Below are 56,032 nucleotides of genomic sequence, written 5' to 3'. Positions count from 1 at the left end.
TTGACATCGAGCAAATCAGGAGAAGACTGGATAGATACCGGAACACCGGAGATGAGCCGCACTGCCGACGAAGACGTTTGCCGACGGTTGTGACGATATTTTCAGGATCTGGCTAAGCCCCCGGCAAGCCAGTCGGATAACCGGAGTTGTCAGCGACGACTGAACTCATGGTTTTCGATGGAGACTACCGGGGACTGTTCTGTGTGGGGGCCGATAGGCTCCCACCATGAACGCGCAGTTGATGATCGTCGAGGACGACACCCGGGTCCGAGCGTCGCTGCGGCTCGCGATGGAAGACGAGGGCTACACCGTCGCTGAGGCGGACTGCGCCGAGAACGCACTCGATCAGGTCCACAGTCTCGGTGCTCCCGACGTGATGCTCGTCGACCTCATGCTCGGCGGAATGGACGGATATACCTATATCCGTGAAGTGCGTCGCGCTCATGATGTGCCGATCATCGTGGTCAGCGCCCGCGACGACACCCATGACGTGGTCGCCGCGCTCGAGGCGGGCGCCGACGATTTCGTCACCAAGCCGTTCGAGGTCAAAGAACTCTGCGCGCGCATCAGGGCGCTGCGCAGACGGACAAGGAACACGACGGACCGTGAGGTCACCGAGATCGTCCTCGACGCGGCACCGCACCGCAGGCTGATCCTCTGCCCGGAGCGCGGCGCGCTGCGGCTGGCAGGCGAGGACGTGCATCTCACGCTCACCGAGTTCCGGCTGCTGTGCGAGCTGGCGCAGAACGACAGCCTGGTACTGAGCAGGCAGGTACTGCTCGACAAGATCTGGGATCGCGGGTTCTTCGGCGACGAGCGCATCGTCGACGTTCATGTGCGCCGGCTGCGTACCAAGATCGAACGGGATCCCGCCGACCCGCGGCTGATCGTCACCGTGCGCGGTCTCGGCTACCGGCTCGATGTCCAATCCTGAACGCGGGCCACGTTTTCGAGGGCTGCGTGGCCGCGTCACCGCGACGTTCGTGCTCAGCGCCAGCCTGGTAGCCGTTGTGCTGTCCGGATCGGTGTACGGCATCAGCACCGGTTACATGGAGTCGCAGCGGACCCGCACTGTCGAACGAGCCGTGGGGGTACATGCCGAGCTGCTGCGCTTGCGGCTGGCCGGCGCGGACGTCACCGGCACTCAGGCCATGGACGCGCTCCCTCTGCCGAGCGGCACCCTCGCGATGTTGCGTCAGGACACCGGATGGTCGCTGGCCGGGGCCGACGTCGATCTTCCGTCGGCGTCGGCACTGCCGCTGCCCAGCCCGGTCGAGGCGGTGAACAGCACCGCCACCCGGGTGCGGATCGGCGAGCAGCCCTATCTTCGGGCAGGCGCGGTCGTCGAGAACGGCACCATCCTCTACGAGTTCGCACCGCTGCTCGAACTCGAGTCCAACCTCCGGATGCTGCGCACGCTCCTGCTCGCCTGCTCCGTGCTCGCCGTGGCGATCGCCGCCGCGATCGGCGCCTGGGCAGCTCATCGCGCACTGAGTCCGCTGCGTCAGGTCGCCGCGACCGCTTCCCGGATCGCGTTCGGGGAGCACGAGCTGCGGCTGCCGCGCACCGACGACGAAGAACTGTCGGCCACCGTCGACGCGTTCAACGCGATGGTCGACTCACTGCATCTGCGCATCGAGCGCGAACGGCGCCTGGTCTCCGATCTCAGCCACGAGCTGCGCACACCACTGACCACCCTCACCACCACGGCGACGGTGCTGACCGGGCACCGCGACGAACTGTCCGAGCGGCCTCGCGCCGCGCTGGGTCTGCTCGTGGAGGAAACCGCCTACCTGCGCGGATTACTCGATGACATGCTCGCCCTGGCCCGCGTGGAAGCGGGTATCCACCGTTCCGACCAGATCCCACTCGAGCTGGCGGAGCTGCTCACCCATCTACTCGCCGGTCGTGGCGTGGCGCCGGAGCTGCTCGACATCCGCGACCCCGGGACGATCCGCGGGCGGCGCACGGAACTCGAACGCGCGCTGGTCAATCTGCTGATCAACGCCGAACGCCACGGTGGTGGGGTGACCGGTGTCGGCGTCGACCGCGACGGACCCGACATCGTGGTGACGGTCGACGACGCGGGCCCCGGAGTGGCTCCCGAGAACCGCGAACGGATCTTCGAACGCTTCGTCACCGCCTCACGCGCGACCGCGGGCACCGGCATCGGTCTCGCGCTCGTCAGCGAAACCGTCCTCGGCCATCGCGGCACCCTTCGCTGCACGGAAAGCCCCCACGGCGGCGCCAGATTCGTGCTCACGATCCCCGCCTCGACCGACGGCCTTCATGAGATCGCAAAGAATCGACCGGAGCCCTCGCAATGATTGCCTGCGATTGTCTGTTCGTGCCGCAGCCGAGCACCGCGTGGTGTTCTCGGCCCCGATGGACCGCCGCCACGCGGGACAACGATGAGTGCCCGGTCGCGCACACTCCGGTCACCGGGATCGGCGCTGTCATTCCATGGCACCGGCCCGGAGGAGGACACCCATCGGGCGGTCTCGCATTGCCGTCCGATGGCCGACGTCCGGTTCTCAGCGGACGACACCCGATTCCGGTGACCTGATACCCGCCGACGCGTCGAGGCCCGGCGCACAACGCGCCGGGCCTCGATACAGGATCGATCAGATCAGCCGATGCTGAACGGCTGACCCCACAGCGTGACGACCGAGGTCACGTTGTCGGTCTCGACTTTCACCTTCACAAAGGCACGCGCCTGGGCGTAGCCACCACAGCCGGACAGACCGATGGTGGTGTCGGCCCAGGTCACCGAGCCGCTCGTGCCCTTGAACTTGTTGTCCTTGCTGTGGGCCTCGTCGCCGTAGTCGTCGGCCTTCTCGAGGTCGAGAATGTAGAACGACTCCGCCTGGCCAGGTCCGAGACTCAGCTCGGCGCCGGTGTCGGCACCGACACCGGGCTTCTTGCCCGCCCAGTCGCTCTCGCCTTCGACGCCACCTTCGACGCCGCCGCCGTCGATGTTCACCTGGCAGCCGACCACGTAGCCGGGACGGATCTTGCCGCCCTTGGCGTTACCCGACACCTCGACCTGCGCACTGCCCGACACCCACGCGTTGCGGTGCACCGGGGTCGAACCCATCGACGGGTTGATGTTGGCCGACTCCCCGACCAGACGCACTGTGACGGTGGTGCCGTCGGACAGCGTCTTGACGATCTCACCACCGGGCAGCGGAATGAAGGTGTCGGCGTTGGCCGCACCGGCCGACAGCATTGCGACGGTGACGGCGCCGGCGCAGGCAACACCGGCCAGACGCGCCGCATTCTTACGGTCGAACATATATTTCATCCTCTGATCTGAAGTCTGGTTCGGGCGGGTCAGCCGATGCTGAACGGAGCACCGTAGAGCGTGGTCTTGGAGTAGTGGTCGCCGATGATCTCGACCACGGAGTACGAGCGGGCCTGCGCGTATCCGGCACAGCCCTGCACCTCGATTTCGACGTCCTGGTACTCGATCGAGTAGACGCCCGCCTTCAGGATGTCCTTCTTCTCGAGCTGGACGAACTCGACCTCACCCGGGCCGAGCTCGATGCCCGCCGAGCCGCCGACACTGAAGCCGGACAGGTCGATGCCACCGGACAGGCCCGCGGCGATCGCGTCGTCGCCGATCGAGACCTGGCAGCCGATGATGTAGCCGGTGTTGAGCTGTGAGGCACCGTGGGTGGAGGAATTGTTGGTGCCGTCGCTTCCGGACGGACCATTGGCCGGACCCACCTCGCCCTCGGGCGTGATCGTCACGTCGGCGGTCACGTTGGCCGAGACCCACGCGACCCGGCCCGCGCCATTGGCGGCCATCGACGGGGAAACCACGGCGTGTTCACCGGTGCGCTGCACCGTGACACCGTGGCCGACCCGCTCGCCGTCCGGCAGTGCGACGAAGGCATCGGCACCGGCGGTACCGGCCACGAGCGCACCCAGTGCGAGAACGGCCACGCCGGTGCCGACAGCATGCAGGCCACCACGGATTCGGTTGATATTCATACTTCCCCTCATCAGGTTCGAGCAGTCATCCCACGGCGGCGCGAGCGCGTGCCGGGGGCTCGACCGAGCTTTCCCGCGGACCGTGGCGTGCCAACGCCCGTGCGAAAGCCCACTGATGAAAGTCGCACTACGAGAACATTTCCGGCTCTTTGCGGTGACATAACGGCGGCTGTAAACAGTTCGCAACAATTCACCCCGCCCAGGCCGATCGAGCCTGCTGTTATCGGTCCCGAAGCCCCAGGCGCGAACGCTCCTGCTCGACGCGATCTCGCAGCACTGAGCCCCGCCCCCACCGAGCCCGGGGCGCGCATCGCGTTCGCAGCGTCAGTGTGAGTAATCCCGGAACGTCATGACGCCGCCGACCAGGACAACCATCACCGTGAGGATGTAGACGGTGACGCGGACCCAGGTCGGCCCGTAGTAACTGACCGCCATCGACGCGCCGAGCGCTGCCAGAATCAGCACCACCCCGTAGAAGGGTGTGCGTTGCTCCCTGTCAACCATCACTCCAGTGTCCGCCGACCGGGCCGCGGGTGCCATCCCTACTTCCGAGATCGGCTGAAGCCGGGTGGCAGGCCAGGCAGAGCTCGACCCTTGTTGCCGGGCCCGGCAGACCGGGTGGGACAGTTCTGCTGACCGGACTGCCGAGCTCGGGAAAGCCCACCCTCGCGGTGATGCCGGCCCGCCATGGCGCGCTGGTCCTCGTGGCAGCCATCGCACCGTCGCCGAGCTAGCGACTCAGGTCTCTGAACCGCTTCACCGCCAGCGGGAAGAACACCGCGATCAAGGCCAACGGCCAAGCCACCGCCAGCATTTCGGCGTGTGCCGCGGCCCAGGAGTCACCGACCGCGCCCGGATTGCCGAACAGGCCACGCACCGCTGTGGCGGTCGCCGACATGGGGTTCCACTCGACGACCGCACCCAGCCAGGACGGCATCGCTTCGGGCGAAGCGATGGCATTGGAGAGGAAGCTGATCGGCCAGACCAGGATCTGGACCGCCTGCACCAGTTCGGGCTTGCCCGCGACCATCGCCAGATAGATGCCGATCCACAGCATCGCGAACCGGAACAGCAACAGCAGTCCCACGGCCGCCAGGAACGCGGCGGCGCCGTCGTGCCAGCGCCAGCCGATCGCGTACCCGACCGCGATCATCACGGCCAGCCCGACCACCGACTGCATCATGTCGGCGACGCTGCGCCCCACCAGAACCGCGGCCGAGTTCATCGGCATCGAGCGGAATCGATCGATGACCCCCTTGCCGAGGTCCTGGGTGACCGAGAGCATGGTCGCCTCGAGGCCGAATGCCATTGTCATGGTGAGCATTCCAGGGACCAGATAGTCCTTGAAGTCCCCGTCGATGCCGCGCCCGCCGCCGATCAGGTAGGTGAACATCACCAGCAACATCACCGGGAAGACCAGCCCGACGACCACCTGAACGGGCTGGCGAACCCAGTGCGCCAACTCGCGTCTGGTCATCGTCCAGGAATCGGTGAGCGCCGTGCTCAGTGTCGAAACCGGTTGGTTCGTTGGGTAAGTCGCGCTCATGCCGCGTGCTCCTTGGTCAGGTGCAGGAAGACTTCGTCGAGTGTCGGCCGCCGGATCGCGATGTCCTCGGCGTCGATACCGTGCGTCTGCAGCGCCCGGACGGTCTCGGTCAGTGCCACCATCCGGTCGCCGACCGCGGCACTGACCATCCGCCGGTCCTCGTCCACCACCGCCTCGCCGGGGATGAGCGCGGCCGCGAGTGCCAGCTGGGTGACGTCATGCACGACCACGTCGATGCGGTCGCCGCCGGTCGTGGATTTCAGCTGGTCGGCAGTACCCTCCGCGATCACCTTCCCGTGGTCGATCACCGAGATCTGGTCGGCCAGCTGATCGGCCTCCTCCAGGTATTGCGTGGTCAGCAGCACGGTGGTGCCGCCGTCGACCAGGGAACGCACCGAACTCCACACCTCGGCGCGGCCGCGGGGATCGAGCCCGGTCGTCGGTTCGTCCAGGAACAGCACCTGCGGTTCGGAAATCAGCGACGCCGCGAGGTCGAGCCGCCGCCGCATCCCGCCGCTGTACTGTTTGACCGCCTTCTTTCCGGTGTCCGCGAGCCCGAATCGCGCAAGGAGTTCATCGGCTCGGGTGCCCGCGCGGCGCGCCCCGAGGTGGTAGAGGCGCCCGAACATCTCCAGGTTCTGTCGCCCACTGAGTTCCTCGTCGACAGCCGCGCTCTGGCCGAGCAGCCCGATTCGGGTGCGCACCTCTGCGGCCCGCGTCCGCACATCGATGCCCGCCACCTCGACGCGCCCCGCCTCGGGGCGCAGCAGCGTGGACATGATGCGCACGGCCGTGGTCTTGCCCGCGCCGTTCGGGCCGAGAACCGCGTGCACGGTACCGGCCCGGACCGCGAGATCGAGTCCGTCGAGGGCCTGCTTCGCCCCGTATGTCTTCCGCAGGCCTTCGACGACGATCGAGAGATCGTGGTCAGTCAAAACACCCTCCAACGCCTAGTGATCAAACTTGACTAGATGATTAGGGTACCGACCCCCGATTCATTTAGTCAAACTTGAATACTGCTAGTTTGGTCGCACTCGCTCGGAAGGGAGACGTCCATGTCAGCGATCCGGCTACTGGTCCTCGGCGCGGTCCGTCAGCACGGCCGAGCGCACGGCTATCAGGTGCGCAACGACCTGGAGTTCTGGGGCGCCCACGAATGGTCCAACGCCAAGCCCGGCTCGATCTACCACGCACTCAAGCAGATGGCCAAGCACGGACTCCTCGTCGCACACGAGGTCGCCCCGAGCACCGTCGGCGGTCCGCCTCGCGTCGAGTACGAGATGACCGGCAAGGGCACCGAGGAATACTTCACGCTGCTGCGCGAGGCCCTGACCGCGTACGACCAGAAGATGGACATGCTCTCGGCCGGTATCGGGTTCATCGTCGACCTACCACGCGAGGAGGCCGTCGCACTCCTGAGGCAACGGATCACCGGCCTCGAGCAGTGGCGCGCTTCGGTCACCGAGTACTACGCCCCGGAGCAGGGGCCAGAACAGCTCGGACACATCGGCGAGATCATGAACATGTGGCTGCACTCCGCCGACAGCGAAGCGGCGTGGACCCACAGCCTGATCGAACGCATCGAAGGCGGCGCCTATACCTTCACCGGCGAGGGCGAGCCCTTCGTCGGCGTCCTCGCACAGGACCAGCCCAACCCGTTCGCGACCGGACCACACCCCGACGACCTCCGCTGACGCGAGCCACTCCCCGGCGCGGTCGATATCTCAGGCGAGGGCTTTGGCCTTGAGCTGCTGGAATTCCGTGTCGGTGATGGTTCCGGCATCGAGCAGCCGCTTCGCATCGGCGATCTGTGCCGCGGAATTCGTGCCCGCCGTCTGCTTGATGTAGTCGTCGGTCTCGGCGCGTGCCTGCTTTTCGGCCGCGGCGGTCCGTTCCGACATCCCGCTGCCGCGCACGATCAGATACACCAACCCGGTGATCAACGGGAACAAGAACAAGAAAAGCACCCAGATCGCCTTCACCCAGCCCGAGGTCTGCCGGTCGCGGAACAGGTCGGTGATGATCATGAACAACAGCAGCAGATAGGCGACGAACGCGAAACTCACGATGATGACCCAGAGAATGTCCCATACCGACATGATTCGATCCTCGCTTCCGTGCTGCGTGACCACCGGCCCTATCACCGCCGCCGAAGCGATTCGCGCGTTCGTGGCGGTATCGGTGATGCTACGAAGCGCACAACACGCAGGAATCACCCTTTACGGGTGAACTTCACCGCCAGACCCGAGGTCACCCCACAGACGATCCGGGATCGGGTTCATCGTTCTTCCTGGCGGTGATCTGGGTCAGCAGGCAACGCCACCGGCCGTCGACTTCGGTGAACGCGTCGGTTGTCCACTCATCGGCGTCGAACCGAACACCCTGGTAGTGGGCGGTACTGGTGACCCGGGTCGTCAACAGCGCGAGCTCGCCGTGGTAGCGGATTCTGGGTTCACCGACGCGCACCATCGCCGAGTGGGTGAGGTCGCCCGATCCGACGACTGCCAGGAACCGCTCGGCCCTGGTTATGCCGTCCTCGGAGACCATGATCCATTCGTCGGCCATGTACGAACCGATCCGGTCCACGTCATTGGCGACGATCGCCACCTGCCACTCGTCGAGCACGGCGAGGAGTTCGTCATCGACTGATCGGTCCGGAGAAAGACGTGTTGTTGTCATGATCCCACGCTAGGACCGGCAGTGCGCCCGGTCTTGGACGAATGGAACGACAGGCCTACGTCGCACACCCGGCACCAGCGATTCGGCCGTCCGGCGCGGTGGCGCGTTGAGACCGCGGCCCGAGGCAACACCGCTGGTCAGCTGCGTGATCGCCCAGGTTCTCTAGCATTCCGCAGCTGACCGGCACTTGTCGGTGAATCAGAGGCTGACGCCGAAATCGCGGGCGATGCCTTCCAGGCCGGAGGCATAGCCCTGGCCGGTGGCGCGGAACTTCCACTCGGCGCCGTTGCGGTACAGCTCGCCGAAGACCATGGCGGTCTCGGTGGACGCGTCCTCGGAGAGGTCGTAGCGAGCCAGTTCCTCGCCGTTGCTGCGGTCGAGGACGCGGATGTAGGCGTTGCGTACCTGGCCGAAGGACTGGCTGCGGTTCGCCGCGTCGTAGATCGAGACCGGGAACACGATGGAGTCGATCGTGGCCGGGGTGTTGGCCAGGTCGACGTTGATCGTCTCGTCGTCACCGTCGCCGGCACCGGTGGTGTTGTCGCCCGCGTGCTCGATCGCGCCCTCAGGCGACTTCAGGTTGTTGAAGAAGACGAAGTGCCCGCTCGACACCACCTTCTTGTCGGCGCCGAGCCCGATGGCGCTGGCATCGAGGTCGAAGTCCGTGCCGGTGGTGGTCCGCAGATCCCAGCCGAGACCGACCGCGACGGCGGTGAGGTTCGGCGCCGCCTTGGTCAGTGAGACATTGCCGCCCTTGGACAAGCTGACACCCATATCGAAACTCCCCTTGATCATCGCGGCACGAAGCGCACCGACGCCCACACCCTAGCGTTCGACTCTGAACGTTTGCTGTGATCAATCCTGTTCGGCCGCACCCGATTCCACGGGCAGCCGAGCGGCGCCCCAGCTGCGGTGCAGGTAGCCGATCACCCGGTCGAGTTCGGCGCGATCGACGGCGGCCAGCTCGCCCGGCTCGAGTGGGTCGAAATGGAAAATGTAGAGGCGCGAGGCGAATTGCTCGAAGGGCAGCGACGCTTCGCCGAAACGCTCACCGTGCCCCGCTGTTCCGACGACGACCCCATCACCCCAGTCCTGGCCGCTGTCGTTGTTCGGGTTGTAGAAATACACCCGCATCACGTCCTGCGGGTCGAGGCTGACCCGGAGCACGGTGATGGCATGCCAGCCGACGAAGCGGGCGGCGCTGTCGGTGACGGCGATACCGGCCGGCTGCGGATGGATCACCGGCTGGTTGCCGTTGTAGAAGGGGTGGTAGCCGGCGTAGAAGTGGCGCAGGAATTCGTCGAGGTCGGTCAGGTGGCCGGTGGCCACGTCGACATTGATCCGGAACCCGCGTCCGGACCACCAACCGTGGAACTCCGGGTTGATCCAGCGGTGTGGATCGCCGTCGCGGCCGAGGCAACGCCTGCCCATCTGCGCGTAGATCCGGTCCAGGTGCGGAACCACCAGCAGCGACACCGGGTCCAGATCGAGTTGCAGCACAGTCGATTCCGCGTCGCCGGTCTCGCGCGAGGAAATCGGCTGCCCCTCGAAGTGCATGACGATCTCGTCGTCGCGCGCGGCCCACACCACTGTCTGCAGCAGATAGTCGGGATCGTTGTAGGCCCACATCGACAGTGCCCGCGCCGATTGGCAGGTGGGGTTGTCGCCCTGCCCGATCCCCAGCGGCAGGCCGAGAACCGACAGCATCCCCGACAACAACCACGCCCGCGGGTCCGGGGCAGGCCCGAACACCCGGGTCAGCCGCCGGCGCGAGTGCGGTGAAAGCCGTAGCGCCAGTTGGCGCCACAGCGCGGGCGCTACCGGCGGCTGATAGAGAATGCCGCGTTCGAGCAGCAAGGTGAGCCCGTAGACGCACTGCGCCGTTTCGACGTGAACAGCCTGCTCGATGAGGCTGCGCACGAGTTCGTGATAGCAGAGCAGACTGTCGCGGCCGGTGCTGGAAAGGCCCATCGCCTCGCCGAGCAGGTACTCGCCTTTGGTGAGCAGAAAGCGAAGCAGCACCGCGTGATACGGCGAGACCAGCCCGGTGTCGTGCATGGACCGCGCGAATCCCGTTGCCTCGTACTGCAGCGCGCTGTCGTCCATCGATTCCAGCCGCGTGCGGTAGATCTCGACTCCGGGGTCTTCCCTGCACCCCTCGGTGGTGCCGTAGAGGCTGCTGATCAGCCGGTCGGCACCGAGACCACTGGCACCGAGATCCACATCGGGATCGGCACGGGCGACGGCGATCTGGGTGATCATCCGCTTGACCCCGTCGACCTGGATAGGCCGCTGCCGCAGGATGCGCCAGATCTCGTCGACCAGGTTCTCCAGCACCTTCTCGTACCCGACCTCGGCGACGAGGTAGTGCAGCAGCTCCCGCGAGACCTGCGCCATCCGCCCCTGCTGTTCCCGCTCGGCCTCGGTGGGCGGGGAGAACAGCAGCGACAGATTCACCGCGAGTACCTGCGACAGATGATCGGCGGCCTGTTCTGCCGACACCAGCGCATGCTGGTAATCGCCCTTGGCGACCGCGAGCAGCCGCAGATCACTCACCGCCTCCAACACCATGGTGTCGGCATTGGCACTGCGCAACGAGCCGGTGCTCAGCGCCGGGATGAGGATCTGCGGCTGGGCCCAATCCGTGCCGAGGAACAGACCCGCGGTCTCCAGTCTTTCGGCGCGTGCACGCACCGCGGCGCACCCGCCGGGCAGCAACAGCACCCGCCGAAGGGATTCCATGACCCTGGGCAGTTTGACCTGCTTGCCGAAATCGCCTGCGTCCGCGAGGGACTGCGTGGCGTGGTCCACCGTGGCGAGGCGCCGGTCCAAGCTCGCCGGGTCGTGGCCGTCCGGACTCAATCGCCGATCCCTTCGCGCACCGTTGCCCCTGGCAACGGATCAAATATAGAAATCGAGTTCTTCTTGTCGCTTCAACAGATCCCGCAGAGTGTACGGGTCTTCGCCGAAGAAATAGAGCAGACCCCAGTGATTACCGAATGCGGTCCGTTTGGTGACTTTTTCGGCCTGGGGTGCGGTGAGCTCGTGTGAGTCGAAGTAATCGTGATCCTCGGTCTCGGGCGGCACGGATAGCCGGCTCACCACGCGCCGGCGCGGATACACGCCGAAGCACCCCGCGTGGCCGGTGGCATCCACCACTTCCTCCGGGAAGAAAGCGTCGATCTCCTCGGTGGTGGATTTCGGGTCGAAGGCCAGCACCAGTGCATGGTAGGCATTGAAACCGTAGGTCCGTTCCAGCAGCTCGAACACTTTGAAACCCGGCGGCCGGTAGGCGACTTCGCCGAAATACATTTCACCGTCGCTGGTGACGAAGTACTCGGGATGAATGAAACCGAATTCGATGTCGAAGGTCTTGATCAGCTTTTCGACCTGCCGGGTGATCTCGGGCCGGTACTTCTCCAGTTCCGGCGTCGCGGGCACGAACACCGAATATCCGAGCGTCACGTATTCCGAGATGTTCAGGAAGCAGATGCGGCCGTTGTGGACCCAGGCCTCGACCGCGAACTCCCAGCCGTCCAGGTGCGATTCCATCAGCATGGGGAACTCGTCGTCGGGGATCGTGTCGACCTCGTCGGGGGTCCGGATGATCCGGTGACCGAGGCAGCCCGCCTTGTCGAACGCCTTGAGGTGAATCGGATCGTTCGGATCACCGTCGAGTTTCAGCAGGGTTTGATTGACCCGCTTCAGGAATCGGATCACGTCGTCGCGCTCGTGCGCCTCTTCGAAGATGCCGACCCGGATACCGCCGAGCTGCGCGCGCCGCTTCATCAACGACTTGTCGCGCAGGAGCATGGACTGCCCGAGCAGGCGCGGATTGCCGAGCAGGACGGAGTTGATCGCGCCTGCCCATTCCACCGTCTCCTCGAAGATCGGAATGGCGACGTCGACCCCTTTCTCCTGCAGGGTCTCCGCGATCTCCATCGAACGATCGTTGAGCCGCTCGAAATCCCAGGGGATATAGGGAATGTTGTGCTCTGTGCAGTAACTTTGCGCCCATTCGGGTGCGACCACAATATAGCGGCGATCGAACCGATCAACCGCCTCGACGGCGTTCAAACTCCAGCCGAGCAGAGCTACATAGCCTTTGTCCGGGTTTCGACTTTTCGATTCGTCAGCTGAAATCGACAAACCTTATCCCTCCTCGAACTCCACAGCCCCGAAACCAGGACCCTGAATGAATCCCTGCAGGGCTGCTATTTTCATGGGGTACCCGGCCCCTCGGCGTCCAACCATGACAAAGCTGTGACCGAGGGCTTCCGACCGGCACGACCAGCACCCGCCCCCCAGTGCGGTTACGCTCAGGGAATGCCCGGTCCTGAGACCTTGCCGCCGCCACGCAACGGCGCAGGCCTCGCGGCGCTGGTGCTCGGCATCATCGCCTGCGCGGTCTCGTTCATCCCCGTCGTCAGCGAGTTCGTCGCCGCCCCAGCCGGTATCGGGGCCGTGGTGGCTGCGATCGTCGGCTGGGATCGGATCGAGAGCGGCGTGGCCACCAACCGCGCCGACACGATCGCTGGCGGGATCCTCGGTGCGATAGCGCTAGCGGTCACCGCCCTGGTCTACCTCGCAACCCATTCCGGCTGACGGGGACGCGGTCCTGGCGATCGTCGGTGCGGGCGCCTGCGCGATCGACGGACTCCGCAGCCCGATTCCGTCGCCATGCACGTGACGAGCGAAGTCCGTAGCCTGAGAATCGTGATTACTCTCAAGAAGGAAGACGGCGCGGCCGATCTCGCCGGTATCACCAAGATGAGCGTGGGGGTGAGCTGGGATCCGTCGGCGGGTGCCAGCGGTGGAATTCTCGGAATGGCGCGGCGCAAGCGCGGTGTCGACCTGGATCTGATCGCCGTGCTGTTCCAAGGCGGTGAGCCGGTGCGGTTCGCCGGTCTGGATTCGCTCGACCCGCTCGGCAACGGCTCGGTGCTGCACACCGGCGACGAGCAGACCGGCGCGGCCGTGGGCGACGACGAGACCGTGCACGTCACCTTCGGCAATGTTCCCCCCGCCATCGACTCCATCGTCTTCGTCGCCGTCGCGTTCAAGAAGGGCAGCTCCTTCGAGAAGGCGAACAACGTCTCGTTCAAGATCTACGACGCCACCGGTGGCGATACCCAGCCCGTCGCCGACATCTGGCCATCACTGCTCGGCGCGGACAATGCCAATGCGATCGCGCGGACCTTCCGCAACGGTCCGGTGTGGCAGCTGGAGGTCCTCGACCGCAAGGGCAAGATCAAGCAGGGCGATCGCCAGGCGTTGCTGCGCTTCGCGATCGGCTGAAACCGTGGCGGCAGGGCCCGGCGCGCACCGCGCCGAGCTCTGCCGCGGCGCGGGGACGACCTCGCCCTTTCGCACATTTGCGACATCAGCGAAGTTCGTCAAGTCCACGCGATTTCGGTGTTCCCTGAATAGTTGCTGCGATACGGTTTTTCGCATGGACGACATCGAGTTGGATTTGCCGAGCGTCGCTACTTCCCACAACGCCGGACGAATTCTGGAAATCGGCGCGGTCGGTCTGCGCAACCCACTTCCCGTCGACGGAGAACAGACCCACGCCTACGTGTGCTGTGTCGACGGCACCACCCTGCAGCTCCCCGACTCGCTGCAGAACTGGGCCATGCAGACCCTCGCCGCGAACTTCGACCTCCGCGCGACCGGCCTGCCCTCACTGTTCCCCTGCCGCTTCGAATTCGGCATCCGCGACGGCGCGGCCTACGCGGTACCGGTGACCCAGCGGTCGCTGCGCGAGAAGGCGAACGCATGACAACCTGACGGCGCCTATCGTCACCCTCATGTACGAGGGACTCACCTACGCCCCGGCCGGCGCGACCAGCCCCGCCGAGGAAATCTGGACCGGCGAATACCCCGGATTCCGCCGGTTCGGCACCACGGTGGCGATCGGTCACGGCGAGCCGACGTGGGCGGCCGCTTCCGAGGCCGTGCTGCGGTGGGGCATCAAGCGCCGCAGCGGCTTTCGCGTGACTCCCGATGGTGCGGTGTCGACGGGTGCGCGGTACCGGATCAGTGCGGGATGGGGCCGTGTCTCGGTCCACGAGCCGGTGCGGGTGGTCGCGGTGGTCGACACCGACAACCGGTGCGGCTTCGCCTACGGCACCTTGCCCGGCCATCCGGTCAGCGGCGAGGAAGCCTTTGTCGTGCACCGGGATTCGACCGGCGCCGTCTGGCTCACCCTTCGCTCGCTGACCAGACCCGCACCGACCGGACTATGGCGCTTCACCTTTCCGGTACTTCTTGTCGCGCAACGCTTCTACCGTCGCCGGTATCTGCGCGCACTGGTGCGCTAGGCGATCGGGGGCAGATGAACGACCTGGCCCGCATACGCCAGCCCGGCACCGAAGCCGAGCAGCAGCGCGGTGTCGCCGGGGTTGGCGGCACCGGAACGCACGAGTTGTTCCATGGCCATCGGAATGGACGCGGCGCTGGTATTGCCGGTGTCGATGATGTCGCGCGCGATGGCGACGGTCTCGGGCAGGCCAAGGGTGCGGACCAGCGCGTCGGTGATGCGGATATTGGCCTGATGCGGGACGAACGCGTCGAGGTCGGCGGCCGTGAGCCCCGCGCGGTCGAGCGCGTCACGACAGGCCTTCTCCAAGAACGTGACCGCCCAGCGGAATACCTCGGTGCCGTTCATCCGAATGTAGGGGCGTTGCGTTGTGCCGCCGCCGGCCTCGGCCGCCGCGACTTCGGCGAAATACTCCATAAAGGTCTTGTCCTGCTTGATCGCCGAGGTGCGCGAGCCATCCGAACCCCACGCGACCGGGCCGATCCCCTCCTGCTCGGCGGCGCCGACGACGACCGCACCGGCACCGTCAGCGAAGATGAACGCGCACACGCGATCGGTGGTGTCGAGCAGATCCGACAACCGCTCCACCCCGATCACCAGCACCTGTCGCGCCTGACCCGAGCGCACCAGATTCGCCGCATCGGCCAACGCGTAACAGAAGCCCGCGCAGCCCGCGGAAATGTCGAAGGCGGCAGTGTCGTGCATGCCGAGTTCGGTCGCCACCACCGCACCCGCCGATGGACCGAGCACCATCTGCGACGACGTCGCGAGCACGACCGCGTCGATCTGCTCGGCGCTCACCCCCGCCGCCGCGAGCGCGTCACGCGCGGCCGCGACACTCATCGAGACGATCGTCTCGTCGGCCTCGGCCCAGTGCCGGGCGGCGATCCCGGACCGGGTCTTGATCCATTCGTCCGACGACTCGATCGCGTCGACGATCTCGGAATTGGGCACGACACGGCGCGGGCGATACACACCGAGGCCGAGAATTCCCGCGTGGGTGACCGGAACCGCGGTGGCAATGGGGGTGGGCATGGCATCCTCTCCATATGAACCGATCGGTTCACGTAGCACTAGGTCTAACATGAACCGATCGGTTCAATCAAGGGGTAGGAGTAGATCGGATGGCTGCCGGACCACGCGCCCGACTCATCGAACACACCATCAGCACCGTCCAGGAACACGGCGTCCACGCGTCCTCCCTCAGCGAACTGCTCGAGCGCAGCAACACCTCACGCAACTCGCTGTATCAGCACTTCCCTTCCGGCAAGGGCGAATTGGTGCAGACCGCGGCGCGGATCGTGACGCGCCTGGTGTACTCGCACGTGAGCGCGACGGCCGACGCGCTACAGACCGCGACCTCGGTTCAGCAGTGGCTCACCGACCTGCTCGCCTTCTGGCGCACCCCGCTGGAAAAATCCGACTACACCGCGGGTTCGTTCATGATGGCGGCCGCCCTCGACGAACTCGACCCCGCCGTCCAGTCCATCGCGGGGCAGGCCTTCGCCGAATGGACCGCACGGCTCGCCGACGGGATCGTCGCCGCCGGGATCGAACGCGCGACCGCGGTGTCGCTCGCGGGTTTCCTCCTCACCACCATCGAGGGCACGATCGTGCACAGCCGCGCACTCAAATCGTCACACCCGTTCGATCAGGCGGTCACCCAGCTGACGATCCTGTTCAACGTGCACCTGTCCGAGCGCTGATTATTCTCACGAAATACTGTGCGCCGCATCGAGTTCGGCGCGCAGGGTGGTGATGATCCGGCGGCGGGCCGCCGCGCCTTCGGAGCTGGGAGTCAGCGGGTAGACGTGGACGAGTCCGGGTTCTTCGAGATAGTCGAGGTCGACGCCCGCCGTCCGCGCCTTCGCCGCGAACAGGCGGGCGTCGGGGTTCAGGATGTCTTCGGTGCCGGTGAACAGCGTGATCGGGCCCAGCCCGCCGAGGTCGCCGAACAGCGGGCTGACCAGGGGATCTTTCATCGGGAGCTCGCCGCTCCACAGCCTGCCGAACACCAAGCCGCCCTCGCGACCCAGCCATGGATCGCGTGGCAGCACCACATCGATCTCCGGATTTTCGAGGGTGAGGTCGAGGGCGGGCGAGATCAGAATCGTGCGGGGGACAATATGGCCTGCGTCGCGTAGGTGTAGCGCGGTGGACAGCGCGATCTGGCCGCCCGCGGAGTCGCCGGCGAGGAAAGTCGGGCCGTAGCGCTCGCTGGCCGCGGTGACAAGTTCGGCGATGCGGGGAATCACCTGGGCCGCGGTGCCGAAGGGGATCAGCGGATAGATCGGGACTGTGACGACGAGATGGGTCTGCGCGGCAATACGGGCCGCGAGTTGCCAATGTTGCGAAGCGATTTCGCCTACCCAGCCACCACCGTGCGCGTACACGAGACCGCCGCGGGAGATCCCGTCCGACGGGGTCAAGGTGTAGATCGGCCAGCCACGGTCGTGCACCACCGAGACCTCGACACCGCGCAGTGTGCGCGGTGGACCGTAGGCGAGGGGCCGCACACCGCGCTCGCGCACGTGCGCCGTGGCCATCTCGGCATCGATGTAGTTCCGGTTGCGCCGGGTGACCCGCAGGAATCCCGGAATCACGAACCGACTCATCACACCGGGCACCGCGACCTCCACTCGACAACCAGACCGGCGCAGTCGAAGCGCTCGGACCGAGCGTCGCCGATGCCCGCCAAACTACCCCGTGCCGAGCTCAGCCGAGGGGTTGCTCGGTGACGTCGGTACGCAAGCTGGTGCCGTTGAGGTCCAGATAGAGCACACCCTCGGTGACCGAAAGAGTGGCGGTATTGCGACGATCGACCAGCGCCGCCGCCTCATCGATGAACGCGCGGTCGAAACTGACCAGCGGGATCTGCGCCGCATTGTGAATCTTCTTGCCCGCGTACTGCGCGAGCACCTTCGCCGGGTCGCGATGGGTATAGACCACAGCCCGACCAGCGAGTTTGCTCCCACGATGAATACGATCCGCGTCGGGCGCACCCACCTCGATCCACGCGGTAGTCCGCCCGGTCATATCCCGGACCTGCACCGCGGGCTCATCGGTAGCCGAAATCCCACCCTCACTGAACACAATCCCCTCCTCGTACTGCAAGCAGTACGCGAGGATCCGCGTGACCATGTACTCCATCGTCTCCGACGGATGCCGGGCTACCCGCAATTCGAGATCCTCGTACACTCCCCGATCCACATCGGCGAGCTGAACGGCGAAGTTGTGCAGTGTTGCGCTGAGTGCCATAGGACGTCAGAGCCTACCGGGCTCCCCCACCCAGTCGTCTCGCGCACCGGTCAGGACCGATCGGTGGTCATGCAATCGTGTATGCCTCGTCGCCGAAACGGGCGACGACTTCTATCTCACCGCCGAGCGCTTCGACGTACTTGCGGATCGTCTCGATCTTGGAGCGTTCGATTTCGCCGTGCTCGATTTTCGAGACGGTTCGCTGACCTACGCCGATCTTGTTGCCGAGTTCGGTTTGGTTGAGTTGCTGGGCTTCTCGCAGTTCGGCCAGGCGGTACGCCCGCTCAACCGAACGCATCTTCTTGCGGACCGCGGCGACGCGAGACTGATCGTAGCCACCGCGCGGATGCCGCGTCTGGTCGCTGTTGTGCAGCTCCATCAGTCCAAACCTCCTATGTGCTCGTCGTAGATGCGGTCGGCGATCGGGATATTCTCTTCCTTCATGTTCGAGTGCCGCGATGTTCGCAAGGTGTCGACCCATGGTCGCCCGAGCGCCGGGCCCCGTTCCTCCAATTCCTGACGCGCCGCTTCGTAGTGGTCGAACATAACGTCGTCCAAGCCATCGGCCTATTTCAGAACCTGCTTGGTGAGGTAGATGGTCCGTCCCACACAACCCAGAATACCACCTACAGGGTCTAGAACCTATGGGTGGTAGCGCGCTACTACTGGCGGCCTGATCTCGGCCGCTGTTCCCAGCTACGGATTATCGAGCAACTCCCGCGGTGCGGCCTGGCGCCAGGAGTCGGCGATGATGGCTTCCAGTTCCTCGCGGTCGTCGAGGGCGGTCAAGCGGACCCGGACCCAGGGGTTGCCCGCCTCGTGGGTGGCGATCCAGAACTTGGCGGGCTCGGCCAGCACCAGCTCGTCGCGTTCGACGATCGGGCAGCGCACCGCCATCGAGGTCTCCTCCTCCGGCAGCGTGAGGAACAGCTTGCCGGCGACCTTGAAAATCGGCATGCCCCAGGCGAATTGCTCTGCCGTCTGCGGGAGCGACAGGACGTAGGCGCGGACGTCATCCCCGGTGACATTCATGCGCTACATCCTGACAGCACCCACCGACACCGATCTGATCCGCCGTCGCCGGGCCGGGACCGCTAGCCGACGACCCCGATGGTGGTCATCGTTTTCCGGGCGCGCGACGCGGTGATCCGGCGGCCGATCACACCGTGGCGAGGAGCGAAGAGGTAGACGAAGGTGAACGCGACGCCTTGGGTTACCACGACCATGCCGCCCGCGGCGGTATCGAGGTGGTAGCTCATGTAGAGGCCGGTGACCGCGCACACCACCGACACAGTGGGGGCGATGACGAGCATGCGGGAGAAGCGGTCGGTGAGCAGGTAGGCGGTGGCGCCGGGGATGATCAGCATGGCCACCACCAGCACCACACCGACGGCCTGCAGCGCGACCACCGAGGTCAGGGCCAGCAGGGCCAGCAGCGCGGTGCCGAGGACGCGGGGGTTGAGGCCGATGGCGTGGGCGTGGGTGGCGTCGAAGGCGTAGAGGGTGAAGTCGCGGCGTTTGAGGACAAGGGCCACCAGGACAATCGCGGCCAGGATCATGATCTGGATCATCTCGCCGCGGCTCACGCCGAGCAGATTGCCGAAAACGATGTGGTTCAAGTCGGTTTGACTCGGTGTCACCGACACCAGCACCAGGCCGAACGCGAACAGGGTGGTGAACACGATGCCGATCGCGGCGTCTTCTTTCACGCGGCTCGTATCGCGAACGACCCCGATCAATGCGACAGCGAGGAACCCGAAGATCACCGCGCCGACGGCGAACGGCCAGCCGACGATGTAGGCCAGCACCACCCCGGGCAGCACCGCGTGCGAGACCGCGTCACCCATCAGCGACCAGCCGATCAGCACCAACCAGCACGACAGCACCGCGCACACCACCGCCGCCGTGACGGTGGTAGCCAGCGCACGCACCATGAATTCGTAGCGCAACGGGTCGATCAGGAATTCCTCGAGGCTCATCGGTCTCCGTCCACATCCAGGCCGAAGGCCTTGGCCAGGTTCTCCGGCCGCAACACCACTTCGGGGTCGCCGTGTTCGAGCACCCGGCGGTTCAAAAGCACTGCCTCGTCGGCCAGTTGGGGCAACGCGTGCAGATCGTGGGTGGACACCAGAATCGTGGCCCCGTCGGCGGCGAGCTCGCGCAACAGCGCGGTGATGGTCGCCTCGGAACGCTTGTCGACACCGGCGAACGGCTCGTCGAGCAGCAGGATCGTGGCTTCCTGGGCGATGCCGCGGGCGACGAACGTGCGCTTCTTCTGACCACCCGAGAGCTGCCCGATCTGCCGGTCGGCGAGGTCGGTGAGCTCGACGCGGGCCAGCGCCGCGTCGACGGCGGCACGGTCGGCCTTGCTCGCCCGGCGGGTGAACCCCATTTTCCCGTAGCGCCCGGTCATCACCACATCGCGCACCGACAACGGGAAAGTCCAGTCCACGTCCTCCGATTGCGGCACGTAGCCGAGGCTGCCCGCCTTGCGTGCGGCAGCGGGGGCGAGACCGTTGATCAGCACCCGGCCGCGGTCGGGCGTCACCAGGCCCATCACGCTCTTGAACAGCGTCGATTTGCCGGAGCCGTTCATGCCGATCAGCCCGCACACCCGGCCCGATTTCAACGTCAGTTCGACATTGTCGAGCGCGAGCACATCACCGTAGTGGACTGTCACGTCCTGGATTTCGACGACCGGTGCGGTCATTTCGGCGCTCCGGCGAGCGCGGCCGCGATGACATTCGCATCGTGGCGGATCAGCTGCAGATAGGTCGGCACCGGACCGTCGGCTTCCGAGAGCGAGTCGACGTAGAGGACGCCGCCGAACCGCGAGCCGGAGGCTTCGACCACGCGTTGCATCGGCGCGTCGGACACCGTCGATTCGCAGAACACGGCGGGCACGCCGCGCTGGCGGACGAAGTCGATGGTCGAGCCGATCTGCTGCGGGGTGGCCTGCTGTTCGGCGTTGACCGGCCAGATGTACTTCTCGGTGAGCCCCGCGTCACGCGCGAGGTAGGAGAACGCGCCCTCACAGGTGACCAGGGCGCGCTGGTCGGCGGGCAGGGTGTTCACCGCGGCGACCAGATCGTCGCGCACGGCGCCGAGCTGTGTTTTGTAGGCGTCTCCGTTGGCACGGTAGGCGTCGGCGTGTTCGGGGTCGAGGTCGGTGAACGCGCGGACCATGTTGTCGACGTAGATCTGCGCGTTCACCGGCGACATCCAGGCGTGCGGATTGGGCTTGCCCCGATAGGCGTCCTCGCTGATATCCATCGGCGCCACCCCCTCGCTGACCACCGCGTGCGGCACATCGAGATCGGCGACGAACTGGCTGAACCAGGCCTCGAGGTTGAGCCCGTTGTCCAGGATCAGGTCGGCCTCGGCCGCCTTCTTGATGTCCCCCGGCGTCGGCTCATAACCATGAATCTCAGCCCCCACCTTCGTAATCGATTCCACCCTCAGGAGCCCGCCTGACACATTCCGAGCCATGTCGGCGAGCACCGTGAAGGTGGTGAGGACTACCTTCTTCCCGTCGTCATCGGAGGTGCTCCCACCGCAGGCAGTCAGCGCGAACGCCATGACACTCAGAACACATGCCGCAAGCACCCGGCGTCGCTCCGGAGAACGGTAGAAACCAACCTTCATTCCAGAATTATAAAGTTCGGGTACCCGAACTTTCAAGTTCAGGCCTTGAAACAGTCGGCGAGACGGCTCAGGATGCCCAGGGCGGGGTGAAGGTTGAGCCATCGGGGAGCTCCGCGGCGAAGCCGACGCGCACGGTCACCAACAGCACGGCCGGCTCGTCGGCCGAGTTCGCGAGGGCGATCATCGCGCCCCCGGGCGCAACCGCCGCGTCGCCCGGTTTCATCAGCGCGGATTCACCATCGATCGTCATGGTCACCTCGCCCGACAGCAGAACGAAGGCCTCCTCCCCCAGGATGCGATGTGCCACGCCCACCGAGCCGGCACGGAACTCGGTCTGCCAGACGCACAGTTCGGCACTGCCGGTGCCGGGACGGACGAGCGAGGTGAACCGAGCGTTGTGCACCTCGTGCACCTGCGCGTCGGTGGAGCGGATTACCGGCATTCGAACCTCCATAAAGTCAAGTAACTTGTCTATATGGTCAAGTAGATTGACTATCGTGTCAAGTGCCAGAATGACTGTCGTGCCCGCGAACGCAGACCTCCCCCTCCTGCTGCTCGCGGCAGCGGCCGAGGTAACCCAGGCGGTGCACGCCGGGGTCACCGCTGCGGGGTTCACCGATATCCGGCCGGCGCACGGCTTCGCCTTCGTCCGCATGGCACCCGACGGCGCGACGGTCGGGGAGATCGCCGAGTACCTCGGCGTCACCAAACAGGCGGCCAGCCAGCTGGTCGACGAGCTGGTCACCAAGGGCTACGCCGACCGCAATCCCCACCCGCGCGATGCGCGCGCCCGCCTGATCACCCTCACCGACCGCGGCTGGGCGTGCACGCGAGCCGCCGACGCCGCGCTGGCCGAATTCACCCTGAGCTGGTCGGACACCCTCGGCGCGACCACCCTCACCCAGCTCAGCAAGGCATTGGGCCGGGTTGTCACCCCGGGACGAGTCCGCCCGAGCTGGTGAACCGTCATCACGGCCGTAACCAAACCGCGCGAGCCGACGATTTCATAGTGGGTACTCATTAATCCGAAGAACTGCATTTTCAAAACCTGCGCGATGTTACGGCGAGCGGCATACTCTCGGATCGAGCGGTGACGCGCCACCGCGGCACTCGGGCCGACGGTCCGGGTTGCGCACTCGTCACGTCATCGTTCGCCGCGATCCCGGAGGGTCAATGTCAGTCCTAGCCACCGCTTCATCCACCGTCGACACCGTCACCCGGCACAAGTACGAGCGGCTGCAGTACACCGGCTCGGCCGGCGTCGTGGCCTCGCTCGAGGACGCGCGCCTGGTCGATCGTTGGCGTGCCGATTACCCCGGCTGGGATGGCGAGCACTGGGCATTCGACGCCGGCACCGACAGCCCGGGACGGCTGCGCCCGATCAATGTCGCGGCGCGCAACAACTGATCAGCACGGCGGCAAACGGCTGATCAGGCGGTGCGCACCGCCTGATCAGGCCGCACCCGCGGCGGTGGCCCGGTCGATGATCCGTGAGAACGGGCTCGCCGCTTCCAGCTGGTAGGCCAGGTCGCGCAGGGTCCGTTCGTCACCACGGCGGCCTGCGAACTGGATCGACCCGGGCAGACCGCTCGGCAGCCGACCGTGCGGCAGCGAAATGCCAGGCCCCCCACCGACACTGTTGAGCGGGGTGAAGCCCACGTAGTCGGCCAGTTTGGTGAACAGCGCGTCGAAGGGCTGGCCGGGCGCGAGCTCGCCGATGCGCGGCGCGGGATGGGAAAGCACCGGGGTGAGCAGCACGTCCACCTCGGCGAAATGCCTGTCGTAGGCCGCCACGCCCCCGCGCAACCGCCACGTCGAGGCGGCCACACCGAGCGGATTGCGCTTGGCCAGCACGATCAGACCGGTGGTGAACGGGTCGAGTTTGCGCCGATCGAAGTACCCGCGGTGCCCCAGCCGGAACGACAGCGCCATCGCCGCGGCCATCACCGCCCAGTACTGCTTGAAGTCCTCGACGAAGCGCGGATCCACGTCAAGGCGCATCTCGACGACCTCGTGACCGAGGCCTTCGAGCACCTTCGCCGCGGATGCCAGGACGACGCCGTTGTCGGCGTGCACCGTCCGGCCCAGGACATCGGCGGTGATCAGGCCGATCCGCAACCGTCGCGCACTCGGCCACTCGACCAGCCCGACCGGCGTCAGGTTCGACTTCGCGCCGAAGCGCGCGACGAGCAGGCAATCGATTGCGCCACGACGCTGGCAAAGCGGCGACATACACGGCACTATCGAGATCGTGGATCTCATGAAAATCGGACAAACCACCCGATCTTCGGACGTTGTGTCGTGACCGCACTCGCTCCCGGCGAGAACCGGCCCGCGCCCGGCGATCAGTTGACCGTCACCGTGGCGAGTTCGGCGTCGGTCGATGTGTCCGCGCTCCTGGTGAACAGCGCGGGCAAAGTACGTTCTGACGCCGACTTCGTCTTCTTCAATCAGCCCACCGGACCAGGCGTGGTGTACCGGCACGGCAACGGCGGGCCCGACGTGGTGGCTGTGCAGACCTCGGCATTGCCCGCCGATGTGGACAAGGTGGTGGTCACCGCGAGCCTGGACGGTCGTGGACCCGCGACCTTCGCCTCGGTCGGCGCACTGACCACCACCATCGAATCCGGCTCCACCGCACTGACTTTCCCGATTTCGGGGCTCACCACCGAGAGCGGTGTCGTGTGCGTGGAGATCTACCGGCGCAGCGGGGCGTGGAAGGTTCGGGCGATCGGACAGGGCTACGACGACGGATTGGCCGGTATCGCTTCGGCTTTCGGCGTCGATCTCGACGACGAGCCCGAAGTGCCCGCCGCACAGAACGTTCCGATGCCGCCGAGTCAACCGCCTGCCTACCCATCCGCGGGCGCAACCGCACCCCCGTCGACCTCTCCCCATCACGGCAACCCCGTTGCGCCGGGCCAGTTCGCGCAGCCGCCCGCTCCCCCACCTTCAGGTCAGGGTGGCGCGGGCCAGTTCGCCCCACCACCAGCGCAACCCTCGTTCTCTTCTCAGCAAGGAGCCCAGCCCGTGCACAGCGACCTGTTCGACCCCTCGCATGCCGAGGTCAACGGCCTCGGTATCCAGAAGCAGGGCGGCAAGATGGTGAAGGTCGGCATGAACGGGGAGGTGATGGCGCGGGCCGGGTCGATGGTGGCCTACCAGGGTGACCTGAAATTCGAAGCGCAGGGCTCTGGCGGCATCGGCCGCGCCATCCGTCAGCACCTCACCGGCGAAGGTGTGCCGCTGATGAAGGTGACCGGCCGCGGCGACCTCTTCCTGGCCAACAGCGCCGCCGACGTGCACATCATCGACCTCGACGGCACCGACGGCCTCACCATCAACGGCGCCAACGTGCTCGCCTTCGACTCCACGCTGCGCTACGACATCGGCCGCGTCCAGGGCGCCGCGGGTTACGCGTCCAACGCGGGCCTGTTCAACTGTGTCTTCACCGGCCGCGGCCGCATCGCCATCACCACCCACGGCACCCCGGTCGTGCTCACCGTCGACCAGGCCACCTACGCCGACCCCAACGCCGCCGTCGCGTGGTCATCCAGTCTGCACACCGGCATCAAACGCAATGACTCGTTCGGCCTCGGCCGGCTGATCGGCCGCAGCACCGGTGAGGCGAGCACCCTCGCGTTCTCCGGCCGCGGTTTCGTCATCGTCCAGCCCTCCGAGCTCCCCCCGGGCGGCCTCATCGGCGGCACCGGCGGCGGCCAGCAAGCAGGCACCGGCGGCGGCATCTTCGGCTGACCCCGGACACAGAAAAGGCCGATACCCGCTCCGTCGCGGGTATCGGCCTTTTCTGTGTCTGCTAGTTCGCGCGCTCCTTGCGGGCCTGGCGGCGGGCCTCACGCATGTCGTTGAGTTCCTGCTCCAGACTTTCCGCGATGCGGAACTGGCCGGTGTCGTAGATGCTCGTCGGCTCGATCGCCTCGTAGCCGAAATTGGCTTCGGCGAACGCCTTCTCGACGCGGGCCTCGATATCGGAGATGGCGCTCTTGCGGGCGGCCGGGACCGAGTCGGTGGCCGGCTCGGGCCTGACCGGTTCCTTGGGGGGCTCCGGCGCCACCATGGGCGCGGGGGCGGATTTCTTGGCGGTGGCTTTGTCCGCGGAGGACGGTTTGCCGATCCCGAATCGCTTGCGCTTCTCCGGCACGCGGCCGTTGCCGTTGGTGATCGGCTCGGTGGGGGTCCAGGCGGGTTCGCGGGTGAGCGGGGTGGTGGGCGCGGTTTCGGCGGGGGCGACCGCTTCGGCACGAGCCGCGCCCGTCATCGGCGGGGTGTAGGTGAGGCGGATGCCCTCGGTGCTCTGGCGGGCGAGCAGGCCGTCGGCGGGGTCGGGCATGTCCCTGACCTGGCTGGTCGCGCGGGTGATGGCAAGACCGTAGCGGGCACTGACCGCGTCGTGGATCAGCAGCGCGACACCGATCATCACCGGCGCGACCGCGTGCACGGCGACGTCGTACCAACGCCCGTCGCGCACATAGGGATAGGTGTTGAGGGTGACAGTCAGGCCGAGCAGCGCGAGCTCGGCGAGCGCGACCTGACGGCGGTTGTCGATCACACCCCACTCGGCGACCTTGTTCGTGCCGACCATGATGATGATCAGACACACGCTGATCATCGCCTCGAGCAGGTAGCTGAACCAGAACAGCGGATCGCTCGGCCCGCCGGGCGCGATGTTCTGCTGCACGTTCACCGCCGACCAGAGCATGCCGGCGCCGACGACGCCCGCCAGCGCCTTGAGCGACCACGATCGGTGCCGGTACAGCGAAGCCAGCTTCGCGTGCGGGCTCGATTCGCGCCGCTGGGAGGCCATCGCCCTTCTGGCGAGCAGCAGATCTCGCATGTCGGCCTTCTCGATCGCTTCGGTGGTCTGTCGGCTCCGGTCCGACGCGGACGCCATCGCCTGGGTGTGCTTCCAGCGCTGCTCGCGATCCTGTTCGCGGATGCGTTCGGCGAGTTCGCGTTCGGCGCGCAACTCGTCTTCGGAGAGCGCATCGGTCAGGGCCGGATCGAATTGGTAGGCGAGGCGCCCACGGGCACGTTCGACTCGCTGGGCGAGCTGGCTGACGTCGTCCTCGAGACCGGACTCGATCGTCATGCCAGACCACCGCCCCGGGCGCGCGAAGGCAGGCAGGTGACCACACGTGTGAACGGCACACCGCATTCTTAGTCGATATACCCTCGAGCGCGAAACCGATGCTCCCGCACGGCTCCCCGAACACGGCGCGCCGCGCGCGACACGCCCAACAATTTCGGCCGGTGACCGGATCTGCGAAGATAATCCCCCGCCGCCGCCGGAGCCAGAGTTTCCAGAGGTTCGGTGCCCGACCGTTGCCGAACACCGCTCGCGGACAGCCCGACCCGGCCGGATCAGCGCACTGCGCGCAACCCCCGCCGGACCGCCGACCGGTTCGGAGGAAACTCCATTTCACCGGACGACGCGAACCACGGGCACCTAGGGTTGGGCCGGGCTGCCGGGGGGTTCGTGCACGCCCGTGAGATCTACTCCGGAGTGACGAATTGACCGAGCACACAAGCGAACTCGACCAAGCGATCGCCGAACGGCTCGAACCGTGGACCGCACGGCTCGGCGCCGACCGCCAGGCCTACTTCCATCATGTGCTTCGGGTACTGCGCGCGGCCGATCTGCTGTTCGCCCACAGCGGCGAGCCCGGACCGCCACCGAGTGCGCGCGAGGAGTTCCGCACCGCGGCGACCTTCCACGATCTCGGCATCTGGGCCGCGGGTACGTTCGACTATCTCGAACCGTCGTGCGCGCTGGCGGGCGACTGGCTGATCGCGCACAACCGTGAAGACATCGCCGAGCTCGTCACCGAGATGATCCGCGACCACCATCGGGTGCGCTCGGCGGGCAAAGCCACCGACCCGGTCGAGCTGTTCCGGCGAGCCGATCTGATCGACGTGACATTCGGCGCGCGCCGCTACGGCCTGCCCTACGCGGCCTGCTCCGCGCTGATGCGGCGATACCCGGACAGCGGGTTCCACGTCAAGCTCGTGGAGCTGACGGTGCGGCGCGCGCTCATCCATCCGCTCTCACCACTGCCCATGATGCGCTGGTGAGACGCTATTTCGGCAGCACTATTGTCACTACGCCAATACTGCGGCACACTGGTATCCGTAACCACCGGTCACGCCTGGACCGGTGCTGTGCCGAGCCGAACAAGGAGACTCGATGGCCGCCAACCGGTCCAGCTGGATGAACGAGGACCTGGACGCCCTGCGGGACATGACCCGCGCGTTCATGGCCAAGGAACTGGTCCCCAATATCGACAAGTACCGCGAGCAGCACCACGTCGACCGCGACCTGTGGAACAAGGCCGGCGAGGTCGGCCTGCTGTGCATCTCGATCCCCGAGGAGTACGGCGGCGGTGGCGGCACCTACGCGCACGAGGCCGTGCTCATGGAGGAGCAGGCCCGCGCGGTCGACACCTCGTGGGGCATCAGCCTGCACAACGGCATCGTGGCCCACTACGTCCTCGCCTACGGCACCGAGGAGCAGAAGAAGCACTGGCTGCCGAAGATGGCCAGCGGTGAGGTCGTCGGCGCCATCGCGATGACCGAGCCCGGCACCGGCTCCGACCTGCAGGCCGTCAAGGCCAAGGCGATCCGTGACGGCGACGAGTACGTCGTCAACGGCTCCAAGACCTTCATCACCAACGGCGCGCAGGCCGACCTGATCATCGTGGTCGTCAAGACCGACCCCACCCAGGGCGCGTCCGGCGTCTCGCTGGTGCTGGTCGAGGCCGATCGCGCCGGTTTCCGTCGCGGCCGCGTGCTCGACAAGATCGGCCAGAAGGGCCAGGACACCTCCGAGCTGTTCTTCGAGGATGTGCGCATCCCGGTGACCAACCTGCTCGGCACCCAGGAGGGCCAGGGCTTCTTCCAGCTGATGCAGCAGCTGCCCCAGGAACGCCTGATCGTGGCGATGGGCGCGGTCGCGGGCATGGAGGTCGCCCTCGACCACACGCTGCGCTACACCAAGGAGCGCGAGGCGTTCGGCCGTCCGGTGTTCGGTTTCCAGAACACCAAGTTCAAGCTGGCCGAGGTCGCCACCGAGGCGCGTATCGCCCGCGTGTTCATCGACGACTGCGTCGAGAAGCACATCCGCGGCGAGCTCGACATCCCGACCGTCGCCATGGCGAAGTGGTGGACCACCGACAAGGCGATGCAGATCGCCGACACCTGTCTGCAGCTGTTCGGCGGCTACGGGTACATGAACGAGTACCCGATCGCGCGCATGTGGGTCGACAACCGCGTCCAGCTGATCTACGCGGGCACCAACGAGATCATGAAGGAAATCATCGCCCGGAGCCTGTGATACTCCAGCTCCATCGGTGATCCCGACCGGCCGCGAACAGTTGTCCGCGGCCGGTTTTCGCTGTTGAGGGGTCATTTCGTGACCTATCCGCCGTCCCCTCCGAGACGAATGTCCTTCGACAAGCGGCTACATTTGCGACGGCGAGGACGGTGCGGCAACAGTGGACACGGACGGCAGCGGTTCGACGGGACGACCCGGACCGGAACCGGTACTGCCGGACCGAGCACAGATGATGCAGGCGGTGTGCGGGGTCGCCGTCGACGGCGATCCAGTCCTAGCCGCCGCGCACGAACTCGCCACCCTGCACGAACGCCGCGAACAACAGATTCCCGGCGATACCAGCGACATCGATTGGGCGCGTGCGCGTCTGGTCTGCGAGATCGACCGCTGGGTCGTCATCCGCTCGCCCACCCCGGCGACCTCGGCACCGATGCACACCGAGAGCATCGGCGCCGTCGTCGACCGGATGGCCCATTTCGCCGCGCTCACCTATCACGCGCTGGCCTGCGGCGCCGAAGCCGAACTGCGCGCCGCCCAACTGCGCCTGCACGAATTGGCCTGTGGCTACGACGATCTCATCGCCGAAGTGGCCAGTGGCGCTCGGCGACTGCCTGACGGACTCGACGGCGACACACCGGAAAGCGGTGGGGCACAACCAAGCCGGAACGATCCACCTTCCCGATAGCGGCTGGTGCGCTGCCGGGGCACCCGGCTGCGCATCTACGAACGCGGCTACACCGTCCACTTCCACCGCATCGCCGCCCCAGCCGCACTGGCCTGGACCAGCAAGACCCGCAAGCAATACTCCGGCCCGCACCCCGACCACACCCTCGGCAGCCTTTCCGATCGCAATCACCGTGCACCCCATGACTTCCCAGAAGTCTTCGCGCTGCGCTGAGGTTCCAGTAGCGGGGCCATGTGCCGCGCAGTCCTTGTCGGCAAGGCCAGGGAGGCATCAGCTGTTCGACGGCGTCAGAACATTCGGACCGCAACCAATCGCCAACTGTCCTTGGATGATTCGATCCGACCCGCGATGGCCAACGTCCGAGGGCCGCGCTGGTAGGAAGCGAAGACTTCGGCGGCATCGCCCTGCGCGGGAGTCAGGTGGACGCGAGTCAAGGTGGCGGTCCCGAGGGTTCGGTCGGGAGCCGAGTCCTGCGCGAGCATCGTGTTGATGGCGGCCAGCGCCTTCGCGTCGGTGAACGCGCGCAGATGAGCCGACGATCTGCGCCGATCGACAACCTCGAGCAGCAGCCGCAAGACCTGCTCGGTGAATCGCTTCGCACTCGTTGATGATCCGGTGGCAGCCGGCGCGACCCGCGGGCACGACGCACGCACCGCCCTGCGGATACCGGCCGGTGTTCCACCTGTCGCCCTCCGCCGAACCGATCCCCTAACCGGCTGGGGTCCAACGACATTCACGACCTCGGACCGATGCGCCGCGGCCCCGCCCTCCAACTGCGGCTCGCAATGCGGCGCGGGCGACAACAACATTCCATCCGTAGACATGCTCGTCCCCTTCGAGTTCGTCCACCCACTCCCCAGTGGTGGCGCACAGCATGACACAGGGGTACGACAAGTGTTCGTGAAATCGGTGCCGGTCACCTCACGTTGTCCGCCCCTGCGCGTCCTGCCCACATCACGGCGTCCGGCCCGAATCCGCTCGGTTTCAGCCAAGGCCTCAGAACAGCGTCATCGGTTCATCGGGCACAGGGATGGGCTGCGCGGGCAGATCCGGGACGATCGCGCGGACTTCGTCGTGGAAGCGGCGAGCCAAACCGCGGGCGGCGGCGTTGTCGGGGGTGTGCACGAAGACCGTGGGCGAGCGGCCTTCGCGCAACCAGCCTGCGACGGTCTCGACCCACGGCGCCCAGCCCGCAACGGTGCGGTCGGCGTCGGCTCGGCCGTGGTAGCGCACGATCGGATACTCGGTCAGCGCCCGCATCCGGCGCGGGACGCGAGGCTTCTTCGCCCTGGCCTCGTATTCGGAGGGGTCACCCGGCGGCCCGTCGAACAGGACAGTCGTATCGAAGGGCACCCATTCGGCCCCGATCCGCCCGAGCACCCGCTCCAGCTGCACCGCGGTCCGCTCGTCTTCGAAGAACGCCGGATGACGCACCTCCACCGCGCACCGCAGCCCACCGGGCAGCTCACGCTGGAAACGGGCAAGCGCGCCCAGATCGGTCGGCCCGAACGACGCAGGCAACTGGATCCACAGCGCGTGTACCCGCGGCCCGAGCGGTGCCATCACGTCGAGAAACGCGCCGAGTTCGGCACCGGCGCCGACGAGCCTGCGCTCGTGCGTCACCGCCCTCGGCGGTTTGAGCACGAACCGGAAATCGGGCGCGGTCTGCCGGGCCCACGACTCGACCGTGGACGCCGACGGCGTCGCGTAGAACGTGGTGTTGCCCTCGACCGCCCCGCAGTGCCCGGCATAGGCACGCAACCGCTCCCCGGGCGCCGGCATCCGCTGCTGCCACTGGGGATGGGTCCACATCGCACACCCCATCCGCAGCTCACGCACAGGCCGACGGTAATACAGCGACCAGCCGCGCCTAAAATAAGACCGGTTGCCACCATTCGCCCCTGTGCGCGGGTGGCGGGATCGACGGTCCGCGAGCGGACCGAACGCTCCGCCCCATCCACGCCGGATTTCCGGTGTGCGCACGACGGAAAGGGCCTGTGATGGCGATTCTCACCACCGAGCGGCCCAGTGCTGTCTCGGCAACCCGCGCCTGGCTCGGCGTGTCCGCCGCCATGGTCGCGATCGCGTGGGGCGGCAACGAGTTCACACCGCTGCTGGTGATGTACAAAGCCCACGGTCTCGCGCTGACCGCGGTCGACCTGCTGCTGTTCTACTACGTCCTCGGCATCGTGCCCGCCCTGCTCATCGGCGGCCCGCTCTCGGACCGGTTCGGCCGCCGCCCCCTGATGCTGCCCGCGCCGCTGATCGCCGCGGCCGGTTCGCTGCTGCTGGCTGCGGGCGCGGCCTCGGTGCCGATGCTGGCGGCCGGGCGGATGCTGTGCGGTGCCGCGCTCGGACTGGCGATGGCGGTCGGTGGCAGCTGGCTCAAGGAGCTCTCGCAACCACCGTTCGCCGCGGCCGCCGCGGGCCGAGGCGCTCGCCGATCCGCGATGAGCCTGACCGCCGGGTTCGCCCTCGGCGCGGGTGTGGCGGGAACCCTCGCGCAGTGGGGTCCGCTGCCCGATTCGACGGCCTATCTCGTCAACGCGGCGCTCTGCGTCGCGACCGCTTTCTGGGTGGCCCGGACGCCGGAAACCGTGACCCGCCCAGCGAATCCGGGCAGGCTGCGCGAGGACCTGAAGATCCCCGCCGCCGGGCACCGACGGTTTCTGCGCGTGGCGGTGCCGATCGCGCTGTGGCTGTTCACCGCCAACGCCACCGCCTACGCCGTGCTCCCGACGCTGATGTTGCCGCGCGTGCAGCAGGCCCCGATCGCCTTCTCCGCCCTGGTCACCATGGTGACCCTCGGCTGCGGATTCACCATCCAATCGGTGGCGCGACGCATCGACCGCCCCGGCACCGCACGCGCCGCGATCGTCGCACTGGTGCTGCTCACCACGGGAATGGTCCTGGCCGCGTGGACGGCGGCGACCCTGAGCATCTGGATGACGCTGCTGACCGCCGTCGTACTCGGCAGCGGCTACGGCATCGGCCTGGTCGCCGGCCTGCAACAGGTCGAGCGCATCGCGGGCCCCGGCGACCTGGCCGGTCTGAACGCGGTCTTCTACTCGGTGAGCTACCTCGGCTTCGGCGTGCCCGCGGTCCTGTCGGCCCTGCACAGCGGCCTCGGCTTCGGCTACCCCGCCATGTTCGGAGTCACCGCAGTGATCGCCGCGGGTTGCCTCGCCCTGGTAGCCGCCAACTACCGCGAGCGGGCATAAAGGACCAGCCCGGTCCGCTCGAACCCGACACCCATCATCACCGCGCACTACGGTGAACGAGGTGCGCGACCCTGTTGAAGTCCTCCTCCGCTGGCAGGATTCCGGCGCGATCTGGCGGGTCGTAGGGCGCCGACCGGACTCCGTGACCATCGCCCTGTACGAATGCACCGGCGGACAGGAAGTAGACCGCTTCACCTCCACCGATCCCGCCCTCCTGCGGTTTCTCGGCGAACGCGCCAGCAGCGAGGACTGACCCGCCCGCATCGAACGGGGTTACGCTGGTTGGCGCTATCGCTGCACGCCCGTCGGCCTGCGCACGGCCGGATCGCCGAGTGAGGAGAGCCCATGTCGATCGACGTCGAGGTCAGCCCGCGGAGCTGAGCGGCACCGAGCACAGGAGGCGCGCATGTCAGGACGACGTTTCCGAGCCGGCCTCGCCGCCGGGCTCATGGTGCTGGTCGCGGCCTGCGGTGGCTCGCCCACCGAGCCCGAATCCGCCGCCCCACCGGCACCGGCGATCTCGGTAGCGCCCGAAGACGGCGCGACCGAGATCGATCCGCTCAGCCCGGTCCGGGTCAGCACCAGCGACGGGCAGCTCACCGCGGTCACGATGACCAACGAGCAGGGCGGCACGGTCGAGGGCATCCTCACCCCCGACCAGTCGGCATGGAAACCGTCGGAACCACTCGGCTACGGCCGCACCTACACGGTCACGGCCGAGGCGGTGACCGTCACGGGCCAGGTCGGGCCGATCACCTCGTCGTTCACCACCCTCGCGCCGAACAACCAGACCAAGGTCTTTTTCCGGACCACGGGCGGCACCGAACTCTCCCCGTCGGGCACCTTCGGCGTCGGCACCGTCGTCGTCGCGCACTTCGACGAGGATGTCCCCGATCGCGCGACGGCGGAAAGGCACCTGGCGGTCACCACCGATCCGCCCGTCGTCGGCTCCTGGTACTGGCTCGACAACCGCAATGTCCACTGGCGCCCCGCGAACTACTACGCGCCCGGCACGACAGTGACGCTCACCGCCGACATCTACGGCAAGGACCTCGGTGGTGGCCTCTACGGCCAGGAAGACACCGAAACCAGCTTCACCATCGGGCCCTCGCACGTCTCGATCGTCGACGACAACGACAAGCAGGTGCAGGTGTACGAGAACGGCACGCTGATCAAGACGATGCCGACCTCGCTCGGCATGGGCGGCAGCCAGACCGTCGCGGGCAAGACCATCACCTTCTGGACCCAGCCGGGGATCTATACCGTGATGGAGAAAGGCAATCCGGTGGTCATGGACTCCTCCACCTACGGTCTGCCGGTGAACTCCCGGCTCGGCTACAAGGAAACCATCGGCTGGGCGACCAAGATCAGCACCGACGGCATCTACCTGCACCAGCTCGACGACACAATCTGGGCGCAGGGCAACACCAATGTCTCACATGGCTGCCTCAACCTCAGCGGCGCGAACGCCCGCTGGTTCTACGATTTCTCCCAACCCGGCGACGTGGTCGAGATCAGGAACACCGGCGGCGCCCCGCTCGAGGTGTGGCAGAACGGCGACTGGAGCGTGCCGTGGGAACAGTGGCAGGCAGGTAGCGCACTGCGGTGAACGGGGACAACGACTTTCCGGCGCCGCCGCGCCCGGAGACGACACGGCCGGGACCACAGCGCGTCGGCAGGCACATCGCCGCCGGCCACCGCGCGCCCCGCCGTGGACGCGCCCGCCGAGCCGGGTTGATCATGGCCAGGCTGCTCGTGGCGACGACCGCGCTGGCCGTGCTCGCGGGCACCGGCCTGGCCTGGTCGGCCAAGCAGGACTTCGATTCCGGCTTCACCCACTCCACCGCGCTCGATACCGATGCCCCACGTTCCGGCGGCGGCGCCGTCAATATCCTGCTGATCGGTTTGGACACCCGCAAAGACCTCAACGGCAACGACCTGCCGAAAGAGGTACTCGATTCGCTGCACGCCGGTGACGGTACCGAGGGCGGCTACAACGCGAATTCACTGATCCTGCTGCATATTCCGGCCGACAAGAGCAAGGTTGTCGCCTTCTCCATCCCGCGCGACGACTACGTTGCCGTGACCGGTATCCCCGGCTACCAGCAGATCAAGATCAAAGAGGCATACGGCCTGAAAAAGGCGGCGGTACAAGCGAAGTTGATCGAGCAGGGCGAGAAGGATCCGGTGGTGCTCGAGCGCCGCGGCCGCGAGGCCGGACGCGCCTCCATCGTCACCACGGTCCGCAATCTCGTCGGGGTGCCGATCGACCGCTTCGCCGAGATCTCCCTCGCGGGTTTCTACGACCTGGCCACCGCGGTCGGCGGCGTCGACGTGTGCCTGAACCACGCCGTCGACGACAGCGAGTTCTCCGGCGCGGTCTTCCCGGCGGGCACCCAGCATCTCGACGGTTCGCAGGCGCTCGCGTTCGTCCGCCAACGCCACGGCCTGCGCAACGGCGACCTCGACCGCACCCACCGTCAGCAGGCGTTCCTCACCTCGGTCGCCAAGTCGCTCAGGGACTCCGGAACGCTGACCAACCTGAGCAAGCTGTCGGCACTGATGGAGGTGGCGCACCGCGATGTGGTGCTCTCCAACGGCTGGAATCTGTTCGACTTCGCCCGCGACCTCGGCGCCGCCGGTTCGGTGCCGGTGGAGTTCCGCACGCTGCCGGTGGTGCGCTACGACGTGATCGACGGCCAGGACGTGAATATCGTCGACCCGGCCGCGATCAAACGGGAGGTGCGCGCGGCTTTCGGCCAGGAGGCACCGAAAACCACTACCACGGCACCGATTCCGGCGAGCGTGGTCGATGTGCACAATGTGGGCACGATGAAAGGTCAGGCCGCGGTGCTCTCGGCCGCGCTGACCAGCCGGGGCTACGGCGCGGGCCTGATCGGCAACGGCGATTCGAGCGATGGTCTGTATTCGACCATCACCTACGGCCTCGGTGCCGCCGACGACGCTCGCGCACTGGCGGAACTCCTTGGTGGACTACCGGTTTCCGCGTCCCCCTCCGTGCAGGACGGCCGCATCCGGGTCGCCCTCGGCGCCGACTTCACCCTGCCCACCGAGCTGAGCCCGGCGACATCGACGACCGCACCCCCGACCACCACGACGTCCGGCTCGATGCCACTGCCCGACACGGGAAAACCGCTGTCCACCACTATCGGCAGCGCCATCCCCTGCGTCAACTGAGCAGTTCGGTGCCCCGTTCGGCCACCGGAGTATCCAGTGGCCGAACGGTTCTCACTCCTCCGGGGCGTCCGGATATGCCTGCTGCCGGTATCCACCGCGCAGCGTTCCATCCAGATACGCGGCCTTGCAGGCCCGCCGCGCGATCTTTCCGCTCGACGTCCGCGGAATCGACCCCGCGGGCACCAGCAACAGATCCCGCACCATCACCCCGTGCCTGCGTGCGATTGCCGCACGCACCATATCCGTGATCGGTCCCGGCTCGAGTTTCGCCGCACCCGTGCCTCTTTCGGCGACGATCACCAATTGCTCCGCCGCCGGATCGGACCGGGTCCCGGCCTCGAGCACCGGCGCGGGCAGCTGCCCCGCCTGCACCGAGAAGGCCGCGATGAAACCGGGCCGAAGGGCCGTACTGGCTTCCTGCGCCGAGTATTCGAGATCCTGCGGATAGTGGTTGCGCCCGTCGACGATCACCAGATCCTTCACCCGACCGGTGATGAACAGCTCGCCGTCGTGATAGGCACCGTAATCGCCGGTCCGCATCCACTTCGCGTCATCGGGCGCACCCTCGGCGCGACTACCGACCGGCATGCGCGCGACCACCCGGTTGTGGAAGGTTTCCGCGGTCTCCTCCGGCCGCCCCCAGTAGCCGATGCCCATATTGTCGCCGTGCAACCAGATCTCGCCGACCTCGCCGTCGCGACACTCGACCCCGGTGCCCGGGTCGACGATCACCGCCCACTGCGACCGCGCGACGTGTCCGCACGACACCTGCGCCACCGCGTTCGCGGCGTGCTCGTCGCACTCCACCATCCGGCCATCGTTCAACTGCCCGCGATCGACATAGACCACCCGCGCCTCGTCGTCGCGCTTGGTCGCCGACACGAACAGCGTCGCCTCGGCCATCCCGTAGCACGGCTTGATCGCGGTCTTGGACAGCCCGTACGGCGCGAATGCCTCGTTGAACTTGCGCATCGAGGCCACCGACACCGGCTCGCTCCCGTTGATCAGTCCGATCACATTCGACAGGTCGAGGGACTCGTCGCCCTTGGGCAACCCACGCATCGCCGCATGCTCGAACGCGAAATTAGGTGCTGCCGAATAGATTTCGGCGCCATCAGCCTGGGCGGCCAGCTCCTTGATCCAGCGCGACGGCCTGCGCACGAACGCGCTCGGCGACATGATCGTGATGAACTTGCCGCCGATGGTCGGCAGGATCACCGTGAGCAGCCCCATGTCGTGGAACAGCGGCAGCCAGGTGACACCGCGCGCGTTCTCGGTGATGCCGATGGCGTCGATCATCTGCAGCAGATTGGTCCCCACCGAGCGGTGGGTGATCTCGACACCGGCGGGCACCCGCGTGGATCCGGAGGTGTACTGCAGGTAGGCCACGCTGTCGATATTGATGTCGGGCCTGCGCCAGCGCGTGCCGACGGTGTCGGGAATCGCCTCGACCGCGATGATTCTCGGCCGTTGCGCGGCGGGCTGTTCGCGGAAGAAGTTACGCACCCCCGCGGCCGCGCTGCCGACGGTGAGCACCGCGGCGGGTTCGCAGTCGCCGAGAACGGCATGCAGCCGGTCGCTGTGGCCCTGCTCCTCCGGATCGAACAGTGGCACAGCCACATTCCCCGCGTACACCGCCGCGAACAGCGCGACGACATAGTCCAGGCCCTGCGGCGCCAGCACCGCCACCCGGTCGCCGGGCTCGGTCACCTGCTGCAATCGCGCGGCGACCGCGCGCAGCCGCACGCCGAATTCGCGCCAGGTCAGTTCCTGGTACTCCCCCTCACGTTCGGTTGAATAGTCGATGAAGCGGTAGGCCAGGTCGTCCCCGTTGGCCTCGCTGTGTTTGTCGACGAAGTCGATCAAGGTCTGATCACCGGAAATCCGGATAGTCCCCAGTTCGTCTACATAGTCGTCGAAAGTCTCGCCGATCATTCCCAATCCTTTTCAACGCACATTGACCGGTACCCGCCATGGATGGGCGAATCGTCAATACCGCCCGAACGAGATCGCCACGTTGTGACCGCCGAAACCGAAGGAGTTGTTCACCGCGTAATCGATGCGACCGCGCCGCGCCTGACCCGACACCACGTCCAAATCGATAGCGGGGTCCTGATTGTCCAGATTCAGGGTGGGCGGAACGATGCTGTCGCGCACACTGAGCACGGTCAGGACCGATTCGAGCGCACCGACCGCACCGATCGAATGCCCGAGTGCCGATTTCGGCGCGTACACCGAGGCGTGCGAGCCGATGGCCTTGCTGATCGCATTGGCCTCGGCGGTGTCACCGATCGGGGTCGCGGTGGCGTGGGCGTTGATGTGGGTGACGTCGGTACGGCTGATCCCGCCGGTCTGCATCGCCCGCGTCATCGCCCGCGCGGCGCCGGTGCCCTCGGGATCCGGTGCGACGAGATGGAATCCGTCGGAGGTGACGCCCGCGCCGAGCAGCCGCGCGTGAATGGTCGCGCCACGCGCCTTGGCGTGCTCCTCGGTCTCGATCACCATCATCGCGCCCGCCTCGCCGAAGACGAATCCGTCGCGGTCGGCGTCGAAGGGACGCGAGGCCGCCTTGGGATCGTCGTTGCGGGTACTCATTGCCCGCATCTGCGTGAACGCCGCGATCGGCACCGCCTGGATGGACCCCTCCACACCGCCGGTGACCACCATGTCGGCGTCGCCCATCACGATCATCCGCCACGCGTTGGCGATCGCCTCCGAACCCGACGAGCAGGCCGATACCGGCGTGGAAACTCCCGCGCGCGCACCCAATTCGATGCCGACACAGGCCGCGGGGCCGTTGGGCATGATGGCCTGCACGGTCAGCGGCGAGACCTTGCGGTAGCCGCCGTTGCGGAGCCGGTCGCGGGCGTAGATCAGCGATTCCGCCCCGCCGAGGCCGGTACCGATCGAGACGCCGAGCCGGTCGCGGTCCACGTCGGGGCTGCCCGCGTTGCGCCACACCTCGCGGCCGAGGACCACGGCCATCTGCTCGACGTAGGACAGCTTGCGCGCCTCTTCGCGGGTGAGCGAGAGGGTGGGCGACACCTTCAGGTGGCCGCCGATCCGCACAGGCAGTTCGAAGTCGTCGATGAAGGAGTCTTCCAAGACGTCGATCCCGCTCTCGCCGTTGAGCAGACCTTTCCAGGTCGAGTCGACGTCGCCCGCGATCGACGTGGTCGCCGCCAGGCTCGTGACCACGATGTCCGTCATAATTTTTTCGCTCACTCTCTCTAGCTATGCCACGACTGAACGGGAACCGCTGATGGAGCTGAACTGGTGGAGCGTATATGCACACGGCGCGACGCGCCCAAATTCTTCGAACAGTGCGTAAGAGCACCGTGTCGTTTCCAGGCGCCATGCGCCGGGTCTATTGTGACGACGGGCAACACTACCGGACCGACGCAACTCTCGCTTTTCACTAACCGGAAAGGGCAACGAGCGTGGCCAGGAACCTGACCCAACTGGAACTACTGATCGAGCTGGAACCGATCGCCGCGAGCAATGTCGACCGGCATCTGTCGATGACCAAGGACTGGCACCCGCACGATTATGTGCCGTGGGACCGTGGCCGCAACTTCGCGTCCATGGGCGGAATCGATTGGGACCCAGAACAATCCGCGCTCAGCGAACTCGCCAAGGCGGCGATGGTCACCAACCTGCTCACCGAGGACAACCTGCCCTCCTACCATCGCGAGATCGCCGAGAACTTCTCCGAGGACGGCGCCTGGGGCACCTGGGTCGGCCGCTGGACCGCCGAGGAGAACCGGCACGGGATCGTGCTGCGCGACTACCTCGTGGTGACCCGCGGGGTCGACCCGGTCGCGCTCGAGCAAGCACGAATGATCCACATGACCAACGGATATTCGGCGATGGCCGTCGTGGACGACAAGGCGCCGGGCTTCGACATCCACACCTCGACCGGCGCCGGATTCCTGTTCTCCGTCGCCTATGTGACCTTCCAGGAACTGGCCACCAGGGTCAGCCACCGCAATACCGGTCGCGTCTGCGACGATCCGATCGCCGACCGCATGCTCGCCCGCATCGCCGCCGACGAGAACCTGCACATGATCTTCTACCGCAACCTGTGTGCCGCCTCGCTCGACCTGGCCCCCGACCAGACCGTGGAGGCGATCAACATCATCGTGCAGAACTTCCAGATGCCCGGTGCCGGCATGCCGGGCTGGCGGCGCAACGGCGTGCTGATGGCCAAGCACGGCATCTACGATCTGCGCCAGCATCTCGAAGAGGTACTGATGCCGCTGCTACGCAAGTGGAACATCTTCGAGCGCAATGACTTCGGGCCGCGGGGCGAGCGCGCTCGCGAGGATCTGGCAGCCTTCCTCGAGCGGCTGGGCGGAGACGTCCTTCGCTTCGAGGAGCAACGCGATCGCTCACTGGCACGGGCGGCCGAGCGCGAGCAGCAAGCGGTCTGATCGACTCCGGCCCGGCCGCTACCGGGCCGGATCGCGGCGCGCGTCGTTCTTGTTGCGATACATCGCCGCGTCGGCGGCATGCACCAATTCGTCTACGGCGGTGGGCAATTGCTCGAAGAAGGCGGTACCGATGCTGGCGCCGACGGCGAGCACGTGTCCGTCCACCCCGAGCGGTTCGGTCAGTGCCGACAGCAGCTTGTCGGCCAGCCGCGCCAATTGTGTTTCACCGGAACAATTTTCGATCAGAACAAGGAACTCGTCACCGCCGATGCGGGCGGCGATCGCGTCGTCCGGGCGCACCGTGTCGCGCATCCGGTCGGCCACGACCTGGAGCACGCGGTCCCCGACCATGTGCCCCCACAGGTCGTTGATCTCCTTGAAGCCGTCGAGGTCGAGATAGCAGACCCCGACCGGGGGATGCGCGTCGGCCAGCCTGTTGAACAGGTGCGGGCGGTTCGGCAAGCCGGTGAGTGCGTCATGATTGGCGTCGTGCCACAGGCGGTCGGCGAGTTGCTTGCGCTCGGTGACATCGACCGCGACGCCGATCAGGAACTCTATGCTGCCGTCGGTGCCCCGCACCGCCGACATCGACAGGTCGATCGCGGTGGCCCGGCCGTCGGCGTGCAAGTGCTCGGTCTCGGTGCGAAAGCTCTCGGTTTCGCCCGCGACCATGCGCTGCAGTTGCTCGAACGCGAAGTTCAGGTTCTGGGGGCCGAGAATGTCGGCGACAGTCCGGCCCGGCATCGTCTCCGGGGTCCGGCCGAGCATCTGAGCCAGGGTGGCATTGCAGTTCACCACCTGACCCGACATGTTGACAGTGCCGATACCGACAAGGGCGCCGTCGAAAACCGCCTCGAAACGGGCTTCCGACAACGCCCGGCGGGTCTCAGCTTCCTGAGCCGCTGCGAGCACCGCGGCCAGCGTGGCCTCCTGCTCGGCCAGCGCGGCCGCCCGCAACGCCGCGGTGAAGCCGGCGGCGAAGTCGGCGGCAAGGCCGATCGCCCGGTCGCGGATCTGCGGCAGGGCGGGGTCGCCCGGGCCGTCGGCGGCGATCTCGACCAGATCGGCACACATCACCGGCACCGAACGGCTGACCGCCGACGGATCACGATAGTTGGCGGCGACCAGCATCCGAGCGGCGCGGCGCGCGATATCGGGATCCTCCCCGCCACGCGCCGCCTCGATCAGACCGGTGCACAGGGCAGCCAGCATCTCTTCGATCTGGGAGCGGTTGAGGGTAGGAGCTACAACGCCGTCGAGGGCATCTGCCCAACGCTGCGCCAGCTCCCACGACCCCACTGCTTCATCCACCTGTCATCGTCTATCGCACCGCCATGTCAGGCGGCTTACACCTTGATCGCGACTCCGCCCATACCGAGCGAACGGCCTGGCTTCTCGTGCTGATCGCGCTCGGATTCGGGGCGCCACAGCGGCAGCTCGACAACGCCGGGCTCGACCGAATCCCATCCCTCGAACAAGGCGACGATCTCATCCTTGGTCCGGAAATGAATACCGACCTTGGTTTGGTTCACCGAGTGCTGTCCCAGTTTACCGGCGTCGTCGGGGCGAAGCTCGGACGTGAGATGTGAAATGGCTATGAAACTACCCGGCGCCACCACTTCGCGCAGCGCGGACACCTTGCCGACCGGATCGTCGATATCGGGCACCAGATGCAGCACCGCGATCAGCAGCAATCCCACCGGCTGCTCGAAATCGATCAGCCCGGTCTCGCGTACCGCGGCGACCAAGTCATCGGATTTGCGCAAGTCCGCCTCGATCGCACCCGCGCGCTCGTTGCCCTGCAAGATGGTTCGCGAATGGGCGACCGCCACCGGGTCGATGTCGACGTAGAGCACCCGCGCCTGCGGGTCCAGCTCGTGCACGATCTCGTGCACATTGCCCGCGGTGGGGATGCCCGACCCGATATCGAGGAACTGCCGGATCCCCGAGTCGAGCATGAAGCGGACAGCACGGCGCAGGAAGGCGCGATTACTCAGCGCCAACCGCGGCAGATCGGGGACGAGCGTGATCGCCAACTCCGCGGCGTCTCGGTCGACCGCGAAGTTGTGCGAGCCGCCGAGCAAAGCGTCGTACATCCGAGCCGGACTCGGATGCTGCATATCGACACCTTCGGGCGCCCATACCGGCCGATCCATCGAATTCCCCTGTCTGCCACTACCGCCCTGCGCCATCGCAACCCGCGATGACGCCACACGCATCGTAAACGGCGGCACCGACATCGGCGCGGGTATCAATTATTAGCGAGGGTCATGTACTCAACTAACGGTGCCGTAGGGCTGGGCACGATGAACAGTCCGACCCGATCGCACGTCTACTTCTCTGTGCCGTAGGGCTGGGCGCGATGAACAGTCCGACCCGATCGCACGTCTATTTCTCGGTACCGTAGGGCTGGGCGCGATGAACAGTCCGACCCGATCGCACGTCTATTTCTCGGTACCGTAGGGCTGGGCGCGATGAACAGTCCGATCCCGATCGCACGTCTATTTCTCGGTACCGTAGGGCTGGGCCCATAGGGGCGCTACGTCCGGGGTCATAGTGGCGACTACCGGGATGCCTGCGGCCAGGAAATTGTCCAGGGCCCGGCGCATGTGGTCGGCGGAGGTGATGAGGACCGCTTTGGTCACGCCGAGCGCCTCCATCATGCGCGCCGAGAACTCGGCATTCTGCACGGTGGAACCGGCTTCGGTTTCCGCGTGCAGCCGCTCCTTGGCGACACCGCGAATATTGAGCCAGTCGGCCATCACCTGCGCCTCGGTGACACCGTTGCGCGGATTGCCGCCGGTCACGATAACCGGGGAGGCAGGTGACATATAGGCCTGAATCAGCGCCGCGTGCAAGCGATTACCCAGTTCGGGCCGCATCGTGCCATCGGGCAGCAGGCCGTATCCGAGCACCACGATCGCGGTCTCGGGGCCGTAGGTGGCGGGCAGCTCGATCCCGGCGAGGCCGGCGACCGAACCGACAGCGCCGACCAGCGGGTCAGCAGCGGGCGCTGCGGTGGCGGGTGGCGCGGTCGCTATCGCACCGATCAATGCGGCAGGTAGCACGAGGGCTGCCGCACAACGGCGCAGTGTCTGGTGAGTGAGCAGTGTCTGGTGAGTGAAGAGCCAGTCCATGGTGACCTCCCGAAGCGACGTCGGATCATCGTCGCTCACCAGGACCCGAGACACGCCCATTTCTGAAATGTTGGTGGTTCTCATCTGCCTCCCCGAGACTTATGCCGGACGTGGGGTGCGCGGAGAGTCAGGTCGGCGGTCCGGCGGGCGTGATGGTGGAACCGGGCCGGGCGTTCCCGGTGAGTTACCCATGTGCTCACGAAATCAGTTGTCACGGAACGCAAAAAGGCCCTCCAACCGAAGTTGGAGGGCCTTTCGCAATGATGTTCCGGCAGTGTCCTACTCTCCCACACCCTGTCGAGTGCAGTACCATCGGCGCAGGTGGCCTTAGCTTCCGGGTTCGGAATGGGACCGGGCGTTTCCCCACCGCTATAACTACCGTAACTCTATGAAACCAGACAGCGCTCCCCACACAACAACCCAAAAGGGTCCTGTGTGAGTGTGCTGCAGTGTCTGTTGTTTCAGAAACCGCACAGTGGACGCGTAACACCTTTGTAGTAAGCCCTCGGCCTATTAGTACCAGTCACCTACACCAGTTACCTGGCTTCCAATTCTGGCCTATCAACCCCATGGTCTGTAGGGGGCCTTAACCCATCAAGTGGGAGAGAAACCTCATCTTGGAACAGGCTTCCCGCTTAGATGCTTTCAGCGGTTATCCCTTCCGAACGTAGCCAACCAGCAGTGCTCCTGGCGGAACAACTGGCACACCAGAGGTTCGTCCGTCCCGGTCCTCTCGTACTAGGGACAGCCTTCCTCAAGTTTCTTACGCGCGCGGCGGATAGAGACCGAACTGTCTCACGACGTTCTAAACCCAGCTCGCGTGCCGCTTTAATGGGCGAACAGCCCAACCCTTGGGACCTACTCCAGCCCCAGGATGCGACGAGCCGACATCGAGGTGCCAAACCATCCCGTCGATATGGACTCTTGGGGAAGATCAGCCTGTTATCCCCGGGGTACCTTTTATCCGTTGAGCGACACCGCTTCCACTTGCCGGTGCCGGATCACTAGTCCCGACTTTCGTCCCTGCTCGACCTGTCAGTCTCACAGTCAAGCTCCCTTGTGCACTTGCACTCAACACCTGATTGCCAACCAGGCTGAGGGAACCTTTGGGCGCCTCCGTTACATTTTGGGAGGCAACCGCCCCAGTTAAACTACCCACCAGGCACTGTCCCTGAACCAGATCATGGTCCGAGGTTAGAAGTCCAATACGATCAGAGTGGTATTTCAACGACGACTCCACCCGAACTAGCGTCCGAGCTTCACAGTCTCCCACCTATCCTACACAAACCGTACCGAACACCAATACCAAGCTATAGTGAAGGTCCCGGGGTCTTTTCGTCCTGCCGCGCGTAACGAGCATCTTTACTCGTAATGCAATTTCGCCGAGTCTGTGGTTGAGACAGCAGAGAAGTCGTTACGCCATTCGTGCAGGTCGGAACTTACCCGACAAGGAATTTCGCTACCTTAGGATGGTTATAGTTACCACCGCCGTTTACCGGGGCTTAAATTCTCAGCTTCGCCCATGACAGGCTAACCGGTCCTCTTAACCTTCCGGCACCGGGCAGGCGTCAGTCCGTATACATCGTCTTACGACTTCGCACGGACCTGTGTTTTTAGTAAACAGTCGCTTCTCTCTGGTCTCTGCGACCTCGTCCAGCTCAGTCCGTAAAGAACGTCACCAGACCAGGTCCCCCTTCTCCCGAAGTTACGGGGGCATTTTGCCGAGTTCCTTAACCACAGTTCTCTCGATCGCCTTAGTATTCTCTACCTGACCACCTGTGTCGGTTTGGGGTACGGGCCGTGTACCAGCTCGCTAGAGGCTTTTCTCGGCAGCATAGGATCACTGAATTCCCCTCAACGGGTACGCATCACGTCTCAGGATACGTGTGTGACGGATTTGCCTATCACACTCCCTACACGCTTACACCAGGTATTCCATCACCTGGCCCAGCTACCTTCCTGCGTCACCCCATCGCTTACCTACTACAGCCGGGGTCCTGTGCAGCCGTCATCCCCCTCGCCCGAAGGCTCAGTAAGACAACATTTGGACAGTTAGCACAACTGATTCAGCATTGGGCGCGGATACACGGGTACGGGAATATCAACCCGTTGTCCATCGACTACGCCTGTCGGCCTCGCCTTAGGTCCCGACTCACCCTGGGCGGATTAACCTGGCCCAGGAACCCTTGGTCATTCGGCGGACGAGTTTCTCACTCGTCTTTCGCTACTCATGCCTGCATTCTCACTCCCGTGGCCTCCACAGCTAGTTCACACTGCTGCTTCCACGGCCACAGGACGCTCCCCTACCCATCCACACACCTGGCCCTGCACGAATGCAGGACGGGTTATTGTGTGAATGCCGCGGCTTCGGCGGTGTACTTGAGCCCCGCTACATTGTCGGCGCAGGATCACTTGACCAGTGAGCTATTACGCACTCTTTCAAGGGTGGCTGCTTCTAAGCCAACCTCCTGGTTGTCTAAGCGACCCCACATCCTTTTCCACTTAGTACACGCTTAGGGGCCTTAGCCGGCGATCTGGGCTGTTTCCCTCTCGACTACGAAGCTTATCCCCCGCAGTCTCACTGCCACGCTCTCACACACCGGCATTCGGAGTTTGGCTGACTTCGGTAAGCTTGTGGGCCCCCTAGGCCATCCAGTAGCTCTACCTCCGATGTGAAACACGTGACGCTGCACCTAAATGCATTTCGGGGAGAACCAGCTATCACGGAGTTTGATTGGCCTTTCACCCCTACCCACAGCTCATCCCCTCAGTTTTCAACCTAAGTGGGTTCGGGCCTCCACGACGTCTTACCGTCGCTTCACCCTGGCCATGGGTAGATCACTCCGCTTCGGGTCCATAATGTGCGACTAGAGTTCGCCCTATTCAGACTCGCTTTCGCTACGGCTACCCCTCGACGGGTTAACCTCGCCACACACCGATGACTCGCAGGCTCATTCTTCAAAAGGCACGCCATCACCCCACACACTCAAGAGTGCGAAGGCTTTGACGGATTGTAAGCGCACGGTTTCAGGTACTATTTCACTCCCCTCCCGGGGTACTTTTCACCTTTCCCTCACGGTACTAGTCCGCTATCGGTCACCAGGGAGTATTCAGGCTTACCGGGTGGTCCCGGCAGATTCACAGCAGATTTCACGGGCCCGCTGCTACTCGGGTATCACTCACGAGAGCCAAGAAGTTTTCGTTTACCGGGCTATCACCGTCTATGGCAGGCCGTTCCAGACCATTTCAACTAACCACTTGGTTTCTTACTCTCGCCCAGTCCGGCAGAACTGAGAAGAATGACCCCACAACACCGCATACACAACCCCTGCCGGGTATCACATGCACACGGTTTAGCCTCATCCGCTTTCGCTCGCCACTACTCACGGAATCACTGTTGTTTTCTCTTCCTGTGGGTACTGAGATGTTTCACTTCCCCACGTTCCCTCCACACACCCTATATATTCAGATGCGGGTAACACGACATCACTCGTGCTGGGTTTCCCCATTCGGAAATCCTCGGATCTCAGCTCGGTTGACAGCTCCCCGAGGCTTATCGCAGCCTCCTACGTCCTTCATCGGCTCCTGGTGCCAAGGCATCCACCGTACGCTCTTAAACACTTACTAACAAAGATGCTCGCGTCCACTGTGCAGTTCTCAAACAACACACCCGCTCGAGACCGTGTTCCGAGATTGACTCAGCCAAACGGCCGGCAATGTCTCGAAGATCCGAGCGGATCGTTTGTTTTGCCTTGAAAAAACACTCGCGTGTTCTTTCAGGACCCAATAGTGTGTCGGTATATCACCACGGTCGAAGACATTGCTCCGACCTAGTGCGATGAGTTTGTCAGCGTTCCACCCATGAGCGTCCGCAGCCCTACGAATGAGGACTAAACGGTCTCTGCCAGAGATGTTCTCGACTATTCGAGACACCGTCTGGAGAATTGCTCCTTAGAAAGGAGGTGATCCAGCCGCACCTTCCGGTACGGCTACCTTGTTACGACTTCGTCCCAATCGCCGATCCCACCTTCGACGGCTCCCTCCACAAGGGTTAGGCCACCGGCTTCGGGTGTTACCGACTTTCATGACGTGACGGGCGGTGTGTACAAGGCCCGGGAACGTATTCACCGCAGCGTTGCTGATCTGCGATTACTAGCGACTCCAACTTCACGGGGTCGAGTTGCAGACCCCGATCCGAACTGAGACCGGCTTTAAGGGATTCGCTCCACCTCGCGGTATCGCAGCCCTCTGTACCGGCCATTGTAGCATGTGTGAAGCCCTGGACATAAGGGGCATGATGACTTGACGTCGTCCCCACCTTCCTCCGAGTTGACCCCGGCAGTCTCTCACGAGTCCCCGCCATTACGCGCTGGCAACATAAGATAAGGGTTGCGCTCGTTGCGGGACTTAACCCAACATCTCACGACACGAGCTGACGACAGCCATGCACCACCTGTACACCGACCACAAGGGGGCCTACATCTCTGCAGGTTTCCGGTGTATGTCAAACCCAGGTAAGGTTCTTCGCGTTGCATCGAATTAATCCACATGCTCCGCCGCTTGTGCGGGCCCCCGTCAATTTCTTTGAGTTTTAGCCTTGCGGCCGTACTCCCCAGGCGGGGTACTTAATGCGTTAGCTACGGCACGGAGTCCGTGGAAGGAGCCCCACACCTAGTACCCACCGTTTACGGCATGGACTACCAGGGTATCTAATCCTGTTTGCTACCCATGCTTTCGCTTCTCAGCGTCAGTTACTTCCCAGAGACCCGCCTTCGCCACCGGTGTTCCTCCTGATATCTGCGCATTTCACCGCTACACCAGGAATTCCAGTCTCCCCTGAAGTACTCTAGTCCGCCCGTATCGCCTGCAAGCTTAAGGTTGAGCCCCAAGTTTTCACAAACGACGCGACGAACCGCCTACAAGCTCTTTACGCCCAGTAATTCCGGACAACGCTCGGACCCTACGTATTACCGCGGCTGCTGGCACGTAGTTGGCCGGTCCTTATTCTACAGGTACAGTCACTTGCGCTTCGTCCCTGTCAAAAGCGGTTTACAACCCGAAGGCCGTCATCCCGCACGCGGCGTCGCTGCATCAGGCTTTCGCCCATTGTGCAATATTCCCCACTGCTGCCTCCCGTAGGAGTCTGGGCCGTGTCTCAGTCCCAGTGTGGCCGGTCACCCTCTCAGGTCGGCTACCCGTCGTCGCCTTGGTGAGCCGTTACCTCACCAACAAGCTGATAGGCCGCGGGCCCATCTCGCACCGATAAATCTTTCCACCCCAGAACATGCATTCCAGGGTCATATCCGGTATTAGACCCAGTTTCCCAGGCTTATCCCGAAGTGCAAGGCAGATCACCCACGTGTTACTCACCCGTTCGCCGCTCGTGTACCCCGAAGGGCCTTACCGCTCGACTTGCATGTGTTAAGCACGCCGCTAGCGTTCGTCCTGAGCCAGAATCAAACTCTCCGTTGAAGACTCTTAACTCACTCCCGAAGGAGCAAATCAGAAATATCTAAACTAGAGTCCGAAAACCTAGCAAAGCCAAACACCAGCAAAAAATTTCGCTGTTGTTTTTCAATGTCCAACTTCCTACCGACCGGGGGGTACGGAGAAGTTGGAACCAATATAAATATTGGCACTGACATTCATCGACACACTATTGAGTTCTCAAAGAACACACGCACACACTTCTGCCCACAACATCTCGTAGGGGTTTCGGTGAGGCAAGGGTTCGTACTTTAGCTCAAGACCAACCTCGGAAGCAAATCCCGGAGCATGTTGCCATGAACACATGATCAGTCAGGCGCTCATCGTACTACCTCGTGTCCCAGCCAGTGGCTGAGTCGGTGTCCGTGTCGCTCTGACTCGAATAAAGTTACGTGCCGACCAACGCGAAGTCAAATCGCCTGGAAAGTCTGGCGTTTCCCCAGGTCACGGCCACCACATTACTGCGGGTTCGGGCCGAGCGCTCGCCGTCGAACTTCACGAGCGATGGCGGCGACTTATTGGCAACCGATCGCCACACCCGCGACATTGTTGATCCGCTACACGCGTTCTACCTGGCGACATGATGCGACAGACGTAGACAGACCCGACGCCCCGATATACAGTTTGCCGACATTCAGCAATTCTTTAGCTATCGCACGGGTGGAAGGTGGGCCGAGGTGACGGAGTATCTCGACTCGGTCGAACGTCGCGCTTGGAGCGCGGTGGTCACCCTCTCGATGCACGTACCCAGCGCACTCGACGCACGACTTCAGCGCGAGTTCGGGATGACCCATTTCGAGTACCGGGTCATGGCCCTGCTCCACGATGCCCCGGAGCGCCGGATGCGGTTGAGCATGCTCGCGGTGCGTGGGCACGGGTCCATTTCCCGGCTCTCCCACGTGGTTTCGAAGCTGGAACGGGTGGGGTGGGCGCGGCGGGAGGCGGCGGAATCGGGGCGCGGGATCGACGCGGTACTCACCGAGAGCGGGCAGGCCAAGGTGCTGGCGGCGATGCCGGACTATCTCGTCGCGGTGCGCACGCTGGTACTCGACGGACTCGACGATCCGCAGAAGGCCGAGCTCGCGATGTTGGGCGAGCGGCTCTCGCTGCATCTTGTCCACATACTCGACTCCTGAGCCGGCTGCCGAAAGACGAACCACGCCGCCCCGATGACCGGGGCGGCGTTGCCGGATGGATCAGGACAGCTCAGACGTTCGGTCGCCAGGTGGCCACTGCCCAGATCACCACGATGTCGACGGCGATGATCAGGATCGACCACCACGGGTAGTAGGGCAGCCACAGGAAATTGGCGATGATCGACAGGGCGGCGATCACCATCGCCGATATCCGGCCCCAGGTCTGGCCGGCCAGCAGGCCGATCGCGATGATCACCGCGATCGCGCCGAGAATGATGTGCCACCAGCCCCAGCTGGTGAGGTCGAACTGGTAGATGTACTCCGGTCCGACGACGATGAGGTCGTCGTCGGCGACCGCGGAGATTCCCTGGAGAATCTGCAGGACACCGCCCACTGCCAGCAGGATGCCAGCGCCGATGGAGGTTCCTGCCGCGATTCCGTCGCGCAGGTGGTGCTGATTCGTGTCTGTCATCGCTGGGCCTTCCCGTGAGGTCAATGCCACGTGCCACCACGGCACACGACAACGGTAGGAACCCGGCGAGCCGCGCGCCTCACCCGTTGCGGGTGAACTCTCCTACCCGACGCGACACCGGCCGCAGTGTTTTGCCGAGGTCGGTACGCAGGGTGATCAGCGCGTCGAGCAGGTAGTTCTGCCTGACCTGCCACGGATGACGGTCGCCCTGCCGGGGGAACGCGGCGATCGAGCGCAGGACATAGCCCGCGTTCAGGTCGAGCAATGGGCGTTCGGCGAGCGCACCCTGGGGTTCGGGGACGACCGCGGCGCTGCCGGTGCGGTCGAGGTGGGTGAGGACTTTGCAGACCAGGCGGGAGGTGAGGTCGGCGCGCAGAGTCCATGACGCGTTGGTGTAGCCGACGCAGATGGCGAAGTTCGGCAGGCCGGTGAGCATGGCGCCCTGCCAGACGAACTGCTCGGCCAAGGGCACGGGGGTGCCGTCGACCGAGGGCGCGATGCCGCCGAAGGCCAGCAGGCGAAGGCCCGTGGCGGTGACCACGATGTCGGCCGGCAGCGTCTGCCCCGACACCAGGCGGATTCCCGCCGGGACGAAGGCGTCGATGTGATCGGTGACCACCGAGGCTTTGCCCTGTTTCATCGCCTTGAAGAAGTCGGCGTCGGGGGCGGCGCACAGGCGCTGGTCCCAGGGGTCGTAGTCGGGCGTGAAGTGTTCGGCGACGAGCTTGTCGTCTTTGAGGATGCGCGTGGTGAGGTCGGTGAGCAGTTTGCGCGCGGCGGCGGGGCGACGGCGGCAGAACTGGTAGAAACCGATGTTGAACAGGATGTTCTTGGTCCGGATCAGCCGGTGGGCGAGACCGGCGGGGAGCAGTGTGCGGATCTTGTCGGCCTGCTTGTCGCGGCCGGGAACGGGGCTGATCCAGGTGGGGCTGCGCTGCAGCATGGTGACGTGTGCGGCGTCGGCGGCGAGGTTGGGCACCAGGGTGACGGCCGTGGCGCCGCTGCCGATCACGACGATCCGCTTGTCGCGGGTGTCGAGGTCGGCGGGCCAGAACTGCGGGTGCACCACGGTGCCCGCGAAGTCCTCCTGGCCGGCGAAGTCGGGGGCGTGCGGCTGCTGGTAGTCGTAGTAGCCCGCGCAGGTGTAGAGGAAACCGCAGGTCAGGGTGCTCAGTTCGGGGCCGTCGGGGCCCTCGTGGGCGATGGTGAGCTGCCAGTGGGCCTGCGCCGATGACCAATCCGCGCCGATCACCCGGGAACCGAAGCGGACGCGCCGGTCGATGCCGTTCTCCTGCGCGGTCTCGCGGATGTAATCCAGGATCGCGGCGCCATCGGCGATGGAACGGGCCGCGCGCCACGGCTTGAACGGGTAGCCGAGGGTGAACATGTCCGAATCCGAGCGGATGCCAGGGTAGCGGAAAAGGTCCCAGGTGCCGCCGAGGTCGGCGCGCGCCTCGAGGATGGCGTAGCTGCGGTGCGGGTGCTCGGTCTGTAGCCGGTAAGCGGCCCCGATGCCGGACAACCCGGCGCCGACGATGACGACGTCGAGGTGTTCGGGGGCAACGGCGGAGTCGGTCATGGGCTCCAGTGTGCCTGGCGAAGGACCGCGGCAGAAGAGTGTGTGCCCGCTCGATCGCGCGACGGCGGCCACCGTCGAGATTTCGGTATCGTCGGTGCCGTGTCGATCTTTCGGCGTGCGGGATGGTTGCTCGTCGGCGCACTGGTCACCGTGCTTGCTGCCGCGTTCGCTGGATGGCCGGTCTTCGTGCACCCCCAGATCGACCCGTTGCGGCCCGCTGACGTGATCGTGGTCCTCGGTGGCACCGCCTACGAACGGTTCGACCTCGGCATCGAACTCGCCGAGCGCGGCCTTGCCCCCGAGGTGCTGATCTCGCAGTCCACCGGAGCCGACGATCCGGTGATGGACAAGTACTGCGGCGGCCGATTCGCCTTCCGGGTCTCGTGTTTCGTGCCCGACCCGTGGACCACCGACGGTGAGGCACGCGAAATCGTGCGGCGCGCAATGATTTACGGATGGCGCCACATCATCGTGGTCACGTTCACGCCGCATGTGTCGCGCGCCAGATACATCGTCGAGAAGTGCTACGACGGCGAGATCACCATGGTCGCCAGCCCGTCGGACTCCGGGCCGGCGTTCTGGTCGTGGATGTATGTGCGCCAATCCGCCGGGTACATCAGAGCTTTCGTCAATCAGCATTGCGAGACCGACTGACATCAGGTAGCCCGGCTCTTACAGTGAGAGCAGCACTACGGGGGCAGCGCTGGTGAGAGGACCGCCGATGCTTGTGGAGGATCTGCGCACGGTCGGAGACGACGCGCTGCACACCCAGATCTGCGTCATCGGGTCGGGCCCCGCTGGGCTGACGGTGGCCACCGAACTCGCCGCCGCCGGACTGCGCGTTCTGGTGCTGGAGAGTGGTGGTCACGAGATCACCACGGAGGAAACAGCGTTCGCCGCGATCGAGAGCATCGGCGCACCCCGCGCCGAGCAACACCGGATCGCGGGAAACCGGGTACTCGGCGGGAGCTCACACACCTGGGCCGGACGCTGCGGTGTGCTCGACGACCTCGACTTCGCCAACCGGCCATGGGTCACGCGGTCCGGCTGGCCGATCGACGCGGGCGCACTGCGGCCCTACGCCGAACGTGCCGCCGCGCATGCCGGGCTCGGGCACGGCGCCGGCTTCACCGAGGACGAGTTCTGGCCGCTGTCCGGGCGGCAAGCACCCGCTGACGCGCTCGACACCGCCTCCCTGCGTCCCTACTTCTGGCAGATCAGCCGCGACCCGGCCAACCGGTTCGACTGCAAACGGTGGGGTCCACACGTGCGTGACATCGTCGCGCCGACCGCGCGGGTGCTGGTGAACGCGACGGTGACCCATATCGACACCGATGCCACCGGCGCGCATGTGAATTCCGTCGAGGTGACCGGTGCGGGTGGGCGGGTGCGGACCGTCGAGGCGCGGATGTTCGTGCTGGCCGCGGGTGGGATCGCCACGCCACGGCTGCTGCTGGCCTCGCGGCGCACCGTTACCGGCGGGATCGGGAATCGGTACGACCAGGTCGGGCGGTACCTGATGGATCATCGCTGCGGGGTGGTCGCGACGCTGCGCCCCGCCGAGGCCGGGGCGGCGCTGGACCGGTTCGGCAGGTACGTGGTCAAGAGCGCGCGGGGTCGGCACACTTTTCTGCACGGGATGGCGTTGTCGCCCGCGCTGCAACGGCGCGAGTCGCTGGTGAACTGTGCGCTGTGGTTGCAGGAGGTCACCGCCGACGACGATCCGTGGGAGTCGGTGAAGCGGCTGTTGCGCGGGCGGGCGCGGTGGCACGACGTGCGAATCATGATGGCCGACACCGGACTTCTGCTCGACGGTGCGCGACGCCGGTTGGTCGACGGCGTCGGGATAGCGCATCGGCTGGCCGGTGTCGAGGTGCGGGCGATGGTGGAGCAGACCCCGGACCCCGACAGCCGCGTGCGGCTTTCCACGCGGACCGATCCGGCGGGAATGCCACTGCCGCAGGTGGATTGGCGGATCAGCGACCAGGAGGATCGGACGGTGCGGCGGGCTACGGCGTTGCTCGTCGGCGAGTTCGCGCGGCTCGGGTTGCCCGCACCGCAGGTTGTTCCCTCGGCACTGCCCGGCCGCACCGATCCCCTGCCGCTCACCGACTGGGCGCATCCCAGCGGCACCACCCGGATGTCGGCCGATCCGCGGCGCGGGGTCGTGGATCAGCACTGCCGAGTGCACGGGGTGGACAACCTCTACATCGCGGGTAGTTCGGTGTTTCCGACGAACGGGCACGTCAATCCGACACTCACCGTGATCGCGCTCGCGGTGCGCCTGGCCGACACGCTGCGCGCGGGACTGGCTGCCACTACTGATCCCCCGGTTGCCCGACGGAGCTGAGCGGATGGCCGACTCGACACCGACGATCTGCCCAATGCCCAACTCAGCCGAACACCTGGCCGGCTCGACACCCGACGGAGTCGATCTGCCGGGTGCCCACGGAGCCGAATGGGTGGCCGACTCGACACCGACGAGCCGATGATCTGCCGGTTGTCCGGGCTAGGCTGCGGGGGTGCCGGACTCGCCCACAGAGAACAGCAGTCCGAGCGAGACCGAGGGTGCGCCCCGGTCGGACCATCCGCACGAGCCGCATACCGAAGGTCTTGCGAGCCGCCTGAACTGGCTGCGCGCCGGAGTGCTCGGCGCGAACGACGGCATCGTCTCCACCGCGGGGCTGGTCGTCGGTGTCGCCGCGACCACGAACAACGCCCAGACGATCCTCACCGCGGGCATCGCGGGACTCGTCGCGGGGGCGATCTCGATGGCCGCGGGCGAATACGTGTCGGTGAGCACCCAGCGGGATTCGGAGAAGGCGCTGCTCGCCAAGGAACGCCGCGAACTGGCCGACGAACCCGATTTCGAGCTGGCCGAACTGGCCGGGATCTACGAGAAGAAGGGCCTCAGCCCGGCCACCGCGCGTACGGTGGCCGCCGAGCTCACCGCCCACGACGCGTTCACCGCGCACGCCGACGCCGAACTCGGCATCGACCCGCGCGCGCTGACCAATCCATGGGCGGCCGCGATCTCCTCGGCGATCTCGTTCACCTGCGGTGCGCTGCTGCCATTGCTGGCGATCGTGTTGCCGCCCACCGAATGGCGAGTGCCGGTGACGTTCGCCGCGGTGCTGATCGCCCTGGCACTCACCGGGTCGGTGAGTGCGCGGCTGGGCGGCGGCAATCGGGGCCGCGCGGTGTTGCGCGTGGTCGTCGGTGGGGCGCTGGCGATGGCGATCACGTATGGGATCGGCTCGCTCACCGATTCCGTGACCGGCTGAGTCGCGGCGCGGCGATCGACGGATCACGACCATGATCACCGACCGATGCTCGAGCCAATCAGCCAGGCCAGTCGCAATCCGACGACGACCGCGATCACACGACGGCTGCCGCCGGTGGGAGCAGAATCGGCGGGAGCGGGAACGGGAGTTGCAGAACCGGGGGTGGGGGTGGGGGTGGCGGTGGGGGTGGCGCCGGAGCCGGTTCGGGTTCGAAGACCGGTGGCGGTTCGACAGGCGGGGGCGGCGGCTCGAAAGCGGGCGGCTCGTAGACCGGAGGCGGCGGCGGGGGCACGAAGGCAGGCGGCGGAGGTGCCTCAACGGGCACGGGCTCTTGGACCGGCTCGGGTCCGGGCGGCGGTGGTGGTGGTGCTGGAGCCGGTACCGGGGGCTGGACATCGGGGGTGGTCACCGTGCATTGCCATTTGCCGTCGTTGTGGACGCGCCAGTGCGCGGTGATGCCACCGGCCGAGCAGTTTCCGCCGATCCGGCGGGCGGGCCAGGGTGGCGCGAATTCCTTGGCCTCGTCGGAGGCTTGTTGATCGGCGCCGGCGATCGGGGGTCCGTTGGCATCGGATCCCATCGGGTTCACCGACGGGTTGTCGG

At 65.7% G+C, this 56,032-nt stretch carries 57 protein-coding genes and 3 rRNA genes (1 of these 60 cut by a window edge); 25 read left to right on the top strand and 35 right to left on the bottom strand.

Annotated features, from left to right (window positions below):
• Positions 1-226 precede the first annotated feature (226 nt).
• Positions 227-934, top strand: coding sequence for a response regulator transcription factor (locus ACTWPB_RS06295; protein ID WP_446224747.1), 708 nt, complete (start codon positions 227-229; stop codon positions 932-934).
• A complete protein-coding gene (locus ACTWPB_RS06290) occupies positions 921-2,327 on the top strand; it encodes a sensor histidine kinase (protein ID WP_446224746.1) in 1,407 nt (468 codons plus the stop codon). Before ACTWPB_RS06295 ends, ACTWPB_RS06290 begins: the two co-directional genes overlap by 14 nt.
• A gap of 302 nt (positions 2,328-2,629) precedes the next feature.
• On the opposite strand, the gene ACTWPB_RS06285 is transcribed toward ACTWPB_RS06290, so the two are convergent.
• From ACTWPB_RS06285 to ACTWPB_RS06265, 5 genes are all read right to left on the bottom strand, one after another.
• Complete coding sequence (locus tag ACTWPB_RS06285; RefSeq protein ID WP_446224745.1) at positions 2,630-3,295, bottom strand: MspA family porin; 666 nt, start codon at positions 3,293-3,295, stop codon at positions 2,630-2,632.
• Positions 3,296-3,333: 38 nt separating this feature from the next.
• Positions 3,334-3,996 (bottom strand): MspA family porin, encoded by a 663-nt coding sequence (locus ACTWPB_RS06280; RefSeq protein WP_446224744.1) that lies wholly within the window; start codon positions 3,994-3,996, stop codon positions 3,334-3,336.
• A 324-nt stretch (positions 3,997-4,320) separates the two neighbouring features.
• On the bottom strand, positions 4,321-4,500 hold the full coding sequence (locus ACTWPB_RS06275) for a hypothetical protein (RefSeq protein ID WP_378920650.1): 180 nt from the start codon (positions 4,498-4,500) through the stop codon (positions 4,321-4,323).
• Positions 4,501-4,726: 226 nt separating this feature from the next.
• Entirely contained in the window at positions 4,727-5,542 is an 816-nt protein-coding gene (locus tag ACTWPB_RS06270; protein WP_446224743.1) for an ABC transporter permease, read from the bottom strand.
• Positions 5,539-6,477 carry an ATP-binding cassette domain-containing protein gene (locus ACTWPB_RS06265; RefSeq protein ID WP_446224742.1) on the bottom strand — a complete coding sequence of 313 codons (939 nt, stop codon included), beginning with the start codon at positions 6,475-6,477 and terminating at the stop codon, positions 5,539-5,541. Before ACTWPB_RS06265 ends, ACTWPB_RS06270 begins: the two co-directional genes overlap by 4 nt.
• Before the next feature lie 120 nt (positions 6,478-6,597).
• Here ACTWPB_RS06265 and ACTWPB_RS06260 point away from each other — a divergent pair, with 120 nt between their 5' ends.
• Complete coding sequence (locus ACTWPB_RS06260; RefSeq protein ID WP_446224741.1) at positions 6,598-7,236, top strand: PadR family transcriptional regulator; 639 nt, start codon at positions 6,598-6,600, stop codon at positions 7,234-7,236.
• Between the two features lie 30 nt (positions 7,237-7,266).
• Here ACTWPB_RS06260 and ACTWPB_RS06255 read toward each other — a convergent pair whose 3' ends face one another.
• From ACTWPB_RS06255 to ACTWPB_RS06235, 5 genes are all read right to left on the bottom strand, one after another.
• Positions 7,267-7,644, bottom strand: coding sequence for an SHOCT domain-containing protein (locus ACTWPB_RS06255; protein ID WP_446226249.1), 378 nt, complete (start codon positions 7,642-7,644; stop codon positions 7,267-7,269).
• Between the two features lie 148 nt (positions 7,645-7,792).
• Positions 7,793-8,221: a nuclear transport factor 2 family protein gene (locus tag ACTWPB_RS06250; protein WP_446224740.1), complete on the bottom strand. Its 429-nt coding sequence runs from the start codon at positions 8,219-8,221 to the stop codon at positions 7,793-7,795.
• A gap of 198 nt (positions 8,222-8,419) precedes the next feature.
• Positions 8,420-8,995, bottom strand: a complete 576-nt coding sequence (locus tag ACTWPB_RS06245; RefSeq protein WP_446224739.1) for a TerD family protein — start codon at positions 8,993-8,995, stop codon at positions 8,420-8,422.
• A gap of 81 nt (positions 8,996-9,076) precedes the next feature.
• On the bottom strand, positions 9,077-11,083 hold the full coding sequence (locus ACTWPB_RS06240; RefSeq protein ID WP_446224738.1) for a hypothetical protein: 2,007 nt from the start codon (positions 11,081-11,083) through the stop codon (positions 9,077-9,079).
• 39 nt (positions 11,084-11,122) lie between these two features.
• Positions 11,123-12,163: an ATP-grasp domain-containing protein gene (locus ACTWPB_RS06235; protein ID WP_446224737.1), complete on the bottom strand. Its 1,041-nt coding sequence runs from the start codon at positions 12,161-12,163 to the stop codon at positions 11,123-11,125.
• 384 nt (positions 12,164-12,547) lie between these two features.
• Here ACTWPB_RS06235 and ACTWPB_RS06230 point away from each other — a divergent pair, with 384 nt between their 5' ends.
• From ACTWPB_RS06230 to ACTWPB_RS06215, 4 genes are all read left to right on the top strand, one after another.
• Positions 12,548-12,826, top strand: a complete 279-nt coding sequence (locus ACTWPB_RS06230; RefSeq protein WP_446224736.1) for a hypothetical protein — start codon at positions 12,548-12,550, stop codon at positions 12,824-12,826.
• A gap of 111 nt (positions 12,827-12,937) precedes the next feature.
• Positions 12,938-13,519 (top strand): TerD family protein, encoded by a 582-nt coding sequence (locus ACTWPB_RS06225; protein WP_378920699.1) that lies wholly within the window; start codon positions 12,938-12,940, stop codon positions 13,517-13,519.
• 154 nt (positions 13,520-13,673) lie between these two features.
• On the top strand, positions 13,674-14,003 hold the full coding sequence (locus tag ACTWPB_RS06220) for a hypothetical protein (RefSeq protein ID WP_378639262.1): 330 nt from the start codon (positions 13,674-13,676) through the stop codon (positions 14,001-14,003).
• Between the two features lie 28 nt (positions 14,004-14,031).
• Positions 14,032-14,544, top strand: a complete 513-nt coding sequence (locus tag ACTWPB_RS06215) for a DUF1990 family protein (protein ID WP_446224735.1) — start codon at positions 14,032-14,034, stop codon at positions 14,542-14,544.
• On the opposite strand, the gene ACTWPB_RS06210 is transcribed toward ACTWPB_RS06215, so the two are convergent.
• Complete coding sequence (locus ACTWPB_RS06210; RefSeq protein WP_446224734.1) at positions 14,541-15,578, bottom strand: beta-ketoacyl-ACP synthase 3; 1,038 nt, start codon at positions 15,576-15,578, stop codon at positions 14,541-14,543. The genes ACTWPB_RS06215 and ACTWPB_RS06210 overlap by 4 nt on opposite strands.
• 89 nt (positions 15,579-15,667) lie before the next feature.
• Between ACTWPB_RS06210 and ACTWPB_RS06205 the strand changes: the two genes are divergently transcribed.
• Positions 15,668-16,249: a TetR/AcrR family transcriptional regulator gene (locus tag ACTWPB_RS06205; RefSeq protein ID WP_446224733.1), complete on the top strand. Its 582-nt coding sequence runs from the start codon at positions 15,668-15,670 to the stop codon at positions 16,247-16,249.
• Between the two features lie 6 nt (positions 16,250-16,255).
• Here the strand turns inward: ACTWPB_RS06205 and ACTWPB_RS06200 are convergent, their stop codons facing one another.
• The 9 genes from ACTWPB_RS06200 to ACTWPB_RS06160 form a co-directional block, all read right to left on the bottom strand.
• The gene (locus ACTWPB_RS06200; protein ID WP_446224732.1) at positions 16,256-17,158 is read right to left on the bottom strand and encodes an alpha/beta hydrolase fold domain-containing protein; all 903 of its coding nucleotides are present in this window, start codon (positions 17,156-17,158) and stop codon (positions 16,256-16,258) included.
• 100 nt (positions 17,159-17,258) lie between these two features.
• Positions 17,259-17,801 (bottom strand): YaeQ family protein, encoded by a 543-nt coding sequence (locus ACTWPB_RS06195; protein WP_446224731.1) that lies wholly within the window; start codon positions 17,799-17,801, stop codon positions 17,259-17,261.
• Between the two features lie 67 nt (positions 17,802-17,868).
• Positions 17,869-18,180 (bottom strand): helix-turn-helix domain-containing protein, encoded by a 312-nt coding sequence (locus ACTWPB_RS06190; protein ID WP_266297982.1) that lies wholly within the window; start codon positions 18,178-18,180, stop codon positions 17,869-17,871.
• Complete coding sequence (locus ACTWPB_RS06185; RefSeq protein ID WP_446224730.1) at positions 18,180-18,359, bottom strand: hypothetical protein; 180 nt, start codon at positions 18,357-18,359, stop codon at positions 18,180-18,182. Before ACTWPB_RS06185 ends, ACTWPB_RS06190 begins: the two co-directional genes overlap by 1 nt.
• Positions 18,360-18,497: 138 nt before the next feature.
• Positions 18,498-18,833: an MmcQ/YjbR family DNA-binding protein gene (locus ACTWPB_RS06180; RefSeq protein ID WP_446224729.1), complete on the bottom strand. Its 336-nt coding sequence runs from the start codon at positions 18,831-18,833 to the stop codon at positions 18,498-18,500.
• Between the two features lie 62 nt (positions 18,834-18,895).
• Positions 18,896-19,780 carry a metal ABC transporter permease gene (locus ACTWPB_RS06175; RefSeq protein WP_446224728.1) on the bottom strand — a complete coding sequence of 295 codons (885 nt, stop codon included), beginning with the start codon at positions 19,778-19,780 and terminating at the stop codon, positions 18,896-18,898.
• Entirely contained in the window at positions 19,777-20,511 is a 735-nt protein-coding gene (locus tag ACTWPB_RS06170) for a metal ABC transporter ATP-binding protein (protein WP_446224727.1), read from the bottom strand. Before ACTWPB_RS06170 ends, ACTWPB_RS06175 begins: the two co-directional genes overlap by 4 nt.
• Entirely contained in the window at positions 20,508-21,446 is a 939-nt protein-coding gene (locus tag ACTWPB_RS06165; RefSeq protein WP_446224726.1) for a metal ABC transporter substrate-binding protein, read from the bottom strand. The genes ACTWPB_RS06170 and ACTWPB_RS06165 overlap by 4 nt, the downstream gene beginning before the upstream one ends.
• Before the next feature lie 67 nt (positions 21,447-21,513).
• Entirely contained in the window at positions 21,514-21,888 is a 375-nt protein-coding gene (locus ACTWPB_RS06160; protein WP_446224725.1) for a cupin domain-containing protein, read from the bottom strand.
• Positions 21,889-21,967: 79 nt separating this feature from the next.
• On the opposite strand from ACTWPB_RS06160, the gene ACTWPB_RS06155 reads away from it, so the two are divergent.
• Together ACTWPB_RS06155 and ACTWPB_RS06150 are read left to right on the top strand one after the other, a co-directional pair.
• Positions 21,968-22,408 (top strand): MarR family winged helix-turn-helix transcriptional regulator, encoded by a 441-nt coding sequence (locus ACTWPB_RS06155; protein WP_446224724.1) that lies wholly within the window; start codon positions 21,968-21,970, stop codon positions 22,406-22,408.
• A gap of 211 nt (positions 22,409-22,619) precedes the next feature.
• Complete coding sequence (locus ACTWPB_RS06150; protein WP_446224723.1) at positions 22,620-22,853, top strand: hypothetical protein; 234 nt, start codon at positions 22,620-22,622, stop codon at positions 22,851-22,853.
• Between the two features lie 45 nt (positions 22,854-22,898).
• Here ACTWPB_RS06150 and ACTWPB_RS06145 read toward each other — a convergent pair whose 3' ends face one another.
• The gene (locus ACTWPB_RS06145; protein ID WP_446224722.1) at positions 22,899-23,678 is read right to left on the bottom strand and encodes an amidase family protein; all 780 of its coding nucleotides are present in this window, start codon (positions 23,676-23,678) and stop codon (positions 22,899-22,901) included.
• Positions 23,679-23,747: 69 nt separating this feature from the next.
• Between ACTWPB_RS06145 and ACTWPB_RS06140 the strand changes: the two genes are divergently transcribed.
• Positions 23,748-25,202 (top strand): AIM24 family protein, encoded by a 1,455-nt coding sequence (locus ACTWPB_RS06140; protein WP_446224721.1) that lies wholly within the window; start codon positions 23,748-23,750, stop codon positions 25,200-25,202.
• A 61-nt stretch (positions 25,203-25,263) separates the two neighbouring features.
• On the opposite strand, the gene ACTWPB_RS06135 is transcribed toward ACTWPB_RS06140, so the two are convergent.
• Complete coding sequence (locus tag ACTWPB_RS06135; RefSeq protein WP_446224720.1) at positions 25,264-26,556, bottom strand: hypothetical protein; 1,293 nt, start codon at positions 26,554-26,556, stop codon at positions 25,264-25,266.
• A 422-nt stretch (positions 26,557-26,978) separates the two neighbouring features.
• Between ACTWPB_RS06135 and ACTWPB_RS06130 the strand changes: the two genes are divergently transcribed.
• From ACTWPB_RS06130 to ACTWPB_RS06115, 4 genes are all read left to right on the top strand, one after another.
• Positions 26,979-27,539: a hypothetical protein gene (locus ACTWPB_RS06130; RefSeq protein ID WP_446224719.1), complete on the top strand. Its 561-nt coding sequence runs from the start codon at positions 26,979-26,981 to the stop codon at positions 27,537-27,539.
• 112 nt (positions 27,540-27,651) lie between these two features.
• Positions 27,652-28,797, top strand: a complete 1,146-nt coding sequence (locus ACTWPB_RS06125; protein WP_446224718.1) for an acyl-CoA dehydrogenase family protein — start codon at positions 27,652-27,654, stop codon at positions 28,795-28,797.
• 229 nt (positions 28,798-29,026) lie between these two features.
• Positions 29,027-29,482, top strand: coding sequence for a DUF4254 domain-containing protein (locus ACTWPB_RS06120; protein ID WP_446224717.1), 456 nt, complete (start codon positions 29,027-29,029; stop codon positions 29,480-29,482).
• Positions 29,483-29,488: 6 nt separating this feature from the next.
• Positions 29,489-29,695, top strand: a complete 207-nt coding sequence (locus tag ACTWPB_RS06115; RefSeq protein ID WP_446224716.1) for a hypothetical protein — start codon at positions 29,489-29,491, stop codon at positions 29,693-29,695.
• Positions 29,696-29,769: 74 nt separating this feature from the next.
• On the opposite strand, the gene ACTWPB_RS06110 is transcribed toward ACTWPB_RS06115, so the two are convergent.
• The gene (locus ACTWPB_RS06110) at positions 29,770-30,291 is read right to left on the bottom strand and encodes an Rv3235 family protein (protein ID WP_446226248.1); all 522 of its coding nucleotides are present in this window, start codon (positions 30,289-30,291) and stop codon (positions 29,770-29,772) included.
• A 187-nt stretch (positions 30,292-30,478) separates the two neighbouring features.
• Positions 30,479-31,321: a DUF72 domain-containing protein gene (locus ACTWPB_RS06105; protein WP_446224715.1), complete on the bottom strand. Its 843-nt coding sequence runs from the start codon at positions 31,319-31,321 to the stop codon at positions 30,479-30,481.
• 161 nt (positions 31,322-31,482) lie between these two features.
• On the opposite strand from ACTWPB_RS06105, the gene ACTWPB_RS06100 reads away from it, so the two are divergent.
• The 4 genes from ACTWPB_RS06100 to ACTWPB_RS06085 all read left to right on the top strand — a co-directional run bounded on the left by ACTWPB_RS06100 (position 31,483) and on the right by ACTWPB_RS06085 (position 35,901).
• Positions 31,483-32,703: an MFS transporter gene (locus tag ACTWPB_RS06100; protein WP_446224714.1), complete on the top strand. Its 1,221-nt coding sequence runs from the start codon at positions 31,483-31,485 to the stop codon at positions 32,701-32,703.
• A 52-nt stretch (positions 32,704-32,755) separates the two neighbouring features.
• Positions 32,756-32,956 carry a hypothetical protein gene (locus tag ACTWPB_RS06095; RefSeq protein ID WP_446224713.1) on the top strand — a complete coding sequence of 67 codons (201 nt, stop codon included), beginning with the start codon at positions 32,756-32,758 and terminating at the stop codon, positions 32,954-32,956.
• Positions 32,957-33,109: 153 nt separating this feature from the next.
• Positions 33,110-34,312: a L,D-transpeptidase gene (locus ACTWPB_RS06090; protein WP_446224712.1), complete on the top strand. Its 1,203-nt coding sequence runs from the start codon at positions 33,110-33,112 to the stop codon at positions 34,310-34,312.
• Positions 34,313-34,386: 74 nt separating this feature from the next.
• The gene (locus tag ACTWPB_RS06085; RefSeq protein WP_446226247.1) at positions 34,387-35,901 is read left to right on the top strand and encodes an LCP family protein; all 1,515 of its coding nucleotides are present in this window, start codon (positions 34,387-34,389) and stop codon (positions 35,899-35,901) included.
• 51 nt (positions 35,902-35,952) lie between these two features.
• Here ACTWPB_RS06085 and fadD32 read toward each other — a convergent pair whose 3' ends face one another.
• Together fadD32 and ACTWPB_RS06075 are read right to left on the bottom strand one after the other, a co-directional pair.
• On the bottom strand, positions 35,953-37,836 hold the full coding sequence (gene fadD32 / locus ACTWPB_RS06080) for a long-chain-fatty-acid--AMP ligase FadD32 (protein WP_446224711.1): 1,884 nt from the start codon (positions 37,834-37,836) through the stop codon (positions 35,953-35,955).
• Positions 37,837-37,890: 54 nt separating this feature from the next.
• Positions 37,891-39,126, bottom strand: a complete 1,236-nt coding sequence (locus ACTWPB_RS06075) for a KasA/KasB family beta-ketoacyl-ACP synthase (RefSeq protein WP_446224710.1) — start codon at positions 39,124-39,126, stop codon at positions 37,891-37,893.
• Between the two features lie 215 nt (positions 39,127-39,341).
• On the opposite strand from ACTWPB_RS06075, the gene ACTWPB_RS06070 reads away from it, so the two are divergent.
• Positions 39,342-40,334 (top strand): acyl-ACP desaturase, encoded by a 993-nt coding sequence (locus ACTWPB_RS06070; protein ID WP_446224709.1) that lies wholly within the window; start codon positions 39,342-39,344, stop codon positions 40,332-40,334.
• An 18-nt stretch (positions 40,335-40,352) separates the two neighbouring features.
• Here ACTWPB_RS06070 and ACTWPB_RS06065 read toward each other — a convergent pair whose 3' ends face one another.
• The 6 genes from ACTWPB_RS06065 to ACTWPB_RS06040 form a co-directional block, all read right to left on the bottom strand.
• On the bottom strand, positions 40,353-41,645 hold the full coding sequence (locus ACTWPB_RS06065; protein WP_446224708.1) for a diguanylate cyclase domain-containing protein: 1,293 nt from the start codon (positions 41,643-41,645) through the stop codon (positions 40,353-40,355).
• Positions 41,646-41,680: 35 nt separating this feature from the next.
• Positions 41,681-42,490, bottom strand: coding sequence for an SAM-dependent methyltransferase (locus tag ACTWPB_RS06060; RefSeq protein ID WP_446224707.1), 810 nt, complete (start codon positions 42,488-42,490; stop codon positions 41,681-41,683).
• A gap of 345 nt (positions 42,491-42,835) precedes the next feature.
• Positions 42,836-43,531, bottom strand: a complete 696-nt coding sequence (locus ACTWPB_RS06055) for a YdcF family protein (RefSeq protein WP_446224706.1) — start codon at positions 43,529-43,531, stop codon at positions 42,836-42,838.
• 206 nt (positions 43,532-43,737) lie between these two features.
• Positions 43,738-43,854, bottom strand: a 5S ribosomal RNA gene (gene rrf, locus ACTWPB_RS06050).
• A 110-nt stretch (positions 43,855-43,964) separates the two neighbouring features.
• Positions 43,965-47,098 (bottom strand): 23S ribosomal RNA (locus ACTWPB_RS06045).
• 328 nt (positions 47,099-47,426) lie between these two features.
• A 16S ribosomal RNA gene (locus ACTWPB_RS06040) occupies positions 47,427-48,943 on the bottom strand.
• The 16S, 23S and 5S rRNA genes sit together here, the layout of an rRNA operon.
• 407 nt (positions 48,944-49,350) lie before the next feature.
• Between ACTWPB_RS06040 and ACTWPB_RS06035 the strand changes: the two genes are divergently transcribed.
• Positions 49,351-49,542, top strand: a complete 192-nt coding sequence (locus tag ACTWPB_RS06035; RefSeq protein WP_446224705.1) for a hypothetical protein — start codon at positions 49,351-49,353, stop codon at positions 49,540-49,542.
• A gap of 93 nt (positions 49,543-49,635) precedes the next feature.
• A complete protein-coding gene (locus ACTWPB_RS06030) occupies positions 49,636-50,094 on the top strand; it encodes a MarR family winged helix-turn-helix transcriptional regulator (RefSeq protein WP_446224704.1) in 459 nt (152 codons plus the stop codon).
• 70 nt (positions 50,095-50,164) lie between these two features.
• Here the strand turns inward: ACTWPB_RS06030 and ACTWPB_RS06025 are convergent, their stop codons facing one another.
• Together ACTWPB_RS06025 and ACTWPB_RS06020 are read right to left on the bottom strand one after the other, a co-directional pair.
• Positions 50,165-50,566: a DUF7144 family membrane protein gene (locus ACTWPB_RS06025; protein ID WP_446224703.1), complete on the bottom strand. Its 402-nt coding sequence runs from the start codon at positions 50,564-50,566 to the stop codon at positions 50,165-50,167.
• Between the two features lie 79 nt (positions 50,567-50,645).
• On the bottom strand, positions 50,646-52,145 hold the full coding sequence (locus tag ACTWPB_RS06020) for a flavin-containing monooxygenase (RefSeq protein ID WP_446224702.1): 1,500 nt from the start codon (positions 52,143-52,145) through the stop codon (positions 50,646-50,648).
• A 99-nt stretch (positions 52,146-52,244) separates the two neighbouring features.
• On the opposite strand from ACTWPB_RS06020, the gene ACTWPB_RS06015 reads away from it, so the two are divergent.
• The 3 genes from ACTWPB_RS06015 (at position 52,245) to ACTWPB_RS06005 (ending at position 55,429) form a co-directional block, all read left to right on the top strand.
• A complete protein-coding gene (locus ACTWPB_RS06015; protein ID WP_446224701.1) occupies positions 52,245-52,799 on the top strand; it encodes a YdcF family protein in 555 nt (184 codons plus the stop codon).
• A 67-nt stretch (positions 52,800-52,866) separates the two neighbouring features.
• Positions 52,867-54,495 carry a GMC oxidoreductase gene (locus tag ACTWPB_RS06010; RefSeq protein WP_446224700.1) on the top strand — a complete coding sequence of 543 codons (1,629 nt, stop codon included), beginning with the start codon at positions 52,867-52,869 and terminating at the stop codon, positions 54,493-54,495.
• A gap of 172 nt (positions 54,496-54,667) precedes the next feature.
• The gene (locus ACTWPB_RS06005) at positions 54,668-55,429 is read left to right on the top strand and encodes a VIT1/CCC1 transporter family protein (protein ID WP_446224699.1); all 762 of its coding nucleotides are present in this window, start codon (positions 54,668-54,670) and stop codon (positions 55,427-55,429) included.
• Positions 55,430-55,523: 94 nt separating this feature from the next.
• On the opposite strand, the gene ACTWPB_RS06000 is transcribed toward ACTWPB_RS06005, so the two are convergent.
• Positions 55,524-56,032 carry the 3' portion of a hypothetical protein gene (locus ACTWPB_RS06000; RefSeq protein ID WP_446224698.1) on the bottom strand. Its footprint extends 133 nt past the window's final position, so the window shows 509 of its 642 coding nt (coding positions 134-642); the start codon falls outside the window, past its right edge — the gene reads right to left on this strand; the stop codon is at positions 55,524-55,526.

The sequence above is a fragment of the Nocardia sp. IBHARD005 genome (assembly GCF_052814245.1).
This window is presented reverse-complemented; position numbering and strand designations above follow the sequence as displayed.

What these genes read in the sequence shown, in the direction of transcription:
- ACTWPB_RS06295 (WP_446224747.1), top strand. Translation starts at nt 227, where the DNA reads ATGAACGCGCAGTTGATGATCGTCGAGGACGACACCCGGGTCCGAGCG.
- ACTWPB_RS06290 (WP_446224746.1), top strand. Translation starts at nt 921, where the DNA reads ATGTCCAATCCTGAACGCGGGCCACGTTTTCGAGGGCTGCGTGGCCGC.
- ACTWPB_RS06285 (WP_446224745.1), bottom strand. Translation starts at nt 3,295, where the DNA reads ATGTTCGACCGTAAGAATGCGGCGCGTCTGGCCGGTGTTGCCTGCGCC.
- ACTWPB_RS06280 (WP_446224744.1), bottom strand. Translation starts at nt 3,996, where the DNA reads ATGAATATCAACCGAATCCGTGGTGGCCTGCATGCTGTCGGCACCGGC.
- ACTWPB_RS06275 (WP_378920650.1), bottom strand. Translation starts at nt 4,500, where the DNA reads ATGGTTGACAGGGAGCAACGCACACCCTTCTACGGGGTGGTGCTGATT.
- ACTWPB_RS06270 (WP_446224743.1), bottom strand. Translation starts at nt 5,542, where the DNA reads ATGAGCGCGACTTACCCAACGAACCAACCGGTTTCGACACTGAGCACG.
- ACTWPB_RS06260 (WP_446224741.1), top strand. Translation starts at nt 6,598, where the DNA reads ATGTCAGCGATCCGGCTACTGGTCCTCGGCGCGGTCCGTCAGCACGGC.
- ACTWPB_RS06250 (WP_446224740.1), bottom strand. Translation starts at nt 8,221, where the DNA reads ATGACAACAACACGTCTTTCTCCGGACCGATCAGTCGATGACGAACTC.
- ACTWPB_RS06245 (WP_446224739.1), bottom strand. Translation starts at nt 8,995, where the DNA reads ATGGGTGTCAGCTTGTCCAAGGGCGGCAATGTCTCACTGACCAAGGCG.
- ACTWPB_RS06235 (WP_446224737.1), bottom strand. Translation starts at nt 12,163, where the DNA reads ATGGAGATCGCGGAGACCCTGCAGGAGAAAGGGGTCGACGTCGCCATT.
- ACTWPB_RS06230 (WP_446224736.1), top strand. Translation starts at nt 12,548, where the DNA reads ATGCCCGGTCCTGAGACCTTGCCGCCGCCACGCAACGGCGCAGGCCTC.
- ACTWPB_RS06220 (WP_378639262.1), top strand. Translation starts at nt 13,674, where the DNA reads ATGGACGACATCGAGTTGGATTTGCCGAGCGTCGCTACTTCCCACAAC.
- ACTWPB_RS06215 (WP_446224735.1), top strand. Translation starts at nt 14,032, where the DNA reads ATGTACGAGGGACTCACCTACGCCCCGGCCGGCGCGACCAGCCCCGCC.
- ACTWPB_RS06210 (WP_446224734.1), bottom strand. Translation starts at nt 15,578, where the DNA reads ATGCCCACCCCCATTGCCACCGCGGTTCCGGTCACCCACGCGGGAATT.
- ACTWPB_RS06205 (WP_446224733.1), top strand. Translation starts at nt 15,668, where the DNA reads ATGGCTGCCGGACCACGCGCCCGACTCATCGAACACACCATCAGCACC.
- ACTWPB_RS06200 (WP_446224732.1), bottom strand. Translation starts at nt 17,158, where the DNA reads ATGAGTCGGTTCGTGATTCCGGGATTCCTGCGGGTCACCCGGCGCAAC.
- ACTWPB_RS06195 (WP_446224731.1), bottom strand. Translation starts at nt 17,801, where the DNA reads ATGGCACTCAGCGCAACACTGCACAACTTCGCCGTTCAGCTCGCCGAT.
- ACTWPB_RS06190 (WP_266297982.1), bottom strand. Translation starts at nt 18,180, where the DNA reads ATGGAGCTGCACAACAGCGACCAGACGCGGCATCCGCGCGGTGGCTAC.
- ACTWPB_RS06180 (WP_446224729.1), bottom strand. Translation starts at nt 18,833, where the DNA reads ATGAATGTCACCGGGGATGACGTCCGCGCCTACGTCCTGTCGCTCCCG.
- ACTWPB_RS06175 (WP_446224728.1), bottom strand. Translation starts at nt 19,780, where the DNA reads ATGAGCCTCGAGGAATTCCTGATCGACCCGTTGCGCTACGAATTCATG.
- ACTWPB_RS06170 (WP_446224727.1), bottom strand. Translation starts at nt 20,511, where the DNA reads ATGACCGCACCGGTCGTCGAAATCCAGGACGTGACAGTCCACTACGGT.
- ACTWPB_RS06165 (WP_446224726.1), bottom strand. Translation starts at nt 21,446, where the DNA reads ATGAAGGTTGGTTTCTACCGTTCTCCGGAGCGACGCCGGGTGCTTGCG.
- ACTWPB_RS06160 (WP_446224725.1), bottom strand. Translation starts at nt 21,888, where the DNA reads ATGCCGGTAATCCGCTCCACCGACGCGCAGGTGCACGAGGTGCACAAC.
- ACTWPB_RS06150 (WP_446224723.1), top strand. Translation starts at nt 22,620, where the DNA reads ATGTCAGTCCTAGCCACCGCTTCATCCACCGTCGACACCGTCACCCGG.
- ACTWPB_RS06145 (WP_446224722.1), bottom strand. Translation starts at nt 23,678, where the DNA reads ATGTCGCCGCTTTGCCAGCGTCGTGGCGCAATCGATTGCCTGCTCGTC.
- ACTWPB_RS06135 (WP_446224720.1), bottom strand. Translation starts at nt 26,556, where the DNA reads ATGACGATCGAGTCCGGTCTCGAGGACGACGTCAGCCAGCTCGCCCAG.
- ACTWPB_RS06125 (WP_446224718.1), top strand. Translation starts at nt 27,652, where the DNA reads ATGGCCGCCAACCGGTCCAGCTGGATGAACGAGGACCTGGACGCCCTG.
- ACTWPB_RS06120 (WP_446224717.1), top strand. Translation starts at nt 29,027, where the DNA reads ATGATGCAGGCGGTGTGCGGGGTCGCCGTCGACGGCGATCCAGTCCTA.
- ACTWPB_RS06110 (WP_446226248.1), bottom strand. Translation starts at nt 30,291, where the DNA reads ATGTTGTTGTCGCCCGCGCCGCATTGCGAGCCGCAGTTGGAGGGCGGG.
- ACTWPB_RS06100 (WP_446224714.1), top strand. Translation starts at nt 31,483, where the DNA reads ATGGCGATTCTCACCACCGAGCGGCCCAGTGCTGTCTCGGCAACCCGC.
- ACTWPB_RS06090 (WP_446224712.1), top strand. Translation starts at nt 33,110, where the DNA reads ATGTCAGGACGACGTTTCCGAGCCGGCCTCGCCGCCGGGCTCATGGTG.
- fadD32 (WP_446224711.1), bottom strand. Translation starts at nt 37,836, where the DNA reads ATGATCGGCGAGACTTTCGACGACTATGTAGACGAACTGGGGACTATC.
- ACTWPB_RS06060 (WP_446224707.1), bottom strand. Translation starts at nt 42,490, where the DNA reads ATGGATCGGCCGGTATGGGCGCCCGAAGGTGTCGATATGCAGCATCCG.
- ACTWPB_RS06055 (WP_446224706.1), bottom strand. Translation starts at nt 43,531, where the DNA reads ATGGGCGTGTCTCGGGTCCTGGTGAGCGACGATGATCCGACGTCGCTT.
- ACTWPB_RS06025 (WP_446224703.1), bottom strand. Translation starts at nt 50,566, where the DNA reads ATGACAGACACGAATCAGCACCACCTGCGCGACGGAATCGCGGCAGGA.
- ACTWPB_RS06020 (WP_446224702.1), bottom strand. Translation starts at nt 52,145, where the DNA reads ATGACCGACTCCGCCGTTGCCCCCGAACACCTCGACGTCGTCATCGTC.
- ACTWPB_RS06010 (WP_446224700.1), top strand. Translation starts at nt 52,867, where the DNA reads ATGCTTGTGGAGGATCTGCGCACGGTCGGAGACGACGCGCTGCACACC.